General features: G+C 68.6%; 50 protein-coding genes and 4 pseudogenes. 31 read left to right on the top strand and 23 right to left on the bottom strand.

What is annotated here, in order from left to right; genetic code table 11:
• Both IC63_RS07880 and IC63_RS07875 read left to right on the top strand, forming a co-directional pair.
• A partial coding sequence (locus IC63_RS07880) for a L,D-transpeptidase family protein (RefSeq protein ID WP_198026278.1) occupies positions 1 to 1,437 on the top strand: 1,437 nt, incomplete at its 5' end.
• Positions 1,437 to 2,438 carry an extensin-like domain-containing protein gene (locus IC63_RS07875; RefSeq protein WP_052041989.1) on the top strand — a complete coding sequence of 334 codons (1,002 nt, stop codon included), beginning with the start codon at positions 1,437 to 1,439 and terminating at the stop codon, positions 2,436 to 2,438. The genes IC63_RS07880 and IC63_RS07875, both read left to right, overlap by 1 nt.
• Positions 2,439 to 2,460: 22 nt before the next feature.
• Here the strand turns inward: IC63_RS07875 and IC63_RS07870 are convergent, their stop codons facing one another.
• From IC63_RS07870 to IC63_RS07855, 4 genes are all read right to left on the bottom strand, one after another.
• Complete coding sequence (locus IC63_RS07870) at positions 2,461 to 3,192, bottom strand: Crp/Fnr family transcriptional regulator (RefSeq protein WP_036718748.1); 732 nt, start codon at positions 3,190 to 3,192, stop codon at positions 2,461 to 2,463.
• 163 nt (positions 3,193 to 3,355) lie between these two features.
• The gene (locus tag IC63_RS07865) at positions 3,356 to 4,249 is read right to left on the bottom strand and encodes a YsnF/AvaK domain-containing protein (protein ID WP_232222546.1); all 894 of its coding nucleotides are present in this window, start codon (positions 4,247 to 4,249) and stop codon (positions 3,356 to 3,358) included.
• Positions 4,250 to 4,283: 34 nt separating this feature from the next.
• Positions 4,284 to 4,790 carry a YsnF/AvaK domain-containing protein gene (locus tag IC63_RS07860; protein ID WP_052041986.1) on the bottom strand — a complete coding sequence of 169 codons (507 nt, stop codon included), beginning with the start codon at positions 4,788 to 4,790 and terminating at the stop codon, positions 4,284 to 4,286.
• A 133-nt stretch (positions 4,791 to 4,923) separates the two neighbouring features.
• Positions 4,924 to 6,234 (bottom strand): FliI/YscN family ATPase, encoded by a 1,311-nt coding sequence (locus IC63_RS07855; protein ID WP_036718746.1) that lies wholly within the window; start codon positions 6,232 to 6,234, stop codon positions 4,924 to 4,926.
• Positions 6,235 to 6,343: 109 nt separating this feature from the next.
• Here IC63_RS07855 and IC63_RS07850 point away from each other — a divergent pair, with 109 nt between their 5' ends.
• From IC63_RS07850 to IC63_RS07810, 9 genes are read left to right on the top strand one after another with little or no spacing between them, the layout of a single operon-like run.
• Positions 6,344 to 6,733: a FlgB family protein gene (locus IC63_RS07850; RefSeq protein WP_036718743.1), complete on the top strand. Its 390-nt coding sequence runs from the start codon at positions 6,344 to 6,346 to the stop codon at positions 6,731 to 6,733.
• A 9-nt stretch (positions 6,734 to 6,742) separates the two neighbouring features.
• Entirely contained in the window at positions 6,743 to 7,129 is a 387-nt protein-coding gene (flgC, locus tag IC63_RS07845; protein WP_036718740.1) for a flagellar basal body rod protein FlgC, read from the top strand.
• 10 nt (positions 7,130 to 7,139) lie between these two features.
• Positions 7,140 to 7,457, top strand: a complete 318-nt coding sequence (locus IC63_RS07840; RefSeq protein WP_036718739.1) for a flagellar hook-basal body complex protein FliE — start codon at positions 7,140 to 7,142, stop codon at positions 7,455 to 7,457.
• Between the two features lie 11 nt (positions 7,458 to 7,468).
• Entirely contained in the window at positions 7,469 to 7,735 is a 267-nt protein-coding gene (locus IC63_RS07835) for a flagellar biosynthetic protein FliQ (protein WP_036718736.1), read from the top strand.
• A gap of 3 nt (positions 7,736 to 7,738) precedes the next feature.
• Positions 7,739 to 8,452: a flagellar hook-basal body complex protein gene (locus IC63_RS07830; protein ID WP_036718735.1), complete on the top strand. Its 714-nt coding sequence runs from the start codon at positions 7,739 to 7,741 to the stop codon at positions 8,450 to 8,452.
• Between the two features lie 14 nt (positions 8,453 to 8,466).
• A complete protein-coding gene (gene flgG / locus IC63_RS07825) occupies positions 8,467 to 9,252 on the top strand; it encodes a flagellar basal-body rod protein FlgG (RefSeq protein ID WP_036718733.1) in 786 nt (261 codons plus the stop codon).
• On the top strand, positions 9,252 to 9,665 hold the full coding sequence (gene flgA / locus IC63_RS07820; protein WP_036718731.1) for a flagellar basal body P-ring formation chaperone FlgA: 414 nt from the start codon (positions 9,252 to 9,254) through the stop codon (positions 9,663 to 9,665). Before flgG ends, flgA begins: the two co-directional genes overlap by 1 nt.
• Before the next feature lie 11 nt (positions 9,666 to 9,676).
• Entirely contained in the window at positions 9,677 to 10,417 is a 741-nt protein-coding gene (flgH, locus tag IC63_RS07815) for a flagellar basal body L-ring protein FlgH (RefSeq protein ID WP_036718730.1), read from the top strand.
• A gap of 9 nt (positions 10,418 to 10,426) precedes the next feature.
• Positions 10,427 to 11,050 carry a hypothetical protein gene (locus IC63_RS07810; protein ID WP_052041984.1) on the top strand — a complete coding sequence of 208 codons (624 nt, stop codon included), beginning with the start codon at positions 10,427 to 10,429 and terminating at the stop codon, positions 11,048 to 11,050.
• Positions 11,051 to 11,563: 513 nt separating this feature from the next.
• Here IC63_RS07810 and IC63_RS17415 read toward each other — a convergent pair.
• Positions 11,564 to 13,456 (bottom strand): glycosyltransferase, encoded by a 1,893-nt coding sequence (locus IC63_RS17415; RefSeq protein ID WP_084115627.1) that lies wholly within the window; start codon positions 13,454 to 13,456, stop codon positions 11,564 to 11,566.
• Positions 13,457 to 13,562: 106 nt separating this feature from the next.
• Here IC63_RS17415 and IC63_RS07790 point away from each other — a divergent pair, with 106 nt between their 5' ends.
• On the top strand, positions 13,563 to 14,576 hold the full coding sequence (locus IC63_RS07790) for an NAD(P)H-dependent flavin oxidoreductase (protein WP_036718728.1): 1,014 nt from the start codon (positions 13,563 to 13,565) through the stop codon (positions 14,574 to 14,576).
• Positions 14,573 to 15,106, top strand: a complete 534-nt coding sequence (locus tag IC63_RS07785) for a GNAT family N-acetyltransferase (RefSeq protein ID WP_036718726.1) — start codon at positions 14,573 to 14,575, stop codon at positions 15,104 to 15,106. The genes IC63_RS07790 and IC63_RS07785 overlap by 4 nt, the downstream gene beginning before the upstream one ends.
• Here the strand turns inward: IC63_RS07785 and serB are convergent.
• The 3 genes from serB to IC63_RS07770 form a co-directional block, all read right to left on the bottom strand.
• Positions 15,076 to 15,957 carry a phosphoserine phosphatase SerB gene (serB, locus tag IC63_RS07780; RefSeq protein ID WP_036718725.1) on the bottom strand — a complete coding sequence of 294 codons (882 nt, stop codon included), beginning with the start codon at positions 15,955 to 15,957 and terminating at the stop codon, positions 15,076 to 15,078. The two genes, IC63_RS07785 and serB, sit on opposite strands and share 31 nt — an antisense overlap.
• 125 nt (positions 15,958 to 16,082) lie before the next feature.
• On the bottom strand, positions 16,083 to 16,607 hold the full coding sequence (locus IC63_RS16955; protein ID WP_052041982.1) for a hydantoinase/oxoprolinase N-terminal domain-containing protein: 525 nt from the start codon (positions 16,605 to 16,607) through the stop codon (positions 16,083 to 16,085).
• 93 nt (positions 16,608 to 16,700) lie between these two features.
• The gene (locus IC63_RS07770) at positions 16,701 to 17,723 is read right to left on the bottom strand and encodes a hydantoinase B/oxoprolinase family protein (RefSeq protein WP_232222545.1); all 1,023 of its coding nucleotides are present in this window, start codon (positions 17,721 to 17,723) and stop codon (positions 16,701 to 16,703) included.
• On the opposite strand from IC63_RS07770, the gene IC63_RS07765 reads away from it, so the two are divergent.
• Positions 17,722 to 18,963 (top strand): allantoin permease, encoded by a 1,242-nt coding sequence (locus IC63_RS07765; protein WP_198026277.1) that lies wholly within the window; start codon positions 17,722 to 17,724, stop codon positions 18,961 to 18,963. The genes IC63_RS07770 and IC63_RS07765 overlap by 2 nt on opposite strands.
• Positions 18,964 to 19,028: 65 nt before the next feature.
• Here IC63_RS07765 and IC63_RS07760 read toward each other — a convergent pair whose 3' ends face one another.
• From IC63_RS07760 to IC63_RS07745, 4 genes are read right to left on the bottom strand one after another with little or no spacing between them, the layout of a single operon-like run.
• Positions 19,029 to 19,793, bottom strand: coding sequence for an iron ABC transporter ATP-binding protein (locus IC63_RS07760; RefSeq protein ID WP_036718724.1), 765 nt, complete (start codon positions 19,791 to 19,793; stop codon positions 19,029 to 19,031).
• A complete protein-coding gene (locus tag IC63_RS07755; RefSeq protein WP_036718723.1) occupies positions 19,790 to 20,755 on the bottom strand; it encodes an iron chelate uptake ABC transporter family permease subunit in 966 nt (321 codons plus the stop codon). The genes IC63_RS07760 and IC63_RS07755 overlap by 4 nt, the downstream gene beginning before the upstream one ends.
• A 10-nt stretch (positions 20,756 to 20,765) precedes the next feature.
• Entirely contained in the window at positions 20,766 to 21,722 is a 957-nt protein-coding gene (locus IC63_RS07750; RefSeq protein ID WP_408633548.1) for an iron chelate uptake ABC transporter family permease subunit, read from the bottom strand.
• Positions 21,719 to 22,624 (bottom strand): siderophore ABC transporter substrate-binding protein, encoded by a 906-nt coding sequence (locus IC63_RS07745; RefSeq protein WP_084115625.1) that lies wholly within the window; start codon positions 22,622 to 22,624, stop codon positions 21,719 to 21,721. The genes IC63_RS07750 and IC63_RS07745 overlap by 4 nt, the downstream gene beginning before the upstream one ends.
• A gap of 146 nt (positions 22,625 to 22,770) precedes the next feature.
• On the opposite strand from IC63_RS07745, the gene IC63_RS07740 reads away from it, so the two are divergent.
• Positions 22,771 to 23,055: a DUF2218 domain-containing protein gene (locus IC63_RS07740; RefSeq protein WP_036718720.1), complete on the top strand. Its 285-nt coding sequence runs from the start codon at positions 22,771 to 22,773 to the stop codon at positions 23,053 to 23,055.
• A gap of 119 nt (positions 23,056 to 23,174) precedes the next feature.
• Here the strand turns inward: IC63_RS07740 and IC63_RS07735 are convergent, their stop codons facing one another.
• The 5 genes and pseudogenes from IC63_RS07735 to IC63_RS07715 all read right to left on the bottom strand — a co-directional run bounded on the left by IC63_RS07735 (position 23,175) and on the right by IC63_RS07715 (position 28,382).
• A complete protein-coding gene (locus IC63_RS07735) occupies positions 23,175 to 25,187 on the bottom strand; it encodes a TonB-dependent receptor domain-containing protein (RefSeq protein WP_036718717.1) in 2,013 nt (670 codons plus the stop codon).
• A gap of 485 nt (positions 25,188 to 25,672) precedes the next feature.
• The gene (locus IC63_RS07730; protein WP_036718715.1) at positions 25,673 to 26,242 is read right to left on the bottom strand and encodes a plasmid pRiA4b ORF-3 family protein; all 570 of its coding nucleotides are present in this window, start codon (positions 26,240 to 26,242) and stop codon (positions 25,673 to 25,675) included.
• A pseudogene (locus tag IC63_RS07725) lies at positions 26,239 to 26,523 on the bottom strand (transposase domain-containing protein); the annotation flags it as partial. The gene IC63_RS07730 and the pseudogene IC63_RS07725, both read right to left, overlap by 4 nt.
• A gap of 131 nt (positions 26,524 to 26,654) precedes the next feature.
• The gene (locus IC63_RS07720; protein WP_052041978.1) at positions 26,655 to 26,918 is read right to left on the bottom strand and encodes a recombinase family protein; all 264 of its coding nucleotides are present in this window, start codon (positions 26,916 to 26,918) and stop codon (positions 26,655 to 26,657) included.
• 294 nt (positions 26,919 to 27,212) lie between these two features.
• Positions 27,213 to 28,382 carry a zinc-dependent alcohol dehydrogenase gene (locus IC63_RS07715; RefSeq protein ID WP_036718712.1) on the bottom strand — a complete coding sequence of 390 codons (1,170 nt, stop codon included), beginning with the start codon at positions 28,380 to 28,382 and terminating at the stop codon, positions 27,213 to 27,215.
• A 144-nt stretch (positions 28,383 to 28,526) separates the two neighbouring features.
• Between IC63_RS07715 and IC63_RS18050 the strand changes: the two are divergent.
• A pseudogene (locus tag IC63_RS18050) lies at positions 28,527 to 28,640 on the top strand (IS5/IS1182 family transposase); the annotation flags it as partial.
• A gap of 46 nt (positions 28,641 to 28,686) precedes the next feature.
• Here the strand turns inward: IC63_RS18050 and IC63_RS07705 are convergent.
• The 3 genes from IC63_RS07705 to IC63_RS07695 form a co-directional block, all read right to left on the bottom strand.
• Positions 28,687 to 28,980, bottom strand: coding sequence for a putative quinol monooxygenase (locus IC63_RS07705; RefSeq protein WP_036718763.1), 294 nt, complete (start codon positions 28,978 to 28,980; stop codon positions 28,687 to 28,689).
• Positions 28,981 to 29,184: 204 nt separating this feature from the next.
• Positions 29,185 to 29,613, bottom strand: a complete 429-nt coding sequence (locus IC63_RS07700) for a type II toxin-antitoxin system VapC family toxin (RefSeq protein ID WP_036718707.1) — start codon at positions 29,611 to 29,613, stop codon at positions 29,185 to 29,187.
• Complete coding sequence (locus IC63_RS07695) at positions 29,610 to 29,831, bottom strand: type II toxin-antitoxin system Phd/YefM family antitoxin (protein ID WP_036718705.1); 222 nt, start codon at positions 29,829 to 29,831, stop codon at positions 29,610 to 29,612. Before IC63_RS07695 ends, IC63_RS07700 begins: the two co-directional genes overlap by 4 nt.
• 481 nt (positions 29,832 to 30,312) lie before the next feature.
• Between IC63_RS07695 and IC63_RS07690 the strand changes: the two are divergent.
• Positions 30,313 to 30,678 (top strand): annotated as a pseudogene (locus IC63_RS07690) (integrase core domain-containing protein); the annotation flags it as partial.
• Between the two features lie 155 nt (positions 30,679 to 30,833).
• Here IC63_RS07690 and IC63_RS07685 read toward each other — a convergent pair.
• Positions 30,834 to 31,607: a FadR/GntR family transcriptional regulator gene (locus IC63_RS07685; protein WP_036718759.1), complete on the bottom strand. Its 774-nt coding sequence runs from the start codon at positions 31,605 to 31,607 to the stop codon at positions 30,834 to 30,836.
• 719 nt (positions 31,608 to 32,326) lie between these two features.
• On the opposite strand from IC63_RS07685, the gene aceE reads away from it, so the two are divergent.
• The 10 genes from aceE (at position 32,327) to IC63_RS07635 (ending at position 47,088) form a co-directional block, all read left to right on the top strand.
• Positions 32,327 to 34,981: a pyruvate dehydrogenase (acetyl-transferring), homodimeric type gene (gene aceE, locus IC63_RS07680; RefSeq protein ID WP_036718757.1), complete on the top strand. Its 2,655-nt coding sequence runs from the start codon at positions 32,327 to 32,329 to the stop codon at positions 34,979 to 34,981.
• Positions 34,982 to 35,002: 21 nt separating this feature from the next.
• Positions 35,003 to 36,280 carry a dihydrolipoyllysine-residue acetyltransferase gene (gene aceF, locus IC63_RS07675; RefSeq protein WP_036718703.1) on the top strand — a complete coding sequence of 426 codons (1,278 nt, stop codon included), beginning with the start codon at positions 35,003 to 35,005 and terminating at the stop codon, positions 36,278 to 36,280.
• A gap of 14 nt (positions 36,281 to 36,294) precedes the next feature.
• Positions 36,295 to 38,082, top strand: a complete 1,788-nt coding sequence (gene lpdA, locus IC63_RS07670; protein ID WP_036718701.1) for a dihydrolipoyl dehydrogenase — start codon at positions 36,295 to 36,297, stop codon at positions 38,080 to 38,082.
• Positions 38,083 to 38,205: 123 nt separating this feature from the next.
• The gene (locus IC63_RS07665) at positions 38,206 to 39,969 is read left to right on the top strand and encodes an L-lactate permease (protein WP_232222544.1); all 1,764 of its coding nucleotides are present in this window, start codon (positions 38,206 to 38,208) and stop codon (positions 39,967 to 39,969) included.
• Between the two features lie 10 nt (positions 39,970 to 39,979).
• Positions 39,980 to 40,747 carry a (Fe-S)-binding protein gene (locus tag IC63_RS07660; RefSeq protein WP_036718695.1) on the top strand — a complete coding sequence of 256 codons (768 nt, stop codon included), beginning with the start codon at positions 39,980 to 39,982 and terminating at the stop codon, positions 40,745 to 40,747.
• A gap of 2 nt (positions 40,748 to 40,749) precedes the next feature.
• Positions 40,750 to 42,189, top strand: a complete 1,440-nt coding sequence (locus IC63_RS07655; protein WP_036718693.1) for a lactate utilization protein B — start codon at positions 40,750 to 40,752, stop codon at positions 42,187 to 42,189.
• Entirely contained in the window at positions 42,186 to 42,827 is a 642-nt protein-coding gene (locus IC63_RS07650) for a LutC/YkgG family protein (protein WP_036718690.1), read from the top strand. The genes IC63_RS07655 and IC63_RS07650 overlap by 4 nt, the downstream gene beginning before the upstream one ends.
• Positions 42,828 to 42,912: 85 nt before the next feature.
• Entirely contained in the window at positions 42,913 to 44,622 is a 1,710-nt protein-coding gene (gene dld, locus IC63_RS07645) for a D-lactate dehydrogenase (RefSeq protein ID WP_052041972.1), read from the top strand.
• Between the two features lie 511 nt (positions 44,623 to 45,133).
• Positions 45,134 to 45,988: a DMT family transporter gene (locus IC63_RS07640; protein WP_036718753.1), complete on the top strand. Its 855-nt coding sequence runs from the start codon at positions 45,134 to 45,136 to the stop codon at positions 45,986 to 45,988.
• Positions 45,989 to 46,368: 380 nt separating this feature from the next.
• Positions 46,369 to 47,088: a recombinase family protein gene (locus IC63_RS07635; protein WP_456299424.1), complete on the top strand. Its 720-nt coding sequence runs from the start codon at positions 46,369 to 46,371 to the stop codon at positions 47,086 to 47,088.
• Positions 47,089 to 47,459: 371 nt separating this feature from the next.
• Here IC63_RS07635 and IC63_RS07630 read toward each other — a convergent pair.
• Both IC63_RS07630 and IC63_RS17410 read right to left on the bottom strand, forming a co-directional pair.
• A pseudogene (locus tag IC63_RS07630) lies at positions 47,460 to 47,858 on the bottom strand (PIN domain-containing protein).
• A complete protein-coding gene (locus IC63_RS17410; RefSeq protein ID WP_074827059.1) occupies positions 47,848 to 48,075 on the bottom strand; it encodes an AbrB/MazE/SpoVT family DNA-binding domain-containing protein in 228 nt (75 codons plus the stop codon). Before IC63_RS17410 ends, IC63_RS07630 begins: the two are co-directional and overlap by 11 nt.
• Positions 48,076 to 48,295: 220 nt before the next feature.
• Between IC63_RS17410 and IC63_RS07625 the strand changes: the two genes are divergently transcribed.
• The 4 genes from IC63_RS07625 (at position 48,296) to IC63_RS07610 (ending at position 50,743) form a co-directional block, all read left to right on the top strand.
• Entirely contained in the window at positions 48,296 to 48,760 is a 465-nt protein-coding gene (locus IC63_RS07625) for a hypothetical protein (protein WP_156965408.1), read from the top strand.
• Positions 48,757 to 49,245: a lysozyme inhibitor LprI family protein gene (locus IC63_RS07620; RefSeq protein ID WP_036718684.1), complete on the top strand. Its 489-nt coding sequence runs from the start codon at positions 48,757 to 48,759 to the stop codon at positions 49,243 to 49,245. The genes IC63_RS07625 and IC63_RS07620 overlap by 4 nt, the downstream gene beginning before the upstream one ends.
• Entirely contained in the window at positions 49,242 to 49,559 is a 318-nt protein-coding gene (locus tag IC63_RS07615; RefSeq protein WP_036718682.1) for a hypothetical protein, read from the top strand. Before IC63_RS07620 ends, IC63_RS07615 begins: the two co-directional genes overlap by 4 nt.
• 440 nt (positions 49,560 to 49,999) lie before the next feature.
• The gene (locus tag IC63_RS07610; RefSeq protein ID WP_036718679.1) at positions 50,000 to 50,743 is read left to right on the top strand and encodes a peptidoglycan-binding domain-containing protein; all 744 of its coding nucleotides are present in this window, start codon (positions 50,000 to 50,002) and stop codon (positions 50,741 to 50,743) included.
• The last annotated feature ends 209 nt before the right edge of the window (positions 50,744 to 50,952 follow it).

Genomic DNA, 50,952 nt, shown 5'->3' with positions numbered 1-50,952 from the left:
CGCCCGTTCCGCCCTGCCCTGCCGATGCTGGCCACCGCGCTGCCGCTGCTGCTGGCGGCCTCGGCCTGGGGGACGCCCGCCGCGGCGCAGGACAAGCGCGCCGCCATCGCGCCCGCCGATATCGAGGCCGCCACCTATTCCGGGACCGGAGAGTTGCCGTCCGGCCAGTCGGCGCTGACCGCCAAGGTGCAGATCCTGCTGGACCGCGCCGGCGTGTCGCCGGGGGTGGTGGACGGGTTTCGCGGCGGGATGAGCGAAAGCGCCATCAAGGCGTTCGAGCGCAAGAACGGCCTGCCCCAGGACGGGCGGCTGGACGCGCAGGTCTGGGAGCTGCTGGAACGCCACGCGGCCGAGCCCCTGACCTCGACCTATACGGTGACGGCCGAGGATGCGCAGGGGCTGGTCGACAGCATCCCCACCGACTACGCCGAAAAGGCCAAGATGAGCTCGATGGGCTATACCTCGGTGACCGAGAAGCTGGCTGAGCGGTTCCACATGGACGACAAGTTCCTGACCCAGCTGAACAAGGGCGTCGAGATCGCGCCCGGGGCCACGATCAACGTCACCGTGCCGGCCAAGCCGATCAAGGCCAAGGTGGCGCGGATCGTCGTCGACAAGGCCACCGGCCGGGTCGCCGCCTATGACGGCAACGGCGGCATGGTCGCGGATTATCCCGCCACGGTCGGCTCGGACGCCACGCCCTCGCCCCACGGCAGCCACCTGGTCGAGGCCGTCGCGCTGGACCCGGACTATACCTATAACCCCAACATCAACTTCAAGCAGGGCGACAACGACAAGGTGCTGAAGGTGCCGCCGGGGCCGAACGGCCCGGTGGGGAACGTTTGGATCGACCTCAGCAAGCCGACCTATGGCATCCACGGCACGCCGACTCCGTCGCGGCTGTTCGTCAACGAAAGCAACGGCTGCGTGCGGCTGACCAACTGGGACGCACGCGAACTGGCCGGGATGGTGCAGCCGGGCCAGACGATCGTCGATTTCCTGGCGCCGGGCGTGGCGATCGCGGACGTGACGAAGCCTGTCGAGCCGGAGGTCGCGGCGGACGCGACGGCGGGAGCGACGGTCGAGGCGGCGGCGGGTGCGGCGGCGGCCCCGGTCGCGGCCGCCGGGCGGCCGGTGGCGCGGCGGGTGCCGGGCGCGACGGGCGCCGCGAGCGCGCCGGTCGCGACGATGGCCACGGCGCCGGCGGCCGAAGTGCAGGCGACCACGACGTCCGACGTGACGGGGGCGGCTCAGCCCGCCGCTGCCTCGCCGACCGCTGACACGGGCGCGGCGCCGGTCGCGGCGGCGCCGGGGGTCCCTGCGGCCGACCCGCTGGCCGCGGCGCTGGATCAGGCGACGGGCGGCGCGGTGGGCGCGCAGCCCTACGTCCTGCCGACCCCGCAGCCCGGCGCGGCGCCCGCCCCCGCGGGCAACTGATGCGGTTTCTGGCCGGGGCCCTGCTGCTGGCCGCGCTTCCCGCGGCGGCGCAGGTCAGCGACGCCCCGGCCCCGCGCCCGGTTGCCGAGACGCCCGCGCCCGGCCCCGCCCGGCCGGCGGCGCGTCCAGCGGGAGCGGCGGGCGATGCGGCGGCACCCCCGTCCCGGGCGCAGGGCGTCTCGCAAGGGCGGCTGATCCCGCCCGAGGAGATGCCGGCCGCGCCCCCCGCAGCGCAGCCGCCGGTGGCGGCCGGGGCTGACGCCGGTCCGTCCCCCGGTGCGCCGAAGGCTGACGCAGCGCCGTCGCAGGCCCCGCCGACTTCCGACGCGGCCCCGTCGCAAGGCGCGCTGATCCCGCTCGCGCCGCCCGCTCCTCCCGAGCCGTCCGCTCCTCCCGTGCCGCTAGGGCCGCCGGTCCCCGAGACGCTCCGCGAGACCGACTTCGACCACGCCGCCTGCCGGCTCGAGCTGCGGCGGCTGGGCGCGGTCTATCGCGAAATCCCCGCGATCACCGATCCCGCGCAGCGCGACTGCGGCATCGCCCGGCCGCTGGAACTCACCGAAATCCTGCCCGGCATCGCGCTGGAAGGCGGCGCGGCGATGCGCTGCGACGCGGCGCGGGCGCTGGCGCACTGGATGCGCGATGTGGTGGTCCCTTCGGCCGGGCATCTGCCGAACAGTCCGCGGCTGACGAGCCTGGCCCTGGGCACGACCTATCACTGCCGCGGCGTGCTCGGGAACGGCACCCCGCAGAACCTGTCGGAACATGCGGTCGGCAACGCGATCGACATCGCCGCCTTCGGCTTCGACGACGGCTCGCGGATCGAGATAGCCCCGCCCGGCGACCGGGGCGACATGGCGGTGGCGTTCCAGAACGCGGTACAGGGCGCGGCCTGCCTGTTCTTCTCGACGGTGCTGGGGCCGGGCAGCAATGCCGCCCATGACGACCACCTGCATCTGGACATCAAGGCCCGGCGCGGCGGCTTTCGGCTGTGTCAGTGACCGCGCAGAGAGGCGCCGCACCCTAGCGGCGGCGGCGCTCTAGATCGAGATATTCGGGGTCGAAGCGCGCCAGCCGCACGAGGCCCGGCCAGTCGATGATCTCGATATCGGTGCCGGTCCAGCGCAGCAGCTCGCGGTCGCGCAGGTCGCGCACGGCGCGGTTGATGTGGATCGAGGAATAGCCAAGGATATCGGCCAGTTCCCGCTGCAGCAGCGGCAGCGTCAGGCGATAGTCGCGGGCCGCGCCCACGGCCATCAGCCGGGTGTAGATCTCGCAGACCAGGTGCGCGAGGTGCGCGCTGGACCGCAGCGCGTTCGCCGCCACCAGCCACTGGCGGTGGATCGCCGCGTCGATCGCGGTGGACATCCACAGCAGCCGGGTCAGGTGCGGATAGTTCTCGGTGATCTCGGTCAGTTCGTCATGGCCGATGAATTCCGCCTCAGCCGGGCCGACCGCCACGACGCTGTGTTCGATCCCGTGCAGCACGAAGGCGTGCAGGTCGACGAAATCGCCCGGCACGTGCAACGCAGTGATGACCCGCTGCGCCGAACGCCCCGGCAGCAGATGCAGCCGCCCGGCCATGCCCTTGAGGATGAGGCAGCTGCGGGTTTTGTTCGGCCCCGCCGGCACGATCTCGTCGCCCGGCTGGAAGCTGCGGATTTCAGTGGGCACGGACCGCAATCGGGCCAGGTCGTCATCGGTCAGCGTGTCGCGTCGCTGAAGATAGCGTACGAAGTATTCAGTCAGTGCCATGGTGGCCTTCCGAAGCGGCAGCGGCCGGCAAATTGTCAGGCGCACCAATGGGATGCAATGCCGCCGTCCGGGGGTCTAACAAATATTGAGTTCCAGTCTGGCGATTTGAAAAGGGCAGCGCAAGGCTGCCCTTTCCGTGTTCCGTCAGGTCCTGCCCAGCGCCTTAGCGGCGGTCGGCGTCCAGGTCGCGATCGATGATGTTGCCGCGCTCATCCTCGATTTCCACCTCGGTCTTACGGACGGTGTCGCGGACGGTCTCGACATGCGTCTCTACATCCTTGTTGAGATTGATCTCCTCGACCACGCGGGCGTCCTTGTGGACGACCGGCGCCTCGACATACTCGCGCGCCTCGATGGTGCGCTCGGCAAAATCGGCGTCGCTTGCCGGACGGTCCACCGCGCGGCGCTCGACGCTCACCCGCTCCGAGCGCAGTTCGACGTCCTGCTCGACCGGAGTCTCGCGGACATACGAACGGACGCGGACGCGGCCGCCCTCGGCCTCGCGCTTGGACACCAGCAGACGCTCTTCCACGACGTCTATGCGGCCGTCGTCATTCAGGTCGCCCTCCAGCGGCGCCCAGTCACGCGCGACATAGGTGTCGGTTTCGACGCGCTCGGCGGCATAGGCGGTGGTGTCGCCCAGCGCCGGGTCATAGCCCGACCAGCCTTCCTGGCGCCACTCCCCCTCGCGCGCGTCCAGATCGACCGCGCCCTCGTCGTCGAGGATGTCCAGCGCAGTTTCGTACTGGTCGGATGCGATGTTCGAGACGGTCACCAGATAGCCGCCGCGGTTCAGGCCCTCGGCATAGGCATAGCGGTCTTCCTCGGGGAAGAAGAAGTCGCCGATGGATTCGAAAAACCCTTTCTCGTGGGTGCGGGTGTCGATCGCCACGTCGCGTTCGACCGAGCCGTAGCCCGGGTTGTCACCGCCGGTCAGGACGACATCGGCGATGCCCGCGGCCTGCAGCGCAGCGATGGCGCGGTCGGCTTCGGCACGGGTGTCGAACATGGCAGAAAGGGTACGGGTCGCGCCGGTGTTGATGTTTTCCATGGCCATTGTGATTGGTCCTTTGTGAAGTTGCTGAAGAGGCTCAGCGTCCGTGGTCGAGGTCGCCCGCGCGGCCCAGGGGACCGGCATCGGACTGTCCGAGATCCAGCTGCTCGACCACGGCATGCTGGCGGCGCAGGGTCACCTGAACCGCAACCGTTTCGGTTCTGCGGTTGCGGCGAATGTGAATTTCTTCTTTCAGGAACAGCTTGGTCACGACGACGGCGCGTTCCTCGACGACGGGGACGATCAGCAGGTCGCCCTCTTCGCGCGGCTCGGGGATGGCGTCGATCTCGTGGCCCTTGGAGTGGCGCGTCACCTCGACGGTTTCCGAGCCGAGATCGACCGAGAGCTGCTCCTCCACCGGCTCTGTGGTGACGCGGACCCGCACGCCGCCGGCCTCCCGCCGCTCGACGGTGACCGAGGCGCGCTCTTCGGAGATGGTGATCACGTCAGAGGCGGTGCGGTCAAACGCAGCCGGGTCGCCCGTCAATTCCCGGTCCACAAGCTCCGCGTGGGCGGTCGGGATATCGCCTTCGGTGGATGCCATTCCCGTGCCCTGCCCTTGTCGATCTGAGGTCGTTCCAGGGCCTGTCGCCCTCGCTTACCGGCTAGGAACACCGCAAGGCGCCTTCCGGTTTCGGGCGATTAACAAATGTGCGTTTGTCCGTAAGGTCCGGGCCTCAGCGCAGACCCGGCCGGCCCCCTGCCCCCAGCGCGTCCGCCAGCATGGCGAAGCTGGTCCCGGCATCCGACGAGGTGCGCGCCGAGAACCCGTCCAGCGCGGGCCACAGCCGCACCGCCTCGTCCAGTTTTGGGTCCGAGCCGGGGGCATAGAGCCCGGCCTTGATCATCAGTTCGGACTCGGCATACAGCCCCAGCGCCGCGCGCGCGCGGCCGATCAGCGCGTTCTCGGGATCCGTCGCCGCATGGGGCAGCGAGCGCGACACCGAGCGCAGCACGTCGACCGCCGGGAACCGGCCGCGTTCCGCGATGGCGCGGTCCAGCACCACGTGGCCGTCCAGCACCCCGCGCAGGATGTCGGCGACCGGCTCCTCCATGTCCGACCCCGCGACCAGCACCGAAAAGATCGCCGTGATGTCGCCCGACCCTTCGGGACCCGGCCCCGAGCGTTCGGCCAGCGCCATGATCATCTGCGAAGTCGAGGGCGGGAAGCCGCGATGGCTGGGCGCCTCGCCCGAGGCGAGCGCGATTTCGCGATGAGCCTCGGCAAAGCGGGTGATCGAATCGGCCAGGAACAGCACGTGCCGGCCCGCGTCCCGGAAATGTTCGGCGACCGCCATCGCCGCCCAGGCGCAGCGCCGCCGCATCAGTGGCGACTGGTCCGAGGTCGCAGCGACCACCACCGCGCGGGCCATCCCCTCGGGGCCCAGGACCGATTCGACGAACTCGCGCAGCTCGCGCCCGCGCTCGCCCACCATCGCGATCACCACCACGTCGGCGGTGACTCCGCGCGCCAGCGCCGACAGTAGCGTCGATTTCCCCACCCCCGACCCCGCGAACAGCCCGATCCGCTGCCCGCGCACGATCGGCAGCAGCGTGTCGAAGACCGCGAGCCCGGTATCCAGCCGCGTCCCCAGCCGACGCCGCGAGGCGGCTGGTGGCGGGGCGGCGCGATAGCGGCGATCCTCGAGCCCCGAGGGCAGCGGGCGCCCGTCCAGGGGCCGCCCCAGCGGGTCCACGATCCGCCCGATCCAGTCGTCGCAGGGCGCCAGGGTGGGCCGGAACAGCAGCTCGACCCCGGCGCCGATCGACAGCCCGTCGGTCGGACCTTCGGGCAGCACCAGCGCGTGATCGGGGCTGAGGCCCACGACCTCGCCGAACAGCGTGCCGTTCAGGAACCCAACGCGGTCGCCGACCGAGGCCGAATGATTGAGCCCCCCGACCTCGACGATCCCGGCGCGAATCGCGGCGACGCGGCCGAAATGCTGGCCGATCCGCATCCGGCGGATCCGCGCCGCGACCGATTCCATTCTGTCCACTTCGCCCTCGTCCGATGGCGGCAAAAAATTTGCGCCGCGAAACGGTTTCTAAACCTCTCGGGGTTAAGACCGGGTTTATCGCGACCGAAAGGAGAAACCTTTGTTCGGACAGATCGACACGATGCGGATGGCCCGCGACCTGGGCGCGCATGCCGCGCAGCGCCAGCGCGTCATCGCCACGAACGTCGCCAATGCCGATACGCCGGGCTATCGCGCCCGCGACCTGGAACGCTTTTCCGACAGCTACCGGCAGGGCGCCGCGATCGGGCTGCGGACGACCCGGCCGCAGCATGTCGCGGCCGGCGCCTGGGGCAGCGCGGCAGGCGCGGCGGTGGATGCCGGCGGCGAACCCTCGCCCAACGGCAACACCGTGTCGGTCGAGGACGAAATGATCCGCGCCGCCGACGCCAAGCGGGAATTCAACATCGCGCTGTCGGTCTTTCAGTCCGGCCTGACGATGACGCGGACCGCCCTCGGGCGGCGCGGGTAAGGGGGCGTCATGGAACTGTCTGCCGTCCAGATCTCGGCCTCGGCGCTGCGCGCGCAAGGGGTGCGGCTGCGCCATATCTCGGAAAACATCGCCAATGCCGACACCCCCGGCTATCGGCGCAAGCTGGTCAGCTTCGAACCCGACCGCGACTTCGGCCGCGACACCGGGGCGGTGCAGGCCAGCCGCACCCGCCACGACCGCCGCGAGCTGCCGCAGGTCTTCGACCCCGGCCATCCGATGGCCAATGGCGACGGCTATTACCTCGGCTCGAACGTCGACCTGGTGGTCGAGGTCGCCGACGCGCGCGAGGCCAGCCGCAGCTACGAGGCCAATCTCAAGATGTTCGAACAGTCGCGCGAGATGTCCGCGCAACTGCTCGACCTGATCCGCCGCTGAAAGGGACGCCATGATCTCGCTGACCTCCTCTGCCCTGCAATCCGGCAGCCGCGCCGCCTCGGCCTATGCCGAGGCCCGCGCCGCCGCCGCCCCCGCGCCGCTGGCCGCGAGCGACGGGCGCCCCGGCGGGCTGACCGCCGCCGCCGAGGAATTCGCCCAGGTGATGGCCGGCGCCGACCGGGCCGCGGTGGGCGCGATGCAGGGCAGTTCCGACACCCAGGCGCTGGTCCAGTCGATCGCCCAGGCCCAGATGGCGCTGGAAACCGCCGTCGCGATCCGCGACCGGGTGGTCGAGGCCTATCAGGAAATCCTGCGGATGCCGGTCTGAGAAGCGCGCCGATGGACCAGAACCTCATCTTCGACGTGACCCGCCAGGCGCTGTGGATCGCGGTGCGCATGTCGGCGCCGCTGCTGGCCGTGGCGCTGGTCACCGGCGTCATCATCGGCCTGTTCCAGGCGCTGACCTCGGTGCAGGAAATGACCCTGACCTTCGTGCCCAAGGTGGGCCTGATGCTGGGCGTCTTCTGGGTCACCATGAGCTTCATGACGGCGACCCTGGCCGGGTTCTTCACCGACCAGATCCTGCCGCTGATCGCCGGAGGCTGAGCGATGGACAACGCGATCTATGCCGCCCTGACCCGGCAATCCGGGCTGATGCGCGAAATGCGGGCGGTGGCCAACAACATGGCCAACGGCTCGACCACCGGCTTCCGGCGCGAGGGGGTGGTGTTTTCCGAACACCTGACCTCGCTGCGCGACGGGCGCGAGACGCTGTCGATGGCCAATGCGCGCGGCCGCGAGGTCGACCTGACTCCCGGCAGCCTGACGATGACCGGCGGCAAGTTCGACCTGGCGCTGGAACGAGACGGGTTCTTCATGGTCGAAACCCCCGACGGCAACCGCCTGACCCGCGCCGGGGCGTTCCTGATGTCGCCCGAGGGCGAGCTGATCAACGGCGACGGCTACCGCGTGCTGGACGACGGCCAGACCCCGATCGCGCTGCCGCCGGGCACCCGCAGCATCGGCATCGGCCCGGACGGCACGATCTCGGCCGACGGCCAGCCGGTCGGGCGGGTGGGCGTATTCGAGCAGCCCGACCGCGCGCTGCTGAGGCATTTCGGCGGGACGCTGTTTGCCGCCGACGGGGCGCAGCCCATCGCCGACCCGCTGGTGCGGCAGGGGTTCCTTGAGGAATCCAACGTCAACCCGGTGCTCGAGATCGCCCGCATGATCGAGGTGCAGCGCGCCTACGAGCTCGGCCAGTCCTTCCTTGACGGCGAGGATCAGCGGATCCGCGCCGTCATCACCGCCACAACCCGCTGAAAGGCGCCATTTCCATGAGAGCATTGCAGATCGCGGCGAGCGGCATGGCCGCCCAGCAGACCCGGGTCGAGGTGATTTCCCAGAACCTCGCGAACATGTCGACGACCGGCTACAACGCCCGCAGGGCCGAGTTCGCCGATCTCGCCTATCAGCAGGTCACCCGCCCCGGCACCATCGCCGCCGCCGACGGCACGATGGTGCCCGCGGGGGTGCAGATGGGGCTGGGGGTGCGGCCGACCGCGGTGACGATCACGCTTGCCCAGGGTACGCTGTCGGCCACCGGCGGCGATCTGGACGTCGCCATCGACGGATACGGCTATCTCGAGGTGACGCTGCCGTCGGGCAATTCCGGCTATAGCCGCGATGGCGGGCTCAAGCGCTCGGCCGACGGGCAGATCGTGACCTCGGACGGCTATCCGGTGGTGCCCGGCATCACCATCCCGCCCGAGGCGCGCAGCATCTCGATCAGCGCGGCGGGCGAGGTGAACGCCTATTTCAACGACCAGACCGAGCCGCAGAACCTGGGCCAGATCACCCTGGTCAACTTCGTCAACGAAAAGGGGCTGGAGGCGATCGGGTCGAACCTGTTCCTAGAAACCCCGGCCTCGGGCGCGCCGATGGCCGGGGTGCCGGGCGAACAGGGGCTGGGGACGCTGCGCCAGGGCTACCTTGAGGAAAGCGCCGTCGATCCGGTGCGCGAGATCTCGGAACTCATCAAGGCCCAGCGGGGCTACGAGCTGAACTCCAAGGTCATCACCGCCGCCGACCAGATGCTCGGCGCCACGGTGCAGGTGCGCTGATGGCCTGGCTGATCCTGATCCTCGCCCTGTTCCCGCTGTCGCTGGCGGCCGACGAGATCACCGCCGCGCGCACCCTGCCCGCCGGGACCGTGCTGGCCGAGGCCGACCTGGTCGTCGCCCCCACCGCCCGGGTCGGGCTGTCCCCGGCCGATGCGGTCGGCAAACAGCTGCGCATCGCCGTCTACCAGGGCCGCGCGATCGGCGCCGGCCACCTCACCACGCCGACGCTGGTCTCCCGCAACCAGCTGATCACGCTCGCCTATGACAGTGCCGCCCTGCGGATCGAGACCGAGGGCCGCGCCCTCGGCGCCGGCGGCGAGGGCGACGTGATCCGAGTCATGAACATGAGCTCGCGGGCCACGCTGATGGCCCGCATCAACGCCGACGGCTCTGCCACCGTCGCCCAGCGCTGAAGGATTCGCGCATGAAGACCACCCGCTTCACCGCAGGCCTCGCCCTGTGTCTCGTCCTGACCGCCACCGCCTGCGGCCGCGTCTCCGAGGTCGGCCGCACGCCGAAGATGACCGAGCCCCACGCCACGCCCGAATTCCAGGCGATGGCCGAGCCGGTGATGCCGCAGCCGCCCGGCCCCGTGCGCCCCGACAGCGCCGCCTCGCTATGGGCGGGCCAGCAGATGTCGCTGGTCGGCGACCGCCGCGCCACCGCCCGCGGCGACATCCTGACCGTGGTGATCGAGATCGACGACAAGGCCGAGATCCAGAACAGCTCGGGCCGCTCGCGGGCGTCCTCGGAAAGCGTCGGCATGCCGCAGATGATGGGCATCCCGCAGCGGATCAACGAGATCCTGCCCGAAGGCGCCAGCATGGACGAGCTGGCCTCGGCCAAGGGCGCCTCGACCTTCAAGGGCTCGGGCAACATCTCGCGCCGGGACAAGATGACGCTGCGGGTCGCCGCAACCGTCATCGAGACGCTGCCGAACGGGGTGCTGAGCATCCAGGGCAGCCAGGAGGTGCGCGTGAACTACGAGGTCCGCGAGCTGACCGTCAGCGGCTTCGTGCGGCCCTCGGACATCAGCCGCGAGAACGAGGTCGCCTATGACCGCATCGCCGGCGCGCGCATCAGCTATGGCGGCCGCGGCCAGATCAGCGACGTCCAGCAGCCCCGCTATGGCCAGCAGCTGGCCGACATCGTCCTGCCCTACTGAGGTGCCCGCATGATCCGCAAACTGATCCCCGTCATCCTCGCGTTGCTGGCCTTCCTTGGCGGGGCGGCGGCGGGCGACATGCTGAAGGGCGGCGGCACCGAGGAGGCAGCGCACGGCGAGGCGGCAGACGCCGGGCACGGCGGGTCGGAGGCGGAAACGGCTCAGGACGGCCACGGCGCGCCCGCCGAGGGCGACGCCGCCCACGCGGCCCCCGCGAAGGACGCCGCGGCCAGCTCGACATCCGACGGGCACGGCAAGGCCGAAAGCGATCATGGCGCGGGGGGGCATGGCGGCGGCGCGGCCGACCCTGACGCCGCGGCCTGGTTCAAGTTCCCGCAGCAGTTCTTCATCCCGGTGCTGCATGGCGGTCAGCTGGACAGCACGATGGTGCTGTCGCTCTCCGTCGAGATGCCCGGCGCCGCGACCGAGAAGGTCTACGCCCATGAAATCAAGCTGCGCGACGCGCTGCTGCGGCAACTGCTGATCCAGGCGAATACCGGCGCCTTCGACGGCAACTTCACGAGCGAGCCTCAACTGCGCAAGATGCGGACCGCTCTGGTCGGTGCGGCGCAGGAGGTGGTGCCGGAGATCACCGACATCCTGGTCGGCGATATCGCGCGGCAGGAACGATAGGGCAGCGGGCGCTATAGCGGCGCCGGCATAGGCAACGGGAGCGCGTCACGGTGGCTGATGCGCCGCTTCGGGGGTCGTTTGCTCAGCTGCGGTCGGAGGCCCTCCGCTGGACCGCCCTCGCGATCGGTCAGCGCAAAATCGGTCGCGGCCGGGCGTCCGGTCGCTTATGCGCAACGCACACCGGGTGACCGGGCGCCGACCGTCGCCACGGCCGAGAGACGGCTCTTGCCTGGCCTGTCGGCGGGTCGCGCGAGCAGACCGTCCCCGGTCTGGCGCCTCCCGGTCGCTCGACTCCCGGTCTTTCGCCGCACCGTTTCGCACCTCGCCGGTTTCTTGCCTCCCGGTCTCTCGGCTCCGGTCTCTCGCTGCACCGTCTCTCGCCGCACCGGTCTTTCGCCTTCCGGTCTCTCCCCGCATCGTCTCTGGCCGCATCGTCTCGCGCCGCAACGTCTCTCGCCTTCCGGTCGCTCGCCGCGCCGTCGCTGGTACGCAGGGCGCATCCGTCGGTTCCGCTCACCTGCGGGGGCCAAGGCGGCCCATCGCGGCGGCGGCGTAAAAGGCCGCAGTCCCGGCCACCGTCTGGCGGTAGAGGCCAAGCCGCGCCAGCTCGGTCGCCGCCCGTGGGCCCGGTGCCCGCAGCGCCGCCGCGAACCCATCCAGAACCGCGCGGTTTTCGGGGGTCAGCAGGGCCCGGGCGCCCTCCAGCGCCACCACGTTCGACCGCAGCCAGTCGCCGTAGTGGCCCGCGCTCAGACGAGATATCCGGGCCAGCATCGCCCGCGGCGTATCGTTGCGCCCCATGACGTTGCCGCGGTGCTGGCGATACAGCACCGTCTGGGCCGGATCGCGGATAACGAGACCTCCGGCCCCCGAGATCAGCTGATACGTCCACCAGTCATGCGAGACGATGTCCGCCCGCGCCGCCGCCTCGGCCCCGGTGCGCAGGATGGCGACCCCGGCGGGGTTGACCAGCGTCGTGTTGCCGGGCGTGCAGGCCTGGATCAGCGCGTTCCGGAACCCCGGGGGGCGCCGATAGAGGGGCGCGGGGCGAAGCGGCCGCAGGTCGCTGTCGCAGATGGTCGTGCGCGTCACGTGCAGGACGGCGCGTGCCCCCGGGGGCGGCGTGGCCGCGGCTGAAGTGCCGGAGGACGCGTGGACAGCATCGGCGGCAGGCGGTGCGACCCCTGCCCGCAGCGATTCGCCCGCCGGCAGCGTTTCGGCAAAGACCGGCGGGCAGGCGAAAGACCCTGCGCCGGCAGGCGGCACGTCAGCCGGCGCACGCGCGACGTTCCCGGGCGCCATGCCAGTCGGCTGCGGACCGGCAGGCGGCGCGTCGTCACCCACCGCGTCGATCCCCGGGGGACGATCTCCGGCCGCCACGGCCTCGATGGCGCGGACGCCGCGCGACAGGCGGTCGGGCAGCCAGACGTCGTCCTGATCGCAATAGGCCAGCGCCTCGCCCGGCCGGACCGCGGCGATCAGGGACAGGAAGTTCCGGGTCGCACCCTCGCGCGGCCCGTCCACGATCGTGACCTCATGGCCGGGATGGGCGGCGGCGAAACCGCGGACGATCCCGATCGTGTCGTCGGTCGACCCGTCATCCGACACCACCAGCCGCCAGTGGCGATAGTCCTGCGTGGCGAGGCTGTCCAGCTGCGCCGCGATATGCCGCGCCCCCTGATACGAGGCGAGAAGGATGGCGATCTGCGGCGGCATGTCCGGCATGGCACGCCCATATCCTCTGAGCGGCCGAGGGGGAAGCGTGGCGATACGTTCGGCTGCGGGCTGACGGACGCAGGGCGAGTTTGGCGTGCACCCGTGATGCCGCGGCGCCCGAGATTTCCCCGGGACCCTGCCCCCTCGAAGAAAGGTGGGCGGCTGCGGCGGCGGATCGCTCTGGCCGCCGCGGGCCGCCGGGCGATCCTTCGTTGCGGCGATTGTTCCCCAGTAGGCCTGACGGCTGCGGGCGAAACAAACGATCGCCGCAGGATCCGCCCTGCGGCTCCCCTTCGCGTCACCCCCCCACCCCGCCGCCCACGCCGGATTGCTGGACACCTCGATCAGGTTCCCGTCCGGATCGCAGAAATAGACCGAGGTGATCGGGCCGCGCGCGCCGGTTTTCTGCACCGGGCCCTCGACCACCGGCACGCCATCGGCGGCCAGCTTTGCCAGCACGGCTTCGGGGGGAAGCTCGGTCAGAAGGCACACGTCGCCGCAGCCGATGGCCGCGTGGTTGCGGGTTTCCTGGCCGAGGGTCTGGAGGTTGATCTTCTGCCCGCCGACCTTCAGCGCCCGGCGGCCGGCGCCGAAGGTCTCGACCTCGACCCCCAGGACGCGGGCATAGAAGCTGCGGGCGGCCTCGATGTCGTGGACGGTCAGGACGATGTGGTCGATGCCGGTGATCATCGGTGCAGGCTGGCGCAACCGCGCCGGCAAGTCCACAGCGCCGGCATGGTGGACATCGCGCGGCCCGCGGCGTTTGCTGCCCCGGCAGACAGCGGAGGAGCACGCGATGAACCTGACCGAACGCCTGGGGATGCGCGTCCCGGTGATCCAGGCGCCCATGGCGGGGACCTCGACCCCGGCGCTGGCGGCGGCGGTGTCCGGGGCGGGCGGGCTCGGCTGCCTGGGTCTGGGTGCGATGAGCGTCGCGCAGGCGGCGCAGGCGATGGCAGGGACGGCGGCGCTGACCGACCGGGCGTTCGGGGTGAACCTGTTCTGCCACCGGCCGACGCCGCGCGACCCGGGGGCCGAGGCCCGCTGGCTCGACCGGCTGGCGCCGCATTTCGCGCGCTTCGGGGCCGATCCGCCGCGGATCCTCACCGACATCTATCCCAGCTTCATCGACAATGACGCGATGCTGGCCGCTCTCGTCGAGGCCCGTCCGGCGCTGGTCAGCTTTCACTTCGGCCTGCCGCGCGCCGACCAGATCCGGGCGTTGCGGGCCACCGGAGCGGTTCTGGCCGCCACGGCCACCTGCCTGGCCGAGGCGCGCGCGGTCCGGGCGGCCGGGCTGGATGCGGTCGTCGCCCAGGGCTGGCAGGCGGGCGGGCATCGCGGCGTCTTCGACCCCGCGGCGGACGACGAGCGGCTGCCGACGCTGGATCTGGTGCGCCAGCTGGCCGGGCTGGGCCTGCCGGTGATCGCGGCGGGCGGGATCATGGACGCCGCCGATCCCCGCGCGGCGCTGGCGGTGGGGGCGGTGGCGGTGCAATGCGGGACCGCCTTTCTGCTGGCGCCCGAAGCGGCCTCGCCCCCGGCCCACCGGGCGGCGCTGGCGGGGGGCGAGACGGTGATGACCGCGGCGATCTCTGGCCGTCCGGCGCGGTGCTGCACCAATCTGTTCACCGCCGTTCCCGATGACGGGACGCCGGGCTATCCGATGACCTATGACGCCGGCAAGGCGCTGAACGCCGCCGCGGTCGGGGCCGGGGAAAGCGGCTATGGCGCCCACTGGGCCGGGACCGGCTGCGCCCGCGCGATTCTCCGGCCGGCCGCGGACACGGTGGCGGCGCTGGCGCCGTGATCCGGAGGGCCGTCCCGGGCGACGCGGCGCAGATCGCGGCGGTGCAGGTGGCGGCGTGGCGGGCGACCTATCCCGGCCTGATCCCCGAGGCGCTGCTGGCGCAGATGACGCTCGCGCGACAGGTTCCCCGCTGGCGCGCGATGCTGAGCGAGGGCACCGACGGCGCCCATCACGTGACCGAGCTCGCGGGCCGGATCGCGGGCTTCGTCAGCACCGGGGCGCCGCGGGATGACACGCTGGGCGGGCTGGGCGCGAGGGGCGAGATCAGGGCGCTGTATGTGCATCCCGACTGCGTTCGGCAGGGCCTGGGGCGGCAGCTGTTCCACCCCGCCGCCGCCGGTCTCGCGGCCCGCGGCATGGCCCCGTTCGGGCTGAGGGTGATCGCAGGCAATGACCGCGCCGCCGCGTTCTATCGCCGCCTGGGCGGCCGCCCCGTGACGACGCAATGGGCCGAGGTCACCGGCGGGCGCTTGCGCGAAACCGCCTGGCTGTGGGAGGACTACGGCGCCACGAACTCGTCGCGGCCATAGCCCTGCAGATACAGCAGCGCGGTCAGGTCGCCGTGGTTGATGCGGATCGGGGCCTGCGCCGCCACCACAGGCTTTGCGTGCAGGGCGACGCCGGTGCCGGCCAGTTGCAGCATCCCCAGGTCGTTCGCCCCGTCTCCCACCGCGATGGCGTCGGCGGGGGTCAGGCCGCGGGCGGCGGTGATCTGTTCCAGCGCCTCGACCTTGGCTGCGCGGCCCAGGATCGGCAGGCCGACATGGCCGCTCAGCCGCCCGTCCTCGCCCGACAGCAGCACGTTGGCGCGCTGTTCGTCAAAGCCGATGCGGGCGGCGACCGGGCCGGTGAAATCGGTGAAGCCGCCCGACACCAGCGCCGTCCAGGCGCCGTTCGCCTTCATCGTCGCGACCAGGGTCGGGCCGCCGGCGGCGAGCGTGATGCGGCTTGCCAGCACCTCGGCGATGACGCTGTCGGGCAGCCCGGCCAGCAGCGCGACGCGTTCCAGCAGTGCCTCGTGAAAGTTCAGCTCGCCGTTCATCGCCCGGGCGGTGATGGCGGCGACGCGGGGGCCGACGCCCGCCACGTCGGCCAGTTCGTCGATGCATTCCTGCCCGATCATGGTCGAATCCATGTCCGCGAGCAGCACCGCCTTGCGCCGGTTGGCCGTTGGCTGGACTGCCAGGTCGAGACCGCGGGCGTCCAGGTCGGCGCGGACCGCCTCGACATCGGCGGGAAGGTCCGGGATCGGGAACTCGGCCGCGGTGCCGCGGTCCAGCCAGATCGCGTGGCCGCCATCCCAGCGGCGCTGCAGCCCGATGATGGTCTCGTCCCCGAGATCGGCCCGCGTCGGCGCGGCCATGAGGCTGACGGTATACATGGTTTCCCCCGGGGTCGGCTGGTGCCCCGACCGCTTACGGGCAAACGCCGGGGCGCGCCAGTGGGGCCTGACGGCGCGGCCCGCAGCGGCGGCGGCAGATGCCCCGCACCGCCGTCGCCGCAGGCTTAGCGATGCGTGCCGCCCGCGTCTTGCCGGCCGGGATCAGTCTCGGGGCCCGGGGTCGCCGCTGATTGGCGCAACGATTTCAGCCGGACCTGCTGGGCGGCCTCGATATGGGCGCGCATCCGGGCCTCGGCCCGTTCGCCGTCGCGGGCGGTCAGCGCGTCCAGCACGGCGCCGTGTTCGCGATGGGCGTCGGCGACCCGCGCGGGTTCCATCAGCGTGGTCGGCCCGAGGATCAGCATCGCCCGCTGCAGCCCGTGGGTGGCGCGGACCAAGAACCGGTTCTTGGCCGCGTTCAGCAGGCCCACGGTGGTGCCGTTGATGCACAGATCGGCGTTCGTGACGATGGTTTCGGGGGAAAGCCCGGTTTCCTCCTCGATCACCTTGAGGCCGTTGCGGATGGCCTCGGTCGGGCGCGTGGGGGTGGACAGCGCCTTGAAGATGCGCACGTCGCCCTTGCGGTCGGCGAGGATGAAGTCGGTGAAGGTGCCGCCGGCGTCGATGCCGAGACGATACTGGTTTTGCATGATCTGGAACCCTTGTCCTGGTCCGGGCGGCCGCGCGGGGGGCTGTCAGCGCCCCCCGGACACAGCCCGGGGAAATGTCTGCACGAATGAGGATCAGGCGGCGCGCAGCCGCGCCGTCTCGGCCTCGTCCACGGTCAGCGCGGCGGGGTCGGTGATGACCACGCCATAGTCGCGCCGCGCGCCCTCGATGCTGACGAGGCCGTTGCGGACGTCCTCGACCACGCGGGCAATCTCGCGTTCATAGGGATCGCCATAGCCGCCGCCGCCGGGGTTCTTGTTGGCGGCGCGTTCGCCGGGCTGGATCGTCTCGATGACGTTCTCGGTGATGATCCGGGTCTCGCCGACCTTGGGCGACACCATGTCCGACCGCGCCCCCGCGGCGCCCATCGCCGGGATGCGCCGGCCCTCGCCAAAGGTGATCAGCGTCATCGGGCTGTCCATCGGCTCGACCTCCCAGCAGGTGCCCGAGCCGCCGCGGTTCTTGCCGGCGCCGCCCGAGTCCTCCATCAGCGAATAGCGGTGGATGATGATCGGATAGCTGTGCTCCAGCATCTCGATGTCGCCCGAGGTCAGCGCCCCAAAGCAGCATTCCGGCCCGCAGGCGTGCCAGCCGTCCTGGCTGGCCGTGGCGCCCGCCCCCGAGATGATCGAGGCCAGCACCATCGTCACGTATTCCTCGTCGTGGCGCGTGTCCCAGCCGGCGATGTTGCAGCCGTTCGCATGGCCCCAGCTGGCCGAGACCTTGGCCGGAGCCGCCTGTTCGAAGGCCAGCCGCACCGCGTCGGTCAGCGTCTCCATCGGCGTGGTGGTGCAGTTCATTTGCGGGGCCGGCGACTTGGCGTTGCACAGCGTCCCCTTGGGGCCCATGTCGGTCGTCACGCAGCGATACAGCCCCTCGTTATAGGGCGGCGGCAGCTGGGCGAACATCATCAGCCTCAGATAGACGCCCGAATGGCTGTTCCCCTCGTAGCTGTTGATAAAATAGGGCACCTGCGGCGGCGAGGCGATCTCGATGTGGCAGTTGTCGCCCTTGATCGTCACCGTCGCGGTGATGTCGAAATCGCCGAAGCCGTGGCCCGCATCCTCGAGGACCATGGCCTCATCTTCGAGGACCATGGCCTGGTGGTCGGTCTGTTCGGCGATGTTCTATCTGGTGGTGTCGGCCACGCTGGCGCTCGCCTATGGTTCGGTCAACGCGATCATCGGGCTGGTCCTGTCGGTGATCGCCTATGCCGCGGTCAACGCGGTGCTGGTGCGGCACGCCATCCGCACCGGGCTGTCGGTGTCACTGTTCTCGCGCATCCTGCTGGGGCGCACCGGCGCGGCGATCGCCACGCTGATCTTCTTCGCCACCGCCATCTATTACGCGGTGTTCGAGGGCTCGGTCATCGCGCTGGCGCTGCAAGGCTATGCCGGGCTCGGCTATCCGATCGCGGCGCTGATCGTGGTGGTCTACTCGGTGCTGCTGATCTTCGGGTCGATCCAGAACTGGCTGGACAAGCTGAACGGGGTGCTGCTGCCGTTCTACCTGATCGGGCTGATCGCCGCGGTGGTGCTGGCGATCGCCGAATACGGCTATTCCAGCGCCTGGCTGAGCCTCGGCCCCGAGGGCGGCGCCCCGGCGACCGGCTGGTGGGACTGCTTCGTGGCGTTCATGGGCGTCTGGATCCTGATGATGTTCACCTATGACTATGCCCGCTTCGGCAAGGCGAGGACTATCACGTCCGCTTCAACTTCGGGCGCCGTTCTACCTGGTGGCGTTCCTGCTGAACGGCCTCGCCGACATCTTCCTGGCCGCGAGCCTGCCGACCGAGGGCGGGGTCAGCGAGGTCTCGGTCGTGCTGGCGCTGATCCAGCTGATGGGGCTGGCCGGGCTGGCCTTCGTCTGGATCTCGCAGACCCGGATCAACACCGCGAACTACTACCTGGCCGCCGTCAACATGGAGAGCTTTGCCCAGACCGTCTTCCGGGTGAACTGCCCAAGGTGTTCTGGGCCTGCGTCGTCGGCGTGATCTGCTATGTGCTGATGCTGGCCGACGTGTTCGCCTATATCCTGCAGGCGCTGGCCTACCAGGGGATCTTCGTGGTGGCCTGGGTCGGGCTGGCGCTGGTCCACATCCTGACCGAGGGCGCCGAGGGCGCGGCCCATGACCGGGTGAGCTTTCGGCTGCGCGACACCCGCGCGGTGAACCCGACCGGGCTGACCGCCTGGCTGGTCGCCGCGGCCGCGGGGCTGGCGCTGCATTTCGCCGGCGGCAGTCTCGCGACCTTCTCGGCGCCGGTCACCTTCGTGGTGGCGGCGGCGGTCTATGCCGCGCTCGGCCGCCGCGCGGCCCAGCCCGCCCGCGCGACCTGAGCCGGAACGACCCGGCGCCGCCCGGCAAGGGCGGCGCCGGATGCAGTACGCACGCTACTGCGGCGTCAGGCCGCGTGGTGATGCAGCACCAGGGGCCGGCCGGCATGCTGCACGACGGACAGCTTGGTCTCGTAAAGCTCTGACAGGACCCGCTCAGTCAGCACTGCGTCGGCGGGCCCCTGGGCATGAACCCTGCCATGCTTCAGCGCCACCACATGATCGGCCCAGGCGGCGGCGTGGTTGATGTCGTGCAGGACGATCACCGCGCCGCGCCCCCCCTGCCCCGCCATCGCAGCCACCTGCGCGAGAAGGCTGCGGGCGTGGGCCAGGTCGAGATTGTTCAGCGGCTCGTCCAGCAGCAGCCAGTCGGTCTCTTGCGCCACGGTCATCGCGACACGGGCGCGCTGCGCCTGACCGCCGGACAGCTCGTCCAGAAAGCGGTCGGCCAGCGGCTCCAGATCGAACATCTGCAGCGCCGCCGCCACGGCGGACCGGTCGCGCGGCGTGGGCCGGCCATGACAATGCGGCCATCGCCCGAACGAGACCAACTCGCGCACCCGCAGCCGGCTGGCGATGCCGGTGTTCTGGCCCAGGATCGCCAGCCTCCGGGCCAGATCGGCGGTCGGCGTGCGGGTGATGTCCTGGCCATCGACGCAGATCCGCCCCCGCTGCAAGGGCTCGAGCCGGCCGATCAGCCGCAGCAGCGTCGACTTGCCGGCGCCATTGGGGCCGATCAGCGCCGTCAGCGCACCGCGCGGCAGCGCCAGGTCGATGTCGCGCAGGATCGCCGCGGGACCGATGGCGTGGGTGACCCCCTGAACCTCGATCATCTCAACCGTCCCTTCAGCAGCAGATACAGGAAGAAAAGCCCGCCCACGAACTCGATCACGACGGACAGGGTGCCGGCGAGACCCAGGACGCGCTCGAACACCACCTGGCCGATGACCATCACCAGCGCGGCCGACAGAGCCGCGCCGGGGACCAGGGCCGCGTGGCGCACGCTGCCGGTCAGGCCACGGGCCAGGCCCGCGGCGATCAGCCCGAAGAATGCCGCCGATCCCCCGATCGGGCTGCCTGCGGCGACCGAGCCCGCCATCGCGGTGCCGGCCGCGGTCATCAGCGCCACCAGCGCCAGGCCGCCCAGCGTCATCGCCCGGACCCGCAGCCCCAGCGACACCGCGGAACTGCGCCCCAGGGCCAGCACGTCCAACTGCGGCGCCAGGACCAGCGCCGCGATGCCCGACGAGGCCGTGATCGCGCCGGCCCAGGGCAGCACGGCAGGGTCGATGCGCGTCAGGCTCGCGGCCGACAGGCCTTGCACCACCGCGAAGGCGTTGGGGTCCATGACGCGGGTCATGAAGCCCGCCAGCGACCGGAACAACACGCCCAGGATCAGGCCGGTCAGGATCATGCGCGGCACGTCACGGCCGCCGCGGCCCAGCAGCGGCGCGAACAGCAGCAGCGCCAGCACCAGCATCGCGCCAAGCGCCAGCCAGAAACGGGCGACGCCGTCCAGCGTGGACAGCCCGCCAGCGCCCACGGCCGCGACCAGCGCCACCTGCACGAGGCCGAACAGGGAATCGAAACCCATCATCGACGGTGTCAGGATGCGGTTGGCAGCGATGGTCTGGAACAGCACGGTTGCCACTCCGGTCGCCGTGCCGAGGATCAGCAGGCCCGCCAGCCGCGTGCCGCGCAGGCCCAGCAGAAAGCCGCGCCGCGTGTCGCCCAGGCCCTGGAACATCCAGACCGTGCAGGCGACCGCCAGCAGCCCGGCAAGCACCCAGAGCATCCGCGTTTCCCTATCCACGCGCCGGCCTGAGATGAAGCAGCGTCAGAAACAGCAGCGATCCGACCACGCCGAGGATCATCCCGACCGGCAGTTCGTAGGGTCTGACCAGCAGCCGCGCCGCAAGGTCGCAGGCCAACAGCAGCGCGGCGCCGGCGGCGGCGACCAGCGGCAACGAGGCGCGCAGGTTGTCGCCCATGATGCGCGCGACGATGTTGGGCACCACAAGGCCAAGGAACGGCACCATCCCCACCGTGGCCACGACCGTGGCGGTCACGACGGCGACGACCAGCAGCCCCAGCCGCATCACCGCCGCGGTGTCCAGGCCCAGCCCGGTCGCCACGCCGTCCCCCAGCGCGAGGATCGCGAACCGGTCGGCCGAGAACCACGCCAGGCCGGCGGCCGCTCCGGCGAGCCACAACAGCTCGTAACGGCCCGCGAGCACGCCGGAAAATTCGCCGCTGCCCAGCCAGATGCCGATCTGCTGGATCAGGTCGGCCTGCCAGGCAAGAAAGCTTACCACCGCGCCCAGGACGCCGGACACGACCAGCCCGGTGATCGGCACCAGCATGATCTCGCGGGCGGGCAGCCGGCGGATGATGGTTAGAAACAGGGCGGTCGTGCCGAGCGCGGCAAGGCTCGCCACCAGCATCTTGACCCAGACCGGTGCCGCCGGGGCGTAGATCGTCATCGCCAGCAGCCCGAGCGCGGCGCCCTCGGCGGTGCCGGTCGTGTCGGGGCCGACGAAGCGGTTGCGGACCAGCGACTGGACCAGCACCCCCGCCAGGGCCAGCGCCGCCCCGGTCAGCACGACCGCCAGGGTGCGCGGCAGGCGCGACTGCATCAGCACCAGCGCGGCCTGCGGATCGTGGGCAGCGGACATCAGATCGACATCCGCCGCACCCGTCGCCAGGCTTGCGAGCGTCAGCGGCACCAGCGCGACCGACACCAGCGTCAGCGGCAGGCTCACCTGGACAGGGCCTCGGTCAGCTGATCGATGGCGCGCGTCATCGCGGTGTAGCCGCCGCCCGCGATGTAAAGCGGCGTCGGGTCCAGGTAGACCACCTGCCCCGATGTCCACGCCCTGGTCCCCGCGACCAGCGGCGTATCGAGCGTGGCTTGCGCGCTGGCGCCGGAATCTCCGACAGCGGCGCCGCGGTCGATGACGAACAGCCAGTCGGGATTGGCCTCGGCGATGAATTCGTGGCTGATCGCGGCGCCGTGGGTGTCGACCTTGAGCCCCGGCGCGGCCTCGGTCAGCCCGGCGGCATCGAAGATCCAGCCAAAGCGCGACCCCTTGCCATAGGCCGACATCTTGGGACCGTTGGTCAGGACGACCAGCCCGCTGCCCTTGTCCTTGCCGGCCTCGGCCAGCCGGGCCAGACGCGCATCCAGATCGGCGTCCAGTTCCGCCGCCCGCCCGGCCTTGCCGAACAGCGCGCCGTAAGCGGCCAGGCGTGCGCGGGTGTCGGCCAGCACGTCGGGTCCGATGCTCATGTCGATGACCGGCGCGACCTGCGCCAGCGCGTCCTTCTGTGCCACCGACCGCCCGCCGACGATGATGAGATCGGGGTCGGCGGCGGCCAGCGCCTCGAGATCGGGTTCGAACAGCGTGCCCATGTCGGGCGTCTCGGCGGCGACGTCGGCGAGGTAATCGACATACAGCTTGGCCGGCGCGCCGACCAGGGTGACACCCAGGGCGGACAGGCTGTCGATCGCGGCCACGTCCATGACAGCCACGCGCGCGGCCGAACTGACCTCGGTCACACCCGCGGCGGTCTGCACGGGCTCGGCATGAAGAAGCTGCGGCGTGGCCATCAGCAGGGCCAGGGCAAAAGCCGGCCCGCGCCGGCCGGTAGTCGGGATCGGCATGCGATCGCTCCGGTCAGGGCGCTGGCGGTGGGTTGGCTCACGCGTTCGGGCAGGTATTAACAGCGCAACGAGCGCGCGTCCAGAGAAAGCATTGTATTTTTTTCAGGCTTTGCTATGGAGAGGCTTGTCCCCGAGGAGCACCCGCTATGCGCCTGATCTCTCACCTGCCGACCGAGCGCGCTGCGCCGCTCATCCAGACAGCCGCGAAGCATTTCGCCCACAAGGTCACCGTCGAGCAGGCGGACGGCGCCGCACGGATCGCGTTTCCCGCGGGTCTTGGAACGATGACGACCGATGGCACCGGCATCGTGCTGACCATCGACGCCGATGACGCCGCCGCGGCCGAACGCGTCCGCGGCGTGTTGGAAGGTCACCTTTTGCGCTTTGCGCACCGCGAGGCGCCACAGCCGCTGGTCTGGATCGAGGGCTGAGCGGCACCCGTCAGCGCGCCACCATGCCGGGCGCGGGCCGAGGCGTGCAGCCGCGTCCGCCGCGTCGTGTCCGCGGCGGACCATCAGGCGTGAACGGTCAACCCCGCGCCGGCCCCGGTTCAGAACTCCATCGTCAGTCCCAGCGTGACCGTGCGGCCGGGTGCCAGCGCCGGCTGGACGTCGCGGGTGCCGGCCTGGCGGGCGACATAGCTGCTGCGCTCATAGTAGTTTTCGTCGAACAGGTTATCGATGCCCAGCCGGATCGCCGCCCCGTTCATCTGCGGCGGCGCCCATGCGGCATGGGTGTTCACGACCGTATAGCTATCATGGTCGTCGAAGCCGGCCGCGCGCATCGCTTCGTCCGAAAGCTTGCCCGCCCATTCGAGGCTGGCCCCCAGCTTGAGATTGTGGGCCGGCAGCGCCTGATCGACATACAGCGTCGCCATGTTGCCGATCGGCATGAATGTCCCGCCACTGGGCAGCGCCATCTCTCCGTCCCGCGTCACGTCCGCCCGGGTGTAGGTCGCGCCGATGCGGCCGGTGTCCCACTCGTAGGCGCCGTTGACGGTAAATCCGCGGCTGCGCCCCTCGCCGCCGTTGGTCAGCAGGCCGGCCTCGACGTCATATTCGGCCAGCCCGTCCAGACGAATATCGAAGAAGGTCAGCCCCGCCCGCCAGTCGTCGTGGCTGGCGTTCAGGCCCAGCTTGTAGGTCGTCGCCGTCGCCGGGTCGTATCCGGGGTCGGTCGCAAAGGCCGCGTCGCGGGCGTGGAGCAGCCCGTATTCGCCTACATCGAACCCGAGCCAGCTGCGCGAAGCGCCGGCGAACAGTTCCACCGCGTCGGTGATGCGATAGGACAGCGTGGCGTTGGCGCTGGCGCCCTGATCGGTGAACCGCGCGCCGTTCCAGTCGGCAAGGCGGTGATGATCATAGCGCAGCCCGGTGGACAGGTCGAAGCCGCCGTCGAACTCGACCCGGGCCTGGGCAAAGGCGCCGACTTGCAGGGTCGAGAAGTCGCGCACCCGCGGCTGCGCCGAGGAATGGTCGCCATAATTGTCGACATGGTAGTCGTCATGGGCAAAGTCGATGCCGGCCGTCACCGTCCCCTGCGGGAGGGTGAACGTGTTCTTCACGACCCCGCCGAAGCTGTCGCGGTCCAGCATCATGTCGCCGTTGATGCGGTCGCCGCCGCCGCCGAGGTCGCCGGTCGCATAGTTCGGCCGCCAGTAGCCCGCGGCGCTGCGATACAGTCGCAGCTCCGGGTCCCAGGTGTCGGTGGGGGCGGTGGTGCGATAGGTCAGGCTCAGCGTATCGCGCGTGACTTTCAACGGGAAGACCGTGGTATCGCCGTTCAGGTCCATGTTCATCTTGATGACGCGGTCGGCCTCGTCGCGCGCGTGCTCATAGGCCAGTTCGACCCGATGGCCATCGGCCTCGTAACCCAACTTCATCAGGCCGCCGTGCGCCGCGGGTTCGGTTCCGGGCATCGTCTTGCCGTTCCCTGACTTGTAGCTCTCGCCATCCTGCCCGTGCACCATCACGAACCAGTCAAGGCCGTCCCTTGCGCCAAATCCGGCCAGGCTGCCGCCCCAGCCTCGACCATTGGTGCCGTGGCTGACGGAAACCCGCCCCCCGATGGTCCGGCCGTCCAGCAGCAGATCGCGCGCGCCCACGGTTTCATAGCGCAGCGCGCCCGCACCGGCGGCAAAACCTGCGTCGGCGGCCGCCGCGCCCGCCTCGACCTCGACCGTTTTCAGGAAAGCCGGGTCGATCACGTTGGAGCCGGTATGGTGCCAGTTCGTCGGCCCCTGGGGCACGCCGTCGACCGTCACCGCGAGCTTGGACTGTTCGATCCCGAACACGTGGATGCGTTTGGATGGCCCCGCACCGCCCGACACCGAAACGGCGGATTCGCGGGCGAACAGTTCGGAATTGTCGGCGGGGTCGAGCGCCTCGATATCCTCGCGGGTGACGACGGCCCCGCCGGTCGCCTCGATGTTCTCGGCCCCGCCGGCGATCAGCGTGACGGTATCCAGCACGATTGACGTCCCGACGGCGTCCTGTGCATGGACAGGGGTGAAGAGCGCAAGGGTCGAGACCCCCGCAAGCGGCAGCAAGGTGCGGATCAGCATGATGTCCCTCTGGAATGGCGGACGTCGTGGCTGAACCGGCTGCGAATCCTTAGTGTTTCGGTTTACTATCGGGAAAGGCGTGCAGGATCAAGCGGCTTGGCGAAATTCGGACCGTCGCGGGGAAGTTCTGGCCGCGGTTAGGGAGACTTCGGCCAACGGCTTGCGGCCGACGCCCAGAGCGGGCACTGGACTCGCGCGAAGCCTGTGCCGTCATGAAGTCGCCGCGGCGCTTTGCGCGACACCTGGCGGAACAGACGAAGGACGCCAGCGGTCGTGTCGAGCGACGCCGGACCGCAATGCGTCGCCTCGAGGAAACGCGGGCGAACTACAAGGCGGCAATCGGCCAGGGGCACATCAACCCGACGATTCTGGAGAGTCGGGCGGAAACCGAAGCGCAGCCGGCATCCTTGGCGGCCGACACGTGCAGGAGAGTGGGAACCTGGTCCATCTCCCGCCTGATCTCCGTGCGCGAGCGGCGTAGGCGCCTACTTCTTCCGAGGTTGCCACCGTTTGGCGAGCTTGAGCAGCTCGAGCTGATGCGTGTCGGTGTCTGGCACTGAGGGGTCGAAGGGCTCATTGTGCCACTCAGTCAGTTCAGCGTGGTCCGGGTGTCCGGGATCGGCGATTGCCTCGAGGAAGTGCTGGTAACCTGGGGGTCCTCCCACGTCCTCGGGCGGGCAGCGGCCTTCAGCTTGGACCAGCCGTGGATAGAGCTGGCCCGGCAGGGGGCCATCCGTCAGCTCCGCGGTCAGCTGATGTCGCCAGTCGTCGCCGAAGTCGTAGGTGTAGACGAGCGGAGTGTGCCCTGCGGCTGCGAGAGCCTGTTGTATGGTGGCCTTGCTGGCCGGCAGGGCATCAAGCCCGAGGTGGGGATCGGGCAGGCTCCATCGGCGGGACCCTGCCTCAAAGCTGTAGAGATGCTGGTTCTCCCAGCCCATGGCCGCCTGAAGAACAAGGTGCAGACGGTCCAGGCGCAGATCCGAAGGCACCATGAGGGTCCGCGAGACGCAGGGCGTGACGTCGTCCAGAACGGCGGTGAGTCGGAGAATGCTCATAAGTTGGCCCACCTCCAGGGCAGCAGTTCGTCGATCCTGGTGATCTTGTGATCGGGCAGGCGCGCGAGGGTATCGGCGAGCCAGACCTGGGGATCGACGCCGTTCAGTTTGGCCGTCTCGATCAGGGTGTAAGCGATGGCGGCGGCCTTTCCACCGGCTTCGGAGCCGACGAAGAGGTAATTCTTCCGCCCGAGGGCAATGGCGCGCATGCCGCGTTCGGCGGTGTTGTTGTCCAGCTCGAGAATGCCTTGGTCGAGGGAGGGACGCATGCGCTCCATGCGAGCATGGTAACTGAAACCACGAACCCGCTCCCTGCCCTTCTGCCTGACCGGCACCCGCAGCATGATCTGTTCATCTGCGACGTGGCGGACGCTGTACTCAAGGATGTGATGCAGCACATGGAGCACCCCTTCTACTCGCTCTCCAAGAAGCCTGCACCCGCCGCCTGGATCCGGGCGACGATCCCGAGAAGGTCATGGAGCGAGCGGCTGAGCCGGTCGTACTTGGTCACGATTACCACGTCGCCGGGGCGCAGCTGGTCGATCAGCCGCTCACGGTCCGGCCGTGCCGGGCGGGTGCCAGAGACTTTCTCGGCAAAGACGCGCCCCGCGCCGGCGGCCTCGAGAAACTGCCAGCTGAGCATCGAGGTGCTGATCTTCGCTGGAGACCCGCGCATAACCGAGGATCATGCCCAAACCCTTTAACAACCTGTTCGGTTTTGGCGGGGGTTGTGGCATGGTCAAGCGGGACAGCACACGCCGTTCCAGAACCGGTCGATACCTGTGAAAACCCGGCCACAAAATCTGGTAGGTCCCGTTGTCGAGCGGCCGGATCGGCATGGGCCTGGTGGTACAGGCGTTATGCCGAGGTGGGGCCAGGTGAGCTCATCAATGGCAGATGGCAGCACGGTCGAGCCCGACGCCAACCGCGACAAGCGGAGGACGCCGGGTAATCTGTCGGGAGCGATACCTCAGGGTGTCATTACGCACTTGACACATTCCGAACGCCTGTCGCGGAAGGACTCGTAAAAGCTGGGACCGTCCTCGAGCGTGCCACGATGGGTGATGATGACGCTGGGATCGATCTCGCCAGCCTCGATCCGCTTTAGCAGGCGGTCCATGTAGGCGCGGGTGTTGGTCTGCCCGCCCCGCAGCATCAGGCCCTTGCCGAAGGCCGCGCCGATGGGAAACTTGTCCACCAATCCTGCATAGACGCCAGGGATCGATACTGCCCCGCCCTTGCGGCAGCACATGATCGCATCGCGCAGTGCGTTCGGCCGGTCGGTTTCCATCATCAACGTCGTCTTCACCCTGTCATAAACATTACCGATGACCGACGCGCCATGTGCCTCCATCCCGACGGCGTCAACGCAGCGATTTGGGAGCTTTCCGCCTGTCAGTTCCATCAGGCTCGCGTAGCTGTCCTGTTCGGACAGGTCGATCGTCTCGGCACCCGCTTCGCGCGCCAGCGCCAGCCGACCCTTTTCGAAGTCCAGCGAGAAGACGCGCTCCGCCCCCAGCATCAGCGCCGAGCGGACAGCGAACTGGCCCACCGGCCCCGCGCCCCAGACCGCCACAATGTCGCCCGGACCGGTGCCGATCTGTTCGACCGCCTGGTAGCCGGTTGGGAAGATGTCGGTCAGGAACAGCACCTTTTCGTCGGGCAGGCTTTCGGGAACAGCCAGCAGCCCCACGTCGGCGTGCGGCACACGGACCAGTTCGGCCTGGCCGCCGGCGTATCCGCCGAACAGGTGCGAATAGCCGAACATGCCCCCGCCCGACTGGCCATACATCGCCTCGACTTTTTCATGATCGGGGTTGGTGCTGTCGCACAGCGAGAACGCGTCCATGCGGCAGAAGGCGCATTGCCCGCAGGCAATGTTGAACGGCACAAGGACGCGGTCGCCCACCTTGTGCTTGCTGACGCCGCTGCCCACCGCGACGATCTCGCCCATGAATTCATGGCCCAGGATGTCGCCCTTGCGCATCTCGGGCACGAAGCCGTCGTAAAGATGCAGGTCGGACCCGCAGATCGCGGTCGAAGTGACCCGGATCACGACGTCGGTCGTTTCCTCGATGGTCGGGTCATCGACAGTGTCGACCTGGACCTTGCCGGTTCCTTGAAAAGTGACGGCGCGCATAGGCTTTCTCCTGCTTGACTAAGGTACAATGACGCGTGGGCGCCCGCAGCTCCGCTAATGTTTGTGTGGCTTCTGAAAGCTCACCCTTCAGAGGCTAGGGTCAGGCCCATAAATCGTCTTGAGACAGCGCGGCCTGAATTTCACTGGTCGCGGATGGGCGTTTTCGACCGGATCTTCGTGGAGCTCGCCCAGCCGGGCGCCCAACGCGAGACCATCATGATCGATAGCACGCACATCAAGGCACACCGTAGGGCGGCGATCTGCCACTCGCTCAAGGCCCGACGGAATGGTGTCGAGCACTCTGCTATTTAGCTGCCAGTAGGGTGAGCTTATGGATTTGTGGCGGTTCGGAAAACAGCTCATCCGCCTTGTCCATCAGTGCGGCGGCAACCTTGCCGTCAAGATGCGCCTGCCGATCTTCCTCTGTGTCGAACGTATCGAAGATCGCGTACGCACCGGGGCCTTCCTGGATCGCATACCAGGTCACGGTACCGGGCTCGGCTTGAACGAGCGGTAGCGCCGAGGTGAGAAAATCGGCGACATCGCTCTCTTTTCCGGCCTTGGCCTTCAATGGGACGTACAGCGCAAGTTTGGGCACGATCAACTCCTCAAGGTAAACGTAAAGATATCATCTGGAAAAATAAACGGGCGAGAGGGTGAAAACGTTCCCGGCTCAGGGCTCACAACCAGAACATGACGGTTGCAGCGGCCCTTCCCATCCATCGAGATCCGCGTGCCGACGCGGCCCTGTCCAAGCTGGCCGCAACCGGCGAAGTCCCAAGGTGGGCGCGACCCAGCCTTGTCAGGCGGGCGAGGGCAGGGACGCCGCATCCCAGATCCGGCCGTGCCATTCCGGGGAGCCGCCGAGAGCATCGAACGCCGCGTCCCTGGATATCAGGGGACAAGCCAAGGCGATGGCGGTTGCCGCGATCATCCGGTCGAACGGGTCCCGGTGGCTCCACTGCATCGCCCCTGCCAGAAACGCGATCTCGGCCGTGCAGGGCGCGATCGTGGTGCCCTGCGCGCTCCAGAGCGGCAGAAGCTGGCCGATGACGGGATCAAGCTCCGGCCACTTCCCGAGCCGATGCTTCTGCGTGATCTCGTAGAAGCTGATCGGGGCAACATAGGCCACGTCCGCCGCTTCCATCACGTCCCGCGCCGTGGCACTCAGTTCCGAGGACATGACCAGGCTCCAGATGAGGGTATGGGTGTCGAGCAGGACCGCTCTCACTCCCAATCCCTCAGCTCGTTCTCGGACATGGGGGCGAGGAAATCCGGCACCCTGCTGACCAGTCCATCGCCGATTCCGATGCGCACGGTGGGCCGATGGACCGAAACCAGCCGCACGGCCGGCTGGCCGCCGCGCGCGATGATGACTTCCTCGCCCTTTTCGGCCGCGGCGATCAGTTCCGACAGCTTTGCCTTCGCCTCCGCGATGTTCATCTGCATGGGGCACCTCCTGAGCTGAAAACAAGATAGTCTTGCACTTGGTTTTGGTCCATAAACCTGAGCCTGTCTCGGTCAACAGGGAAGAGTAAACGTCTCACAGGTGTGGAACCTGAATGAGGTGAACCCTCTGGCGTATAGCTTGGGCGCGGCTGCGAAAGCGTCGGGAAAGTCGAATGCGACGATCTCGAAAGCCACAAAATCCGGGCGCCTCTCCGTGCTCAAGGATGAGACTGGCGTGTATCAGATCGAGCCTTCGGAGTTGAGCGGGGTAAGGTCAGGTGCGGGGCCTTGCCGCCCGGCCAACGACCCGCGGCGACGCCGGAGAGGGGAAGCCAAGCCCTGAAGGCTTGCTGGAAGTGCGGCACCTTTGGAAACGGACGCTCGACGAGGATGCCGCAAATCTGACGCAGACTGCCGCAGCCCCGGAGGACCTCTGGGGGTGTGAACCAGCAGTGTTTATTCCCCGCCTAACACACACACCATCCGGGACCTGATGCTCGAGGCCGTCGAGCGACGGTTCGGCACATACCGTGCGCCTGCGGTCATCGATATGCTGTCCGACAACGGCTCGCCTTACATCGCGAGGGATACGCAGATCTTCGCCCGCCAACTCGGCCTGAAGCCCTGCTTCACCCCGGTGCGAAGCCCGCAGAGCAACGGCATCTCGGAGGCCTTCGTGAAGACGCTGAAGCGCGGCTACGTCCAGGTAACGCCGCCGCCCGATGCACGGACCGCTCTCGAATTGATCGGAGCCTGGATCAACGACGACGACGAACACTACCCGCACTCAGGGCTGAAGATGCGCTCACCCCGCGAGTTCATCGCAGGTCAAACCGCAACCGCCTGAGTGTCCGGCGAAACGGGGGCAAGACCAGCATTGATGAAGGCGACCCAGACCATCATCAATGCCAGGTTCTGCCTATCATACCGATCCTGGCACGCTTCTGCGGCCTGTGTCCCATTTCGGCGCCGTCACCGTGCCAATAGCCGCTTCCCCTCCCGTCACTCCGCCGAGTTGAGCCGCATCCGGGCACGGCGTTCGCGGCGTTGCAGTTCTCGGCCAAGGCGGATCGACTGCTCGACGAAATCCAGGTGATCGCGGGCAGCGTTGTCGGCCAGGGCGGCGTCGCCCGCCTCGATCGCCGCGATGATTGCGAGGTGCTGGTCCAGCAGCTTGCGGCCGGTGCCGTCGATGCTGCGCAGCAGGTCGCGGTTGTAGAAGATGCCCCGCCGGGTCAGGTCGAAGACCGAGGCCATCATGTGGATCAGCGTCGTGTTGTGGCTGGCGTCCACGACCGCGCTGTGCAGCCGGAAATCGGCCTCCTGCTCGGCCTCGCGGTCCTGGGCGTTCCAGGCGGCCCGAAGCTCGTCCCGGATCGCGGCCAGGCGTTCTTTGTCGGCCGCGGTCGCGCGTTGGGCGGCGAGGCGGGTCGCGAATGCCTCCTGCTCGCGGCGGTATTCCAGATAATCGTGGAACGCCTCGCCATGGCGCGCGTAAAGGGCCAGCATCGCGGGCGACATCGCCCGTCCGGTGAGTTCGGCGATATAGGTGCCGTCGCCGTGGCGGACCGTGACGAGATTGCGGCTTTCGAGAATCTGCAGGGCCTCGCGCAGCTTCGGGCGCGAGACGTGGAAGGCGTCGGCCATCTCGCGTTCGGAGGGCAGGCGGGCGCCGCCCTTCAGCACCCCGTCCACGATCATCGTCTCGATCTTGTCCACGACCATCTGGACCACCGATTCGTGGTCGATGGGTTCAAAGACATCCACTGCGATCATGGTCGGCACTCCTCGACTGCTCGGCGCAGACAGTCAGTAATAATGTTTACCTTGGAAGGACTGGTTTCAAGGCAGTCTAAAGGTTTAGCAAGTATTTGTAATCACAAATTTTATCGAGACCACCTTTTGCGGCCTATGCCTTTTCCTGCGACGTGGTCGCCCTGGAATCTTGCCCAGCCCCCTCTTGTGGTAAAGAAAATTATTGACCGTCCGTAGAGGACAATATTATTAACCTCATGCGACAGACTGCTGTCGTCCGCCGGGAGGGGCGGTCAGAGGGAGGGGGAGGATGCCGATCATACCGAGCAAGACGCTTGCGTCTTGCCAAGGCACGGCTTCAGGGGCCGGGCCTGCGCAAGTCCCGAGTCCAGCCTCACGCGACCCCGGAGCGTACCGCCTGCCCGGCGAGACATGACGGATCGCGCCGTTGCCATGATCCGGTCGCCGCTTCCGCGTTTCCCAGGCGGGCGAGGCGCATATCAACAGGTCGGACCATCAGGAAATCGTTGTGTGCGCGGAAAAGTTCTGCGCAGGCTGAAGCCATGTCTGGGTGAAAGGACGGCGCAGAATGGCCGGAACCGTCATCGCCGTGGCTGCTCTGACATCTCAGGGCGCCCTTCAGGGATCGGCCGCCGCTGCGCGCGCTGCAAGGCGCGCCTTGTCCCCGCCTACGCCAACCTTCGCATACCTCCGATAGTGCTTCAGCCAAGGGAAACATGATGAAAGATCAGGCTTCTGACATCGACCCCATCGAATCGCAGGAATGGCAGGACGCGATCGCCGACGTGATCGAGCGCGACGGCGCGAACCGCGCGCATTTCCTGCTGGACAAGGCGGTGCAGCAGGCCCGCGCGGCCGGCGCCAACCTGCCCTTCTCGGCTACGACGCCCTATCAGAACACGATCCCCGTGGACGACCAGCACGAGTTTCCCGGCGATCTGGAGATGGAATGGCGCATCCGTACCATCAACCGCTGGAACGCCATGGCGACCGTCGTGCGACGCAACAAGGAATCCAGCGAATACGGCGGGCACATCGCCTCCTACGCCTCGTCGGCGGTGATGTATGACGTGGGCCTCAACCACTTCTGGCGCGCGCAGTCAGAGATTCACGGGGGCGACCTGGTGTTCTTCCAGGGCCATGTGATCCCCGGCATCTACGCGCGGTCCTTCATGGAAGGCCGGATCACCGAGGAGCAGTTGCTGAACTTCCGCTCCGAGGTGGGCGGGGGCGGGCTTTCGTCCTATCCGCATCCCTGGCTGATGCCGGACTACTGGCAGTTCCCGACCGTCTCGATGGGCCTCGGGCCGCTGATGGCGATCTACCAGGCGCGGTTCATGAAATACATGCACAACCGGGGCCTGATCGACATGGCCGACCGCAAGGTCTGGTGCTTTCTCGGCGACGGCGAGATGGACGAGCCCGAAAGCCGCGGCGCCATCGATCTGGCCTCGCGCGAGAAGCTGGACAACCTGATCTTCGTCATCAACTGCAACCTGCAGCGGCTGGACGGGCCGGTCCGCGGCAATGGCAAGATCGTGCAGGAGCTGGAGGGCGATTTCCGGGGCGCCGGCTGGAACGTCATCAAGCTGCTCTGGGGCAAGGGCTGGGACCAGCTGCTGGAGAGGGACACCACCGGCCGTCTGCGGCAACTGATGGACGAGACCGTGGATGGCGACTACCAGACCTTCAAGTCGAAGGACGGCGCCTACATCCGCAAGCATTTCTTCGGCAAGTATCCCGAAACCGCGGCGCTGGTCGAGGACTGGACCGACGACCAGATATGGGCGCTGAGCCGCGGCGGCCACGACCCCGAAAAGGTCTACACCGCCTTCCGCAAGGCCATCGAGACGAAAAACCAGCCGACCTGTCTGCTGATCAAGACCATCAAGGGCTATGGCATGGGTTCGGCCGGCGAGGGCCAGAACATCACCCACCAGCAGAAGAAGATGGCCGAGGAGCAGTTGCGCGCCTTCCGCGACCGCTTCAGGATCCCGGTCTCGGACGAGGATCTGCCCAAGGCGCCGTTCGTCGCGCTGAACACCGCGCAGCAGGCCTATCTGGCCGACCGCCGCAAGGCCCTTGGCGGGGACTTCCCCAAGCGCAGCTCGCAGGCGCCGAAGCTCGAGATTCCCCCGTTGGAGGCGTTCCAGGCGCAGCTGACCGGCACAGGCGAGCGCGAGATCTCGACCACCATGGCGTTCGTGCGGATACTGACCACGCTGATCCGCGACAAGAACCTGGGCAAGCATGTCGTGCCGATCGTCCCGGACGAAAGCCGCACCTTCGGGATGGAGGGGCTGTTCCGCTCGATCGGGATCTACAACCCCGAAGGGCAGCTCTACACGCCCGAGGATCGCGAGCAGATGTCCTATTACCGGGAGTCGGTGGACGGACAGGTGCTGCAGGAAGGCATCAACGAGGCCGGCGCCATGGCCGACTGGATCGCGGCGGCGACGTCCTATTCCAACCACGGCGTGCCGATGATTCCCTTCTTCATCTACTATTCGATGTTCGGCTTCCAGCGGGTGGGCGATCTTGCCTGGGCCGCCGGCGACAGCCGCGCCCGCGGCTTCATGCTGGGGGGCACGGCGGGCCGCACGACCCTGAACGGCGAGGGGCTGCAGCACGAGGACGGCCACAGCCACATCCTCGCCGGCACCATCCCCAACTGCATCACCTACGACCCGACCTTCCAGCACGAGGTGGCGGTCATCGTCCATCACGGGCTCACGCGGATGTTCCAGGATCAGGAGGATGTGTATTTCTACCTGACCCTGATGAACGAGAACTACAGCCACCCCGACATGCCCGACGGCGTCGAGGACGGCATCATCCGCGGCCTCTACCGCTTCCGCGAGGCCGCCCAGCCGGCAGAGCGGCACGTGAACCTGATAGGCTCGGGCACCATCCTGGTGCAGGCGATCAAGGCCGCCGACATGCTGGAAGCCGATTTCGGCGTCACTGCCGACATCTGGTCGGCCACCAGCTTCAACGAACTGGCCCGCGACGGCCAGGACGCGGCGCGTTGGAACCGGCTCAACCCGCTTGAGGCGCCGCGCGTGCCCTATGTCACGCAGGCGCTGTCAGGGGCGAAGGGCCCATTCATCGCCGCCACCGACTACATGAAGAACTATGCCGAACAGATCCGCGCCTTCGTGCCGGGCCGCTACACGGTGCTGGGGACGGACGGCTTCGGCCGCTCGGACAGCCGCGTGAACCTGCGCCGCTTCTTCGAGGTGGACGCCAACCACATCGCGGCGGCGGCGATGGTCGATCTGTTCCGCGAGGGCGCGATCGACGAGGCCACGCTGCGGGACGCACTGAGCAGATACGACATCGACGGCGACAAGCCCAACCCCCGGCTGGTCTGATCGGGAACGAGGAGGAACCACATGGCAATCGAAGTGAACGTTCCCGACATCGGCGACTTCAAGGATGTCCCGATCATCAGCATCCTCGTGAATGTCGGCGACAGCATCGCCGTCGAGGACCCGCTGGTCGAGCTCGAATCCGACAAGGCGACGATGGAGGTGCCAAGCCCCGTCGCAGGCCGGATCGCCGCGATTTCGGTCAACGTGGGCGACAGGGTGTCCGAAGGCGCGCTGATCCTGACCGTCGAGGCCGAAGGAGTGACGGCCGCTGACGCCCCGGCGCAGGACGCGCCCAAGCAGAACATCCCGGACCGGCCCGCCCCGGCGGCGGGGTCTGCCGCGGCCCCGGTCGCGGCAGACCCGGCGGGGGGCGCCATCACCGACAGCGGTTTCGGCAAGGCCCATGCCTCGCCCTCGGTGCGCGCCTTCGCCCGCCAGTTGGGGGTCGACCTCGGCAGGATCAACGGCAGCGGCCGCAAGGGCCGCATCCTGCGCGAGGACGTGGCCGCCGCGCTGAAGGCCAGCGCCGCCCCCGTGGCGGCGGCCCCCACGCAGGGCGGCATGGGCATCCCGCCGATCCCGGTGGTGGACTTCTCGAAGTTCGGCCCCGTCGAGGACGTCGAGATGCCGCGCATCAAGAAGCTGTCCGGCCCCGCGCTGCACCGGTCCTGGCTGAACGTCCCCCACGTCACCCACAACGAGGAAGCCGACATCACCGAGATCGACCGCTACCGCAAGGAGCTGGACGACGAGGCGAAGAAGGACGGATACCGCGTCACGCTTTTGTCCTTCGTCATCAAGGCCAGCGTCTCGGCCCTGCGGAAACACTGGGAGTTCAACTCGTCGATCCATCCCGACGGCGACAAACTGATCCGCAAGTCCTACTACAGCATCGGCTTTGCCGCCGACACGCCAAACGGCCTGGTCGTGCCGGTCATCAAGGACGCCGACCGTAAGGGGATCATCGAGATCTCCAGGGAACTGGGAGAGCTGAGCGCCAAGGCCCGCGCGGGCGAGCTGAAGTCGCAGGACATGCAGGGCGCGACCTTTACCATCTCGTCCCTGGGCGGCATCGGCGGCACGTCCTTCACGCCGATCGTCAACGCGCCCGAGGTCGCGATCCTGGGCCTAACCCGGTCGCGGATGGCCCCCGTCTGGGATGGCGAGCAGTTCGTGGCGCGCAACATGCTGCCGATGTCGCTGAGCTACGACCATCGCGCGGTGGACGGGGCGCTGGCCGCCCGCTTTGCCGCGACGCTGCGGCACCTGCTCGGCGATGTGCGCCGGATCATGCTGTAAGGGAGGGCGACGTCATGGAAGTCAAGGTTCCCGATATTGGCGATTTCAAGGACGTGCCGGTCATCAGCATCCTCGTGGCCGTGGGCGATGAGGTGGCCGAGGAACAACCGCTGATCGAGCTTGAGTCCGACAAGGCGACGATGGAGGTGCCGTCGCCCGCCGCGGGGCGGGTCACGGCCATCGCCGTCAAGGAAGGCGACAAGGTGTCGGAGGGATCGCTGATCCTGACGCTGGAGGCCGCAGGCGCAGGCGCAGATAAGGGCGCGGGCACGGGCGAGGTGGAGCCGCGCAACAGGGACAGCGGCTATGGCGGGCGCGACGGTCCGACTGACGCCCCGGCCGCGCCGCAGCCCGCCCCGGCGGCAGTCCCCGCCTCCGCGCGCGGCGACGTCCATGCCGAGGTCGTGGTCCTCGGCTCCGGCCCCGGCGGCTATACCGCCGCCTTCCGGGCCGCCGACCTCGGCAAGAAGGTCGTTCTGATCGAAAGGAATCCAAGCCTCGGTGGCGTCTGCCTCAACGTCGGCTGCATTCCCTCTAAGGCGCTGCTGCACGCCGCCAAGGTCATCACCGAGGCCGAAGAGATGGCCGGCCACGGCATCGCCTTCGACACGCCCGTGGTGGACCTCGACAAGCTGCGCGGCTGGAAGGACTCGGTTGTCAAGCAACTGACCGGCGGCCTGTCCGGGTTGGCCAAGGGCCGCAAGGTGCAGGTGGTGACGGGCACCGGCCGCTTCACCGGCCCGAACATGATCGAGGTCGAACGGGACGGGGCGAAAACATCGGTCAGCTTCGACCAGTGCATCATCGCCGCCGGGTCGGAACCCGTGACGCTGCCCTTCATCCCGCATGACGACCCCCGCGTGATTGATTCCACCGGGGCGCTGGAACTGGACGGCATCCCCGAACGGATGCTGGTGCTGGGCGGCGGCATCATCGGGTTGGAGATGGCCTGCGTCTATGACGCGCTCGGCACCCGCATCACGGTGGTCGAGCTGATGGACCAGATCATCCCCGGCGCCGACAAGGACATCGTCAAACCCCTGCACAAACGCATCGAGGGACGGTATGAAAAGATCCTGCTGAAGACCAGGGTCACGGACGTGAAGGCGGGCGACGATGGCCTGACCGTCACCTTCGAGGACGAGAAGGGCGCGACCACGACCGACACGTTCGACCGCCTTCTGGTCGCGGTCGGGCGTCGCCCTAACGGCAAGCTGATCGGGGCCGAGGCGGCGGGCGTTGCGGTCGATGAGCGCGGCTTCATCGCCGTGGACAGCCAGCAGCGCACCAACGTCCCCCACATATTCGCCATCGGCGACGTCGTGGGTCAGCCGATGCTGGCGCACAAGGCGGTGCACGAGGGCAAGGTCGCGGCCGAGGTCGCGGCGGGGCAAAACCGCCATTTCGACGCCCGCGTGATCCCCTCGGTCGCCTACACCGACCCCGAGGTCGCCTGGGTCGGCGTGACCGAGGCGCAGGCCAAGGCCGAGGGCCGCAAGATCGGCAAGGGGGTGTTCCCCTGGGCGGCCTCGGGGCGGTCGCTGTCCTTGGGCCGGTCGGAAGGCATCACCAAGGTCATCTTCGACGAGGCCGACGATCGGGTGATCGGCGCGTGCATCGTCGGGCCAAACGCGGGCGACCTGATCGCCGAGGTGGCGCTGGCGATCGAGATGGGCGCCGACGCGGTGGACCTGGGCCATACCATCCACCCCCACCCGACGCTGAGCGAGACGGTCAACTTCGCCGCCGAGATGTTCGAGGGCACGATCACCGACCTGATCCCGCCGAAGAAGCGGCACTGAGCCGGGCGCGCCCGTATCCCGGTTTTCTGAAAGCCCGGCACGGGGAGGTTGCGCCGGGGACCACTGGAGCAACAAGACGGCGGGGCTGTCCCCGTGATCCGAGGAGGAAAGATGACTGGTTTCATGATATTCATCCTGGCCCTGCTGCCGATCGCGACAGTGTTCCTGTTGCTGGTGGTGCTGGAACGCTCGGCCAAGCTTTCGATGTTCGTGGCCTACCTGGTTACGGCGGCAACGGCCCTTCTGGTTTGGGGCACCGACCTGAACAAGGTTCTGGGGGCCACCGCCAACGGGGCCATTACCGCGATCAGCCTGCTTTACATCATCTTCGGCGCGATCCTGCTGCTGTTCACGCTTGAGGAAAGCGGCGGCATCCGGTCCATCCGCAACGGCTTCACCAGCATCTCTCCCGACCGGCGCGTGCAGGCCATCATCATCGCCTGGCTGTTCGGATCGCTGATCGAGGGCGCGTCGGGTTTCGGCACCCCCGCGGCCATCGCCGCCCCGCTGCTGGTCGCCATCGGCTTTCCCGCCATGGCCGCGGTTCTCGTGACGCTGATCATTCAAAGCACGCCGGTGTCCTTCGGCGCGGTCGGCACGCCGATCCTCGTCGGCGTCAACACCGGCCTCGGCGGCCAGGAGATCGTCGAGTCGACCATCGCGCCGATGGCCTACAGCGACTATCTGCTGGAGATCGCCGTCAAGGTCGCCACCATCCACAGCCTCGTGGGCTTCCTGATCCCGCTGATGCTGGTCGGGATGCTGACGCGCTTCTTCGGATCCAACCGCTCGTTCATCGAAGGATTCCGCATCTGGAAATTCGCGCTGTTCGCGGGCCTCGCCTTCACCGTCCCCTACTGGATCATCGCCAACATCCTGGGGCCGGAGTTCCCGTCGCTTCTGGGCGGCATCATCGGCCTGCTGATCGTCGTTCCGGCGGCGCGGGCGGGCTTCCTGATGCCGAAGGAGGTCTTCGACTTCCCGCCCCGCACCCAATGGGACGACGCCTGGGTCGGCAAGCTGGACGACCTTGAGGATCACCACGCCAGCCGTCCGGTGATGCCGCTGCTGAAGGCATGGGCGCCCTATCTGCTGGTCGTGGTGCTCTTGGTGCTGACCCGCGCGGTCGGACCGGTCAAGGCATGGCTCACTTCGCCCGAAGTGACGGTGGCGCTGGACAACCTGTTCGCCTCGGGCATCAACGCGCGGGTGCAGGTTCTGTATCTGCCCGGCACGGTGCTGATCCTTGCGTCGATTTTCGCCTTCTTCCTGCACGGGATGAGCGGGCGGGACTATGGCCGGGCGCTGCGGTCCTCGGGTTCGACCATGATCGCCGCCGCGCCCGCGCTGCTGCTGGCGGTGCCGATGGTGCAGGTGTTCATCAACTCGGCCTCGGACAGCCTGCCCAGCATGCCGATCGTCCTGGCCGAGGGCGTGTCGGCGGCGGTGGGTCAGGCATGGCCCATGTTCGCGCCGCTGATCGGGGCGATGGGCGCCTTTGTCGCCGGGTCGAACACGATCAGCAACATGATGTTCTCGCTGTTCCAGTTCTCGACCGCCGAGCAGATCGGCCTGGGCGCGGCGGGCGCGGGCACCGTGGTGGCGCTGCAGGCCATCGGGGGGGCCGCGGGCAACATGATCTGCGTGCACAACGTGGTCGCCGCCTCGGCCACGGTGGGTCTCGTCAACCGCGAGGGCGAGATCATCCGCATGACCCTGATCCCGATGACCTACTACATCGTCCAGGGCGGGTTCATCGGGCTTGCGCTGCTGGCCGGGGGATTCAACATGTGGTGGATCGCGGCGGCGGTCTGGGCGGCGGCCGTGCTGCTGTTCATGTCGCGGAACCGGGGGCGCGCGTCCAACCCCGTCGCCGTCCGAAGCTGAGGTAGGTAAAATGTCCGCAAAGCCCAATCCCCGCGTCGGCCTGTTCGTCACCTGCCTTGTCGATGCCATCCGGCCCGGGATCGGCTTTGCGGCCATCCAGCTGCTGGAGGAAGCGGGCTGCCGGGTCGAGGTGCCGCAGGCCCAGACCTGCTGCGGCCAGCCGGCGTTGAACAGCGGCGATGACAAGGACGCGGCGGACCTTGCGCGCCGGACCATCGCCGCCTTCGAGGGCCACGACTATGTCGTGCTGCCCTCGGGGTCCTGCGCCGGGACGATGGTGCACGCCTATCCCGAACTGCTGGCGGGCGACCCGGAATGGGCCGCCCGCGCCCGCGACTTTGCCGCCCGGACCCACGAGATCACCAGCTTCCTGGTCGATGTCATGGGCTACCGCCCCCGAGGCCGCCGACTTGACGCGACGGCCACCTATCACGACAGTTGCGCGGGCCTGCGGGAACTCGGCATCGCCGCGCAGCCGCGCGCGCTTCTCGCCTCGGTCGAGGGGCTCGAGATGCGGGGGCTTGAGGGCAACGACGTCTGCTGCGGCTTCGGCGGCACCTTTTGCGTGAAATATTCCTCCATCTCGAACGCCATCGTCACCGAAAAGGCCGAGGCGGTCGAGCGCACCGGGGCCGACCTGCTGCTGTCGGGCGACCTCGGCTGCCTGATGAACATGGCGGGCAAGCTGCACCGGCGGGGTGCGAAGACCCGCTGCTTCCACACCATCGAGGTTGTCGCGGGCCGCGCGGGCGGCCCCGCCATCGGCGAGGAGGGCTGAGCATGAACGCCCCGCAGCAAGGCTTCAAGGAACGCGCCGACGCCGCCCTGAAGAACGCGGTCCTGAAGATCGCCATCGACCGGACCACCGGCAACGCCGAGCGCAAGCGCGCCGTCGCGATCGCCGCCTTCCCCGAGTTTCAGGCCGCCCGCGCACGGGGCCGCGCCATCAAGGACCATGTCATCGCCCATCTCGACCACTATCTCGAGATGTTCGAACGGAACGCCACCGCCGCGGGCGCGACCGTCCACTGGGCCAGTGATGACGCCGAGGCCCGGGCCATCATCACCCGCATCTGCCTTGAGGCCGACGCGAAGCTTGTCACCCGCGCGAAATCCATGCTGGGCGAAGAGATCGGCCTGCCGCATGCGCTGGCCGACGCCGGGATCGAGCGGGTCGAGACGGACCTGGCCGAGCACATCATCCAGCTTGCGGGCGAACGGCCGTCGCATATCGTCTGGCCCGCCATGCACCGCACCCGCGAGCAGGTGGCCATCCTGTTCAAGGAAGCCCATCATCCGCCGCCGGCCGCCGATGATCCGGCAACCATGGTGCAAAGCGCCCGGCGCGAGCTGCGGGCCAAGTTCCTGGGCGCGGACGTGGGCATCTCGGGGGCGAACTTCCTGGTCGCCGACACCGGCGCCACCTGCACCGTCACCAACGAGGGCAACGCCGAGCTGACCACCACGCCGCCCCGCATCCACATCGTGACGGCGGGGATCGAGAAGCTGGTGCCATCCACCGCCCACGCCTTCGCGCTGCTGCGGCTGCTGGTGCGGTCGGCCACGGGTGGCGAGATGACGCAGTACACCACCTTCCACTGCGGCCCGAAACGCCCCGGCGACGCCGACGGCCCCGAGGAGATGCACATCGTCCTGGTGGACAACGGCCGCACGCGGATGCTGGCCGACGAGTTCCGCCCCATGCTGCGCTGCATCCGCTGCGGGGCCTGCATGAACCATTGCGTGGTCTATCGCCAGATCGGCGGGCACGCCTATGGCGGGACCTATCCCGGTCCCATGGGCGCGGTGCTGACGCCGGTTCTGGACGGGCTCGCGCAATCCCGTGACCTGCCCCATGCCTGCACCATGAACGGCCGCTGCGCCGAGGTCTGCCCGGTCGAGATCCCCCTGCCCACGCTGCTGCGGGCCTGGCGCACGCGCAGTTGGCGCGAGCGGCTGGAGCCCCGGTCCGTCCGCGCGGCCCTTGGCCTCTGGGCCATGGCGGCGCGGCGGCCGTGGCTTTACCTCCTGGGCAGCCGCATCGGCGTGCGGGCGCTGCGGCTGTTCGGGCGGCGCGGCTGGATCGGCAGCCTGCCGCTGGCCGGCGGCTGGACCGCCTACCGCGACATGCCGCGCCCGTCGGGGCGGACCTTCATGGAACAGTATCGCGCCGGACAGGCCGGGCGGGCCGGGCAGACGGGGCGGGAGACGCGGAAATGAGCGCGCGCGACCGCATCCTTGCCGCCATCCGCGCCGCCCGCCCGGCGCCCCTTCCGCCCGCCGAGGCCATCGCCGCCGAGGCCGCCGCCCTGCTCGATGCGCCCGAAAGCGTCCGCCCCCGGCCTGTCGAAGAGGTGCTGGCGGCGGAGTTTGTGCGGAAAGCCTCGGCCCTCGGGACGAGTTTCGACCATCTGCCCGACAGGGCGGCGATCCCCTTGGCTGTCAAACGCTATCTGGACACACATGGCCTGCCCCCGGCGCTGGCGCTGCAGCCGGCCCCGGCGCTTGCCGCTCTGGACTGGACGGACATAGACACCCATGACACCGTCGCGCCTGACCAGGCGGCCGCCCTGGGGCTTGCCCTCTGGGGCATCGCCGAGACCGGGTCGCTGGTCATCCACTCCGGGGCGGATGCGCCGATCCTGCTGTCCTTCCTGCCGCTGCACCACATCGTCGTGCTCGAGGAACGCAGCCTGCTACCGCATCTCGAAGACTATGCGGCGCGCATGGCGGGACAGCCCCAGCCCCGCAACGCCATCCTCATCACCGGCCCCAGCGGCACCACCGACATCGAGGGCAGCTATGTCCGGGGCGCGCACGGCCCCGGATTCCTGCATATCCTCATGATCGGCGGCTGAGGCCGGTCCCGCCCGTCATCCGCATCCCGGACCATCCCGCGTCCGGGCTGCCCCGTCATCGCCGATCCGACTGGAGCTCACGACCATGACGCAGCGATCCCCGACCGACCTCAAGGCGGACCCCGCGCCTGTCGAATCCGGCCCGGCCTTCCTCGACGCGCTTCGCGCAACCGTGGGGCCGCGCCACGTCCTGACCCGGCCGCAGGACACCGAGCGCTTCCGCATGGGATACCGCTCCGGCGGCGGCGAGGCCGAGGCGGTCGTCCGCCCCGGCTCGCTGCTGGAACTGTGGCAGGTGCTGCAGCTTTGCGTGAAGGCGGGACGGATCGTGATCGCGCAGGCGGCCAACACCGGGCTGACCGAGGGCTCGACCCCCAAGGGCACCTATGACCGGCCCGTGGTGATCGTGAACACCCTGCGGCTGTCGCGGATCGACCCGATCCTCGACGGCGCGCAGGTACTCTGCCACGCGGGGGCGACGCTTTACGAGCTTGAGCGCAGGCTCGATCCCCTGGGGCGCGATCCCCATTCGGTGATCGGATCAAGCTGCATCGGCGCCTCGGTCGTGGGCGGGGTCTGCAACAACTCGGGCGGCGCCTTGGTGCGGCGGGGCCCGGCCTACACGGAACTGGCGCTGTTCGCCCGGCTGGATGCGGACGGGACGCTGCGGCTGGTCAACAACCTCGGGCTGCGGCTCGGCAATGATCCCGAGGCGATCCTGCGCCGCCTGGATGCGGGCGAGATCCGGCCCGGGGACGTGGACCCCCAAGCCGGCGCGGCGTCCGATCACGGCTATGCGGAACGCGTCCGCGACGTGGATGCAGAAACGCCCGGCCGCTTCAACGCCGATCCGGGGCGGCTGCACGAGGCCTCGGGCTGCGCCGGGCGGCTCGCCGTCTTCGCGGTGCGGCTGGACACCTTCCCGCGCCCCGCCGCGGCCGAGGTCCTTTACGTCGGCACCAACGACGCGGCCGCGCTTGCCACCCTGCGCCGTCGCCTTCTCACCGAACTCGACCCGCTGCCGATCGTGGGCGAGTATATCCATCGCGAGGCCTGGGACATGGCGGCCCGCTTTGGCCGGGACACGCGCCTGTTCATCGAATGGTTCGGCACCGCCCGGATGCCCGTAATGTTCGCGCTGAAGGCTTGGGCGGATGCGCGGCTGCGGAAGATTCCCCTGACTTCGGACCTCAGCGACCGCGTCCTTCAGGTCGCGGGCCAGCTTGCGCCTGGACGGTTGCCGCGCCGGATGCGCGACTTCCGCAACCGTTTCGAGCATCACCTGATCCTCAGGGTGGAAGCCCCGGTCGATCACGCCGGGCGCATCCTGAACGAGACGGTGGGCGCCGACGGCTGGTTCCGCTGCACGCCCGGCGAAGGGTCAAAGGCGTTGCTGCACCGCTTTGCGGTGGCGGGCGCGGCCGTGCGATACGAAGCGATGAACCGGCGACGCACCGGGGGCCTGGTGGCGCTGGACGTGGCGCTTCGGCGCAACGACCGCGACTGGATCAAGCCGGTGCCGCCGGAATGGGCGGACCAGGTGGCGGCGACCCTTTCCTATGGCCATTTCCTTTGCCACGTCTTCCATCTGGACTACGTGCTGAAGAAGGGCGCCGATCCCGCTGCCTTCAAGAAGGCCATGCTGGCGATGCTGGACGCCGAGGGTGCCGAATACCCGGCCGAGCACAACGTGGGCCATCTTTATCACGCCAAGCCCCAGCTTGCCGCCTTCTACGAGGGCCTCGATCCCTTGGCGCGCTTCAACCCCGGAATCGGCGGCACGCGCCGTTCCTGAGGGCTGCCGCCGGTCCCGGCGGGATCGGTCCGGTGCCCTCATGCCTTTGGCGGAACGGCTGTTCCGCCGGGTCTGCCTCTGCCCCGGTCTGCGGCAAGGCGGCAGGGGCGACCGGGCAGGGTTCCGGGCGCGGGCCATCCGCGGCCCGTTGCCCCCCTGTCGGCGGCTCCGGCCTGTCCTGCCCCTCTACATCAACGCCTGCTGTCCCTCCGGATACCGGTCGCCGCTGCCATCCGGGCGGGACCGGCGGACCGGGCGGGGCGCGGCCCGGCATGTCACGTCTTCATGGCCGTGTCCCGATGCGCATGCTTCATCATTTCCTTTCTTCCGGGTATCTGGCGGGGCAATGTTCTGAACCTGCCTGCAAACTCAGGTCGCTGCCCGTGGGCCTGCCGCCCCCCGCCCTGCGTCTGCGGGACTTGGCAGGCTTGCATCAGCCGGATGCGGGGGGTTCCGATCCGGCCTTGCGCGCTGCCGGATAGCGCGCCGATGCGGACTGAAGGAAATGCCGATGCAAACCCCTGCGCCCCTGACGGTTCTTGGCCTTGTCGCCCTTGCCACCACGGCGATCGTCTGCGGCGACACGGCCGGCAAGCTGCTGACGGGGGCGGGGGTGCAGCCGCTGTTCGTGGCCTGGTCGCGCTTCGCGCTGGCGGCCCTGCTGCTGTTCTGGGTGCTGGGCCTGGGGCCGACCGGCCTGGGGCGCCTGCTGGACTGGCGGCTGATCCTGCGGGCGGCCCTGATCGTCGGCGCCATCTCCTCGATCCTGACCGCGCTTCGGACCGAGCCCATCGCGAATGTCTTTGGCGCCTTCTTCATCGGCCCGATCGTGGCCTATGTGCTGTCGGCCCTGCTGCTGGGCGAGCGCGTGTCCTTGGCGCGCACGGTGATGCTGGCGCTGGGATTTGCCGGCGTGCTGCTGGTCGTCCGGCCCGGCGGCGAGATGGGGACCGGCATGATCTTCGCGGTGCTGGCCGGCACGCTCTACGGCTCGTATCTTGCCGCGACGCGCTGGCTGACCGCCTTCTATCCGCCGCCCTTCCTGCTCGGCTCGCAACTGCTGATCGGGGCGGTGCTGCTGCTGCCTGCGGGCCTTGCCAGCATTCCGGCAAGCACCGACCTGCGGGTCTGGGTGCTTGTGATCGTCAGTTCGCTTGCCTCTGCCTTCGGCAACTATCTGCTGGTGGTCGTGAACCGGACGACGCCGGCGACGGTCTCGGCGCCCCTCATCTATTTCCAGTTGATCGCCGCCACCGTGATCGGGTTCTTCGTCTTCGGCGACTGGCCGGAACCACTGACCCTGCTGGGCCTTGCCGTGATCTTCGCCTCGGGTGTCGGGGGCCTAGCGCTAGTGCCGAGGCGCTAGGCGCGGCGGCCCCGCTTGTGGCGTAAACTGACAAGCGCCACGAAGCTGCTTTGCAGTAGCTCAGCCGCTGCACGCGATCCACCCGTGCAGCGGCGCGGGAGGTCTGCAGTCGCGCCCTGTTCCCCGGACACGCCCGAGAAACCTGAACGCCGTCTGCAGAGCGCACTGCGCCCAAGCGACCGTATGCAAACCGCAACAGGGCCAAAGGCGAGCGGAGCCCTTAAGGAAGTGCGCCAGCGCCAGCCTGGCTCGCAGCCCTCGTCCGAACGAAGCCCTGGCTCTGCAGGGGCGCATCTCGCGGCACGGGACAAGCTCCTGCGCTCCTACTATACGAGGCGGCCGCGCAAGTTCGACCCCGGCCAGCACACCCGCCACGACATGTGCAGATCACACGACCAGCCTGCGACAAACACCTGTTTGTCGCAAATCCGTCCGGCCGACGGGCGCGCGGGCCCTCGAGCTACGCCCGTATCTCGACATCAGAGGGTGGTCAGATCATGGACCGCCAGCTCGATGCGCTCGCTGCCGCAGGCTGCGAGCGGGTGTTCGAGGACCGTGCATCTGGGGCAACGGGGGCCAAGGACCGGCCCAGCCTCAAGGCCTGCCTGGACTGGCTGCGGGCCGGAGATGTTCTCGTCGTACTCGATCTCGATCGCCTGGGCCGGCTCGCCAGCGAACTGGTGCAGCTGATCGATACTCTTGCCGCGCGACAGATCGGGTTTCGGGCGCTCAATTCACCGATGGACACCACCACGCCGCAGGGGCGTGCGTTCCTTCAGATCCAGGCGGCGTTTGCCGAAATGGAGCGTAACGTGATCCGCCAGAGAGTCAGGGAGGGCCTCGCCGCGGCCCGCGCTCGGGGGCGGAAGGGTGGCCGGCCGCGGGTCATGACGGCCGACAAGCTACGCTATGCCCGGCACCTGATGGCTGATCGCGAGCGGTCGATTCCCTCGATCTGCGTGGAACTGGGCGGGATCAGACCTTCGACCCTCTATCACTACCTTCATGCCGACGGCGCATTGAAGCGTCCGGGGCAGGAACTGCTGGGCAATGAGCAGACGACGGGTGATCTGGATGGAGAAGCCGCAAAGGGCGCTTGACCTGCGAGGCGCGACCAGACAACCCGGTCCCCTGCAGGAACCATAGGTGCGGGGGTACGGCCCTCGAGGGCAGTCTTTGCAGCCGCTGCCACCTGCATCATAGATCCGCCCCCAGGCGTGCAGGTGTTTCCAGTTGCACCCGCACTGCTGCGCGTCGGGGCGACCCCACGGCGCAAGCCGGCCGGCTGCATATTGCGGCGCAGGCCCGCGCGAGGCCCCCGTCCCGGCCCATGGCCAGAGCGTCGGTTCGGCCGGTGCGGGCTTGTGCGAATTTACTTTGCCTATCTGCAACGGCCGTTGGCTTTCGCCGGATCAGGCGCTCCAGCAGCCTTGGTGCGCATGATCCGGCCGTAGCCTTGCCGGCCCGGCGCCTAAACTTGGAAAGGATCGATGATGCGGAGCCTGCCTTCGACCAGCATGCCGTCCTGCATGTCCTCGCTCAGCAGCCGGTCGCAGCCGTTCACCAGTGCGGCCGATACGATCATCGCATCATAAGCAGAAAACCCGTAACGTGCACCCAAGGCCAAGCCAACGCGATGCACCTCGGCCGTCAGATCGCATACCGGACACACCGCTTGAACTTCGGCGAGAAACTCGGCGGCTTCGGGCCAGCTCATGCGCGCCTTGCGGAGGCAGTTGGCCAGCGTCTCGTTCAGCACCTGCACACTGATCATCCCGCCGCTGGCGACGACTCAGGCGGCGCGGTCTGCCTTGGGGCCATCGTCCAGCAGATATAGAATGACGTTTGTATCGAGGAAATCAGCGCTCATTCGCCGCGTCACGGCACAGGCGGTCCGCAGCGGGCAGCCTGCCGCGGAAGCGGCGCAACCCATCCAGGAGCTCGGCCGGCGTAGGTTGGCGCCGCACGATTAGATGACCCTCGGCAGGTGTCAGTTCGACCCGATCGCCTTCCTTGAGACCCATTTCACGGACCAGTCCAGCGGGCAGTCGAACCGCCAGCGAGTTTCCCCATTTTGCAACCTGCATCGGGCGGTCTTTCGGATGGATATACAGACGGTATATACATATCCATCCCTCTCGCCTTACTCAAGCGCAATGACCAGTCGGCGTTCAACGGGCAACTTCCAAGCGGTCGGTATCGGTGAAAACCCCGGACCCCAGCTGTTGTGGGAGGAGCGTAAGATCGCGCTTGCGCGCACGGCAGTCTTGGCGGACGTTGAGCGAACTGACGCGTTGGGACACCGCTATGTGGCACTGGACCATTGCCCTGATCACCGTTGCGGCGGATCCTGCCTTGGCCGAGGAAGCGGATTACGACCCGCGCTTCCTCGCTGCCTGTCTTTACCGCATGGAGGGCGAAGCGGCGCGGGCGGGCTGCATCGGGATTGGCGCGCAGGTCTGTCTCGACAGTGAGCGCACCGACAGCGCGCAGCGGATGGCGGGATGCTATGCGGCCGAGCACGACGATTGGCAGGCCCGGCAGGACTTGGGCCTTGCCGGGCTGCGCGAAAAGCATAAGTCGCCTGACATGCTGACCGATGGTCTCGCCGCCCGTCAGGTCTGGGCGGCAGATTTGTGCGGCGCCTACGCCCTGACCGTCACCGATGGCGGAGAGACACTGGAGGTCGCGCGAGAGGAGTGTCTCATGCGGGAAACCGCCCACGCCGCCCTGACGCTTGAGCCTTACGTTCCGGTGGAGAGAGAGGAATGACGCGCCTGCTGCTGGCCGCGGCGTCACTGGCTCCTGCGCTGCTGGCCCCGCTACCGGTCCTCGCCCTTGCCTTCGACGACGAGCTTCTGCCCGCTTGCCTCGCCGCAGCGCAAACGCATGGCGCGCGCGAGGACTGCATCCAAGTCGCGCATCTCGCCTGCCTGGACGCCGAGTGGGAGAAGGCCGAGGACCGGATCGGCTCGATGACCGCCTGCACCCAGGCAGCGACCGCCCAGTGGCAGGTTCGTCTTGACCGCGCTCAGGCCGCGCTAATGGCCTGGGTGCGTGACGGCTACGCCGAGAACCTGCCTCTGCTGGAAGCTGAGATCGCGGCCTTTCCGGTGTTCCGGGACGCTGTCTGCGCCTATGAGGCCCGACACTACGCCCACGGCGAAGGCGGCCTGATCGCGGCCGAGGCCTGCGTGATGCGGGAGACTGCGCGACAGGCCCTGCGAATTGAATCCTGGAACGGTGGAGGCCGATGAGGGCCGGGACCGTCGTTCTGCTGGTTCTTCCGGCCACCAACCACGGTTGGCGGCCGTGGCCCCTGCATAAGGCCTATCTTTTGCCTCTGCTGCTGGCCTTCCCTGTGCTGGCGGCAGCGGACACTTTGTCCTGCCCAGCCGCGCTGGTCTGCCGCGAGGGAGTTTGCGAAACCGCTACCGGCGACGAGGGCGCGCGGCTGGTGTCGGAGGCGGGCTGGCTGGGCCTGTCGTCGGACGGGCCGCCGGTTGAGGTCACCGCGCAGGATTTGGATGGCGGCGTCACCAATATGAGAGCCTCGACAGGGGTGAAATGATCGCGGTCCGCTCCGGCGATCTGGCATTCGACTATCGGCGCAGGACGCCGCGTGGTGTGCTGCAACTCAAGGGAAATTGCGTGGAATGACCGACAGAGCCAAGTAGGCAAGGTTTTGTCCCGGAATTCTGACTGGGTCAGAACCCGCAGGTTTTGGACGTGCCACGGACGACCATTTTTTGACACGACCGACAGATTTCAGTCTGGAGTTACTCCTGTACGAGAGCGTTACGAGCGTTGGTCTTGTGCGTCATCAAGCTTGCTGGACCGAGGAACGCTGCTCGAGATAGCCAACGGTTGCATCTGCTGCACGCTCCGCGACCGAGAGTTGCGGCGCCCGTATCGGCGCTGACTTGGGCACAGAGACGGAACCCGAACCGCCGCCCGGGGCGTTGCCCCGTCAGAAATCTGACAAACGTCGGCTCGAGACAGGATCCTGCCATGACCCCCAGCTTGTTTATCAAGGCCGCCACGGTGATGGTGGCGATGGCCGTGCCCGCCCATGCGGACGACACGGTCAAGAACATTGTCGGCGGCATCGCCAAGCAATACCTGCAGCAGGAACAGGACCGCGCCGCCTTCGCGCAGGCGCAGAGCGTCAACACGCTGAACGCCTATCAGAGTTATCTTCGCCAATTCCCGAACGGCGCCTATGCCAGCCATGCCCGCGACCGGGTCGAGCGGCTGGGCGGCACGACCCCGGCGGGCTCGGGCGGGGTGTCGCTGTCGGCGGCCGACCGGGTCGAGGTGCAGCGGCGCCTGAACGCCCTTGGGTATTCCACCGGGGGTACCGATGGCAGCTTTGGCCCCGGCACCCGCCGGGCCATCGCCTTGTGGCAGCGTGACCGGAACTATGCCCAGACGGGCACCCTGACCCGTGCCCAGGCGACCGAGATCCTACGAGGCCGGTCGACCGGCGATGTCCCCTCTGCCGGTTCGGCGGCCGCGGCCGAAGCGGACGGGGGCGGCAGCGCGGCTCAAAGCGAGCGTGCCTTGGGGTTGAGCGTTGCGCAGCGCAGCGCGGTGCAGGCCGGGCTGACCCGGCGAGGCTTCGACACCCGCGGCGTGGACGGGACCTTCGGGCCCGGGACCCGTCGGGCGATTGCCAACTGGCAGCGCGCCAACGACCTGTCGGCGACCGGCTATCTGACCGGCCCGCAGTTCCAGCGCTTGACCACCCGCTGACGCCTTCCCCCGTGCCCTCACCGGACTAGGCGGGCCGACGGCGGCGGCGCAGCGGAAGAAATCGCTGCTGTGCCGCGGCTCTGATGATGTGACCGCCCCCCGACGGCATCTGATGTGCCAAGGTGGGTCTGCAACGATCCACAAAGGGGAGCGGTCATGTCGGAGATTATCACGGTCGGGCTCGATCTGGCGAAGAATGTATTCCAGGT

The organism is Paracoccus sphaerophysae (genome assembly GCF_000763805.1).
Taxonomy (GTDB): Bacteria; Pseudomonadota; Alphaproteobacteria; order Rhodobacterales; family Rhodobacteraceae; genus Paracoccus; species Paracoccus sphaerophysae.
This window is presented reverse-complemented; position numbering and strand designations above follow the sequence as displayed.

What these genes read in the sequence shown, in the direction of transcription:
- IC63_RS07875 (WP_052041989.1), top strand. Translation starts at nt 1,437, where the DNA reads ATGCGGTTTCTGGCCGGGGCCCTGCTGCTGGCCGCGCTTCCCGCGGCG.
- IC63_RS07870 (WP_036718748.1), bottom strand. Translation starts at nt 3,192, where the DNA reads ATGGCACTGACTGAATACTTCGTACGCTATCTTCAGCGACGCGACACG.
- IC63_RS07865 (WP_232222546.1), bottom strand. Translation starts at nt 4,249, where the DNA reads ATGGCCATGGAAAACATCAACACCGGCGCGACCCGTACCCTTTCTGCC.
- IC63_RS07860 (WP_052041986.1), bottom strand. Translation starts at nt 4,790, where the DNA reads ATGGCATCCACCGAAGGCGATATCCCGACCGCCCACGCGGAGCTTGTG.
- IC63_RS07855 (WP_036718746.1), bottom strand. Translation starts at nt 6,234, where the DNA reads ATGGAATCGGTCGCGGCGCGGATCCGCCGGATGCGGATCGGCCAGCAT.
- flgC (WP_036718740.1), top strand. Translation starts at nt 6,743, where the DNA reads ATGGAACTGTCTGCCGTCCAGATCTCGGCCTCGGCGCTGCGCGCGCAA.
- IC63_RS07840 (WP_036718739.1), top strand. Translation starts at nt 7,140, where the DNA reads ATGATCTCGCTGACCTCCTCTGCCCTGCAATCCGGCAGCCGCGCCGCC.
- IC63_RS07835 (WP_036718736.1), top strand. Translation starts at nt 7,469, where the DNA reads ATGGACCAGAACCTCATCTTCGACGTGACCCGCCAGGCGCTGTGGATC.
- IC63_RS07830 (WP_036718735.1), top strand. Translation starts at nt 7,739, where the DNA reads ATGGACAACGCGATCTATGCCGCCCTGACCCGGCAATCCGGGCTGATG.
- flgG (WP_036718733.1), top strand. Translation starts at nt 8,467, where the DNA reads ATGAGAGCATTGCAGATCGCGGCGAGCGGCATGGCCGCCCAGCAGACC.
- flgA (WP_036718731.1), top strand. Translation starts at nt 9,252, where the DNA reads ATGGCCTGGCTGATCCTGATCCTCGCCCTGTTCCCGCTGTCGCTGGCG.
- flgH (WP_036718730.1), top strand. Translation starts at nt 9,677, where the DNA reads ATGAAGACCACCCGCTTCACCGCAGGCCTCGCCCTGTGTCTCGTCCTG.
- IC63_RS07810 (WP_052041984.1), top strand. Translation starts at nt 10,427, where the DNA reads ATGATCCGCAAACTGATCCCCGTCATCCTCGCGTTGCTGGCCTTCCTT.
- IC63_RS17415 (WP_084115627.1), bottom strand. Translation starts at nt 13,456, where the DNA reads ATGATCACCGGCATCGACCACATCGTCCTGACCGTCCACGACATCGAG.
- IC63_RS07790 (WP_036718728.1), top strand. Translation starts at nt 13,563, where the DNA reads ATGAACCTGACCGAACGCCTGGGGATGCGCGTCCCGGTGATCCAGGCG.
- serB (WP_036718725.1), bottom strand. Translation starts at nt 15,957, where the DNA reads ATGTATACCGTCAGCCTCATGGCCGCGCCGACGCGGGCCGATCTCGGG.
- IC63_RS16955 (WP_052041982.1), bottom strand. Translation starts at nt 16,607, where the DNA reads ATGCAAAACCAGTATCGTCTCGGCATCGACGCCGGCGGCACCTTCACC.
- IC63_RS07765 (WP_198026277.1), top strand. Translation starts at nt 17,722, where the DNA reads ATGGCCTGGTGGTCGGTCTGTTCGGCGATGTTCTATCTGGTGGTGTCG.
- IC63_RS07770 (WP_232222545.1), bottom strand. Translation starts at nt 17,723, where the DNA reads ATGGTCCTCGAAGATGAGGCCATGGTCCTCGAGGATGCGGGCCACGGC.
- IC63_RS07760 (WP_036718724.1), bottom strand. Translation starts at nt 19,793, where the DNA reads ATGATCGAGGTTCAGGGGGTCACCCACGCCATCGGTCCCGCGGCGATC.
- IC63_RS07755 (WP_036718723.1), bottom strand. Translation starts at nt 20,755, where the DNA reads ATGCTCTGGGTGCTTGCCGGGCTGCTGGCGGTCGCCTGCACGGTCTGG.
- IC63_RS07745 (WP_084115625.1), bottom strand. Translation starts at nt 22,624, where the DNA reads ATGCCGATCCCGACTACCGGCCGGCGCGGGCCGGCTTTTGCCCTGGCC.
- IC63_RS07740 (WP_036718720.1), top strand. Translation starts at nt 22,771, where the DNA reads ATGCGCCTGATCTCTCACCTGCCGACCGAGCGCGCTGCGCCGCTCATC.
- IC63_RS07735 (WP_036718717.1), bottom strand. Translation starts at nt 25,187, where the DNA reads ATGCTGATCCGCACCTTGCTGCCGCTTGCGGGGGTCTCGACCCTTGCG.
- IC63_RS07730 (WP_036718715.1), bottom strand. Translation starts at nt 26,242, where the DNA reads ATGAGCATTCTCCGACTCACCGCCGTTCTGGACGACGTCACGCCCTGC.
- IC63_RS07720 (WP_052041978.1), bottom strand. Translation starts at nt 26,918, where the DNA reads ATGCGCGGGTCTCCAGCGAAGATCAGCACCTCGATGCTCAGCTGGCAG.
- IC63_RS07715 (WP_036718712.1), bottom strand. Translation starts at nt 28,382, where the DNA reads ATGCGCGCCGTCACTTTTCAAGGAACCGGCAAGGTCCAGGTCGACACT.
- IC63_RS07695 (WP_036718705.1), bottom strand. Translation starts at nt 29,831, where the DNA reads ATGCAGATGAACATCGCGGAGGCGAAGGCAAAGCTGTCGGAACTGATC.
- IC63_RS07685 (WP_036718759.1), bottom strand. Translation starts at nt 31,607, where the DNA reads ATGATCGCAGTGGATGTCTTTGAACCCATCGACCACGAATCGGTGGTC.
- aceE (WP_036718757.1), top strand. Translation starts at nt 32,327, where the DNA reads ATGAAAGATCAGGCTTCTGACATCGACCCCATCGAATCGCAGGAATGG.
- aceF (WP_036718703.1), top strand. Translation starts at nt 35,003, where the DNA reads ATGGCAATCGAAGTGAACGTTCCCGACATCGGCGACTTCAAGGATGTC.
- lpdA (WP_036718701.1), top strand. Translation starts at nt 36,295, where the DNA reads ATGGAAGTCAAGGTTCCCGATATTGGCGATTTCAAGGACGTGCCGGTC.
- IC63_RS07665 (WP_232222544.1), top strand. Translation starts at nt 38,206, where the DNA reads ATGATATTCATCCTGGCCCTGCTGCCGATCGCGACAGTGTTCCTGTTG.
- IC63_RS07660 (WP_036718695.1), top strand. Translation starts at nt 39,980, where the DNA reads ATGTCCGCAAAGCCCAATCCCCGCGTCGGCCTGTTCGTCACCTGCCTT.
- IC63_RS07655 (WP_036718693.1), top strand. Translation starts at nt 40,750, where the DNA reads ATGAACGCCCCGCAGCAAGGCTTCAAGGAACGCGCCGACGCCGCCCTG.
- IC63_RS07650 (WP_036718690.1), top strand. Translation starts at nt 42,186, where the DNA reads ATGAGCGCGCGCGACCGCATCCTTGCCGCCATCCGCGCCGCCCGCCCG.
- dld (WP_052041972.1), top strand. Translation starts at nt 42,913, where the DNA reads ATGACGCAGCGATCCCCGACCGACCTCAAGGCGGACCCCGCGCCTGTC.
- IC63_RS07640 (WP_036718753.1), top strand. Translation starts at nt 45,134, where the DNA reads ATGCAAACCCCTGCGCCCCTGACGGTTCTTGGCCTTGTCGCCCTTGCC.
- IC63_RS17410 (WP_074827059.1), bottom strand. Translation starts at nt 48,075, where the DNA reads ATGCAGGTTGCAAAATGGGGAAACTCGCTGGCGGTTCGACTGCCCGCT.
- IC63_RS07625 (WP_156965408.1), top strand. Translation starts at nt 48,296, where the DNA reads ATGTGGCACTGGACCATTGCCCTGATCACCGTTGCGGCGGATCCTGCC.
- IC63_RS07620 (WP_036718684.1), top strand. Translation starts at nt 48,757, where the DNA reads ATGACGCGCCTGCTGCTGGCCGCGGCGTCACTGGCTCCTGCGCTGCTG.
- IC63_RS07615 (WP_036718682.1), top strand. Translation starts at nt 49,242, where the DNA reads ATGAGGGCCGGGACCGTCGTTCTGCTGGTTCTTCCGGCCACCAACCAC.
- IC63_RS07610 (WP_036718679.1), top strand. Translation starts at nt 50,000, where the DNA reads ATGACCCCCAGCTTGTTTATCAAGGCCGCCACGGTGATGGTGGCGATG.